Source organism: Vibrio sp. AND4, assembly GCF_000171815.1.
Classification (GTDB): Bacteria; Pseudomonadota; Gammaproteobacteria; order Enterobacterales; family Vibrionaceae; genus Vibrio.
This window is the reverse complement of sequence record NZ_ABGR01000002.1, coordinates 519,043-576,713: the sequence shown is the minus strand read 5'-3', so window position 1 is coordinate 576,713 and position 57,671 is coordinate 519,043. Positions and strand designations below refer to the sequence as shown.

Genomic DNA, 57,671 nt, shown 5'->3' with positions numbered 1-57,671 from the left:
GTGCAGCTGAATCTACAGGTACTTGGAAAGTATCAGGTTCACACTGGGGCGCTTTCCGCGCCCACATCTACGCGGGTAAAGTTCAAGAGATCAAACCGCTAGAACTCGATCAGAACCCAACAGAAATGTTGAACGGTATTAAAGGCATCATCTACAGCCCATCACGTGTTCGTTATCCAATGGTTCGACTAGATTGGTTGAAGAAGCACAAATACAGTGCTGAAACGCGTGGTAATAACCGTTTTATCCGTGTGACTTGGGATGAAGCACTAGACCTGTTCTACCGTGAGCTTGAGCGTGTTCAAAAAGAATACGGTCCCTGGGCTCTGCACGCAGGCCAAACGGGTTGGAACCAAACTGGTGCGTTCAACAACTGTACAGCGCATATGCAACGTGCAGTGGGTATGCACGGTAACTTCATCACTAAAGTCGGTGACTACTCGACGGGTGCTGGTCAAACCATCATGCCTTACGTACTCGGCTCAACAGAAGTTTATGCACAAGGTACTTCATGGTCTGAGATCCTAGAGAATTCGGACAACATTATTCTTTGGGCGAACGATCCGGTGAAAAACCTGCAAGTGGGTTGGAACTGTGAAACGCACGAATCGTTCAACTACCTTGCGCAGTTGAAAGAGAAAGTAGCGAAAGGTGAGATCAACGTTCTTTCTGTCGACCCAGTGAAGAATAAGACCCAACGTTACCTAGAGAACGGCCATTTATACATTAACCCGCTAACAGACGTAGCTTTCATGCTTGCTGTTGCGCACGTGCTGTATAACGAAGATCTTTACGACAAGAAGTTTATTGAGACCTACTGTCTGGGCTTTGAAGATTTCATCAAGTACGTTCAAGGTGAGACGAAAGACAAAGTTGTTAAGACGCCAGAGTGGGCAGCATCTATCTGTGGCGTGAAAGCAGACAAGATTCGTGAATTTGCACGCATGCTAGTGAACGGTCGTACCCAGATCCTGATGGGGTGGTGTATTCAGCGTCAAGAGCACGGTGAGCAGCCATATTGGGCAGCGGCAGTTGTTGCAGCAATGGTTGGTCAAATTGGCCTACCTGGCGGTGGTATTTCTTATGGTCACCACTACTCGAGCATCGGTGTTCCTTCTACTGGTTTCGCGGGACCAGGCGGTTTCCCTCGGAACCTAGACACAGGGATGAAACCCAAGTGGGATAACAAAGACTTTAACGGTTACAGCCGAACCATCCCTGTTGCGCGTTGGATTGACTGTCTATTAGAACCAGGCAAAGAGATCAACTACAACGGTGGCAAAGTTAAGCTTCCAGACTTCAAGATGATGGTGATTTCGGGTTGTAACCCGTGGCACCACCACCAAGATCGTAACCGTATGAAGCAAGCGTTCCAAAAGCTTCAGACGGTTGTGACGATTGAATTTGCTTGGACTGCAACATGTCGATTCTCTGATATCGTGCTTCCAGCATGTACTCAGTGGGAACGTAACGACATCGACGTTTATGGTTCGTACTCGAATAAGGGTCTGATCGCTATGCATCGCTTAGTGGACCCATTGTTCCACTCTAAGCCAGACTTCCAAATAATGAGTGAATTGACTCAACGTTTTGGTCGTCGCGAGGAATACACTCGTGGCATGAGCGAAATGGAGTGGATTCGCAGCCTGTACAACGATTGTAAGAAAGCAAATGACGGTAAGTTTGACATGCCAGAATTTGATGAATTCTGGAAAAAGAGCGTGCTAGATTTCGGCCAAGGTAAGCCTTGGGTTCGTCACGCTGAGTTCCGTCAGGACCCAGAAATTAACCCTCTGGGCACGCCTTCTGGCTTCATCGAGATCACTTCTCGTAAGATCGGACGTTACGGTTACGAACACTGTCAAGAACACCCAATGTGGTTTGAGAAATCAGAACGTTCACATGGTGGTCCTGGTTCAGATAAACACCCATACTGGTTACAGTCTTGTCACCCGGATAAGCGCTTGCACTCTCAGATGTGTGAATCTGAAGATTTCCGTGCAACATACGCTGTTCAAGGTCGTGAGCCTGTATACATCAACCCTGACGATGCAAAAGCGAAAGGCATCAAAGACGGTGATTTAGTACGCGTATTCAACGATCGTGGTCAGCTTCTTGCCGGTGCTGTACTGACCGATAGCTATCCGCGTGGTGTTGTACGTATCGAAGAAGGTGCATGGTACGGTCCTCTGAACGAGAAAGTTGGTGCAATCTGTACTTACGGTGACCCTAACACGCTCACTCAAGATATCGGTTCCTCTGAGCTTGCACAGGCAACTTCTGCGCACACATGTATCGTAGACTTCGAGAAATTCACTGGTAAAGCGCCACCAGTGACTTCATTCGGTGGTCCAATCGACGTCGCTTAATCACATTGCTAAAGTTTAAACGAAATACCAGCTCTCGAGCTGGTATTTTTTTTGATAAAACTTCAGTGAGTGTTCTCTCAGTAATTAGTTTAAATGAATTGAGATGCAACAGATTCGTGATGTCGATAACGAATTAGGAGAGGGAAGGAGAGGATAATGAACTCAATGAAACAACGATAATTAAGTGAGTTGACTCTTCATGGCTCAGACCATTCTATTGGCCAATCATACCGAGATATTAGTAATCGATAACGATCTTCAATTTGAAGTCGTGGACAATCAAATCCATTTTTCTTTTGCCGGGATACACAATAAAACTTTCGGTGAACGTGAAGTTTTGTTTCAAACGCCCTTTCTCTATGAACAAGGCGCAACTGTGCTTGGCGATGGCTTTCAAATGCTGGCGCAGACCAGCGGGACAATTTCTCAACCTGAAGATATTGGTCGATGCCCAGATAACAATCTTTCTTACCGCATTTATCCTGAAAGCGCCCCCAAACGTTACTACAACTACTTAGTCGTTGAAGATGCATCATGTTATACCCTGTTTGGTTTTACGTCTTGTCATCGATTTGCGGGCTATTTTGAGGTGCAGCGGCAGAGTGAGCAGTGGGTTCTTTCTGCTTCTATCGATGGGGAGCAGACCCAAGTAGCGGATTGGCAGCACAATAAATTGGAATCTGTCGCCGTATTACGCGGTCATTCGCTCTCTGAGTTGTACAAACAATACAGTAAGCTGCTCGCCGAGCATCACCCAGTGCGCAAAGGAGTCACGCAAGATGCGCCAATTGGCTGGTGCTCTTGGTATGCCTATTATGCGGATGTCACCGAAGGCAATGTGCTCGACAATGTGGCGTGCATGCAAGGTGGTTTAGCGGAGCTCGAATGGGTGCTGTTAGATGATGGTTACCAAGCCTTCATGGGGGATTGGCTAACGCCCTCGGATAAATTCTCTGGCGGTGTGAAAGAACTGATTCACAATATTCATGCAAAAGGTAAAAAACCGGCGATTTGGATGGCACCATTCATTGCCCAACCAGAATCAGAAATCTTCAAAAAACATCCTGACTGGTTTGTGCGTCACGAAGACGGAAGCCTATTGAAAGCTGAAGATATCACTTATGGTGGTTGGCGCTGTACTCCTTGGTATATTCTTGATACTTCAAATCCTGATGTGCAAGATCATCTGACTCATGTAGTGACTGTCATGCGTCAAGAGTGGGGTGTTGAGTTATTCAAGTTAGACGCAAACTACTGGGGCACTTTAAAAGGTATGCGCAGTCAATCGGGCGTAACTGGTGTCGAAGCCTACCGTATGGGTATGGAAGCAATTGCTAGGGGGGCTGGAGATGCATGGCTATTGGGTTGTAACGCGCCAATGTGGCCGTCATTAGGCCTCGTTGATGCAATGCGAGTGTCTGATGATGTGGAGCGTGATAACCATCGTTTCGGACAAATCGCTAAAGAAACCTTTTTCCGCAGTTGGCAGCATCGCAAGTTGTGGCAAATTGACCCAGATTGTGCAACATTTACTTCACTCCCAAACCAGGCAGCATCGCGCGAGGCTTATCAATTTCACCGCAACGTTTTGCTTGCGTGTGGTGGCTTGCTGTTGTCTGGGGACCCTTTACCAGAAATTACGCCTTTTGCGAGCAAGACACTGTCTAAGCTGATGCTGCGTCAGCGTCGTAATCAAGAGTCGGCAGAGTTTACTGCATTAGGTTTGAATCACGCTTTCCTACGGCTAACATCCAAGCATGATCTGCACTGTTTATTCAATTACGCCAGTGAGGAAGGGACAGAATTTACTCTGACAGCTGATCGACCTGTAGATTGGTATGATTACTGGACAGGGGAGAAGCTCAGCCAAGCGCCTTGTCAGCTATTGTTGGTCAGCTTGGATAAAGGTCTGAATGCTAAAGCTATTGTGACCGCATAACCTGATTAACATGAAAAAAGCAAAAGGGCCTCAATTGAGGCCCTTTTTACATCCAATTATCTGGGTATTAGTTGGTTAGGATTCGAATAAGAAGAAGTAGCCGTAACCGACAATTAATGCGGGGATTGCAGAGTAAATAGTTGCAACTAATGCCGCTTTCGGTGCCATTGCAATTGCAGGAAATAACGCATCCCCATCATTAGATATCGCATTTGACAATTGTGCGGATAGAGGTACTGCGCCAGAAACGTAAAGACTGGTAACAAGAATTTGTGGTCCACAGCCTGGAAGTAGGCCAATCGCTAGGCCAATGAGTGGCATCCAGATACCCCAACCAGAGAAAGTTGTGCCTAAATCCAAGCCTGAGAAGTATGCAGTGAGTTCAAAAGCAAGGAAAGCTAAAATCACCCATGCACTGACAAAGTTAGTGTCTTGTGCGGCCTTTTGAATTGGGTGAGAGTCGATGATTTTATCATCTTCCGATACGGTTGATTGGTAGTCACCTAACTCCTTAGTCATGGCCCAAAGGAACATACTGATCACGGCAAATGTGGCCCCTAACCACTCCATGGTGTTCTCTTTCAACCCAAGCAGTTGGTTGATGTCGACCTGAAAAGAGCCAAGCACGGCAATGATGGTGACAGGAATTAGCAACCATTTCCAAAATGCACCTTGCAGGTTAATCGCACGTTGCTCCATCGGTGTATGCGTGTCTCCGTGACTCTTGCAGCATTGCGTATGAGTTGTTTCTTCTTTCTGCTTGGGACGCAGAAAATCATCAGCATGGAAAGCATTCACCACCCATCCAGAGAGTGTACCAACAACAATGCCTAAGGCAATAACACTAAAGCCAGTGGCAGGCTTAGCCGCGAGCAACAAGAAAGCCGCGTCGCCCATGGTTGAAGTAAGCACGGCCACAATCGCGCCAAATCCCACGCGCCCGCTAATGAATTGGGTTGTTACTACGATTGCACCACCACAGCCCGGAAGTGCGCCCAGAAGAGCGGCAAAGAAGACTTGATGACTTCGAGAGCGATGGTAAAGCGCAGTCAATCGATTGGTCTTCGACATGAAATTTGACAGGTAGTGGTAAATAGTGAGTGTTGCCGCAACATAACAAGAGACTGCCCAAAATGAATCAGACAGGGTTGCGACGGTGACTTCTCTTGTCGCTTCACTTGCCAATAGCGCGAGCAGTGCAACAGGCAGCAATAGTCGTTTGTAAGCAAGACGAAATTGAGCAGGTTGCAGTAGTTGGTGTGCCGAATTAAAAATTTTAGTTGCGTTCATAATTAACTTAAATGCTAATAGTAATTATTTTCATTATATGTAAGTGAGAATTATTCGCAATAGGAGCTGGCTATTTTTCTTGGTGTCAATCTCCCTCTAATCAGGTAAAATAAGTGCCTTTGTGAGCAAACTCGCTTCCTCGGTGCTATTCGCTAAGCGATTCACCCTTTAGGAAGCTAAAAAATTGACTTGAATAGGAAGAAACATGATTCTAGTTGTAGGTCATAAGAACCCAGACAGTGACAGTATTTGTAGTGCACTCGTAGCGACTGAACTCTTAAAGGCGCGTGGCGTTGAAGCAATGCCAATTCGTCAGGGCGAAATCAACCGCGAAACTCAACACATCTTGGAAGTAGCGGGTGCAGAAGTTCCTGAACTACGTACTTCAGTAGCAGGTGAAACGGTTTGGTTAGTAGACTACTCAGATCTCGCGCAAGCACCAGACGATATCGCTGAGGCTGAAATCGCAGGCATCGTTGACCACCACCGTCTTGGTGACGTGATGACAGTGAACCCAATGGAAGCATGGATCTGGCCTGTTGGCTGTACTAACACAGTACTGTTCAATATGTTCAAGATTGAAGGTCACGAGATTAAGCCTCAAATAGCTAAGCTAATGATGTCAGCTATCCTTTCTGACACCGTCGGTTTCGCTTCTCCAACTTGTACTCAAAAAGACAAAGATGCTGTTGCTGAGCTAGCGGCTATCGCAGACGTACAAGACGTTGACGCATTCACTAAAGATCTTCTAATTGCTAAGACAAACATTGAAGGTCTATCAGCGGCTGAACTTGTTGAAAAAGACCTTAAAGGCTACCCATTCAACGGTCGTGACGTAGTAGTAGGTCAGGTTGAACTTGCAACTCTAGAGCAAGTTGACGGTATGATCGAAGCACTAGAAGCCGATCTAGAAGCACGTTGTGCAAACGACAACCTAGCATTCGCTGCTGTTATGCTAACAGACATCACGACAGCGCAAACTCGCCTTCTTTACAAAGGTGAGTGGGCAGAGAAGCTTGTTAAGCATGAGAATGACGGCATGCTAATGATGGAAAACACACTAAGCCGTAAGAAGCAAGGCTGGCCTTGGCTTCAAACTGAGCTTGTGTAATTTCATTATTACCAACGTATACTGTAAGTGCCCGCCAATAGGTGGGCATTTTTTTATGGGAATAGGAGACGAACATGTCTGAAGCATTAACCCAAGAGCAAATGGACACCATCAATCGCTACAGCGAAGAGCAGCGATTGAAATACTGTGTGAAGGAAATCGTAACAAACCGCAAAGTTTGGATTCTAAAAGACGAACATGGCTGCGTGATGCTTAACACAGAAGACGACGATTGTGTACCAGTGTGGCCAAACGAAGAGTTTGCACAGCAATGGGCGACAGGCGACTGGGAAGAGTGCGAGCCAGAAGCTATCTCTTTGAATAAATGGCACAGTCGCTGGACGTCGGGTCTAGAAGACGACGAACTGTCTATTGTGGTTTTTCCAAACCAGAATGAAGAGGGCGTGGTGCTGTTTCCAGACGAGTTTGATTTTGAACTGCGCAAACAAGCGAGCCGTCGTTAATTATTATCAATAGCGCTCTGAAACCCAGAGAGCAAAAAGCCTGCATTGATGCAGGCTTTGCTGTTTTTGGAAGAAGGCTTTTTGAGGAAGCGAATACTTGAAACGTATTACTCGCTCAAGTTTTAGTGGTTTGGCGCTTTGTAGAAATGACTCTCCACCAATCGTTGAGTGATCGCATGCTCTGGATTAGTCAACACTTGATTTGTCTCACCAAATTCCACCACCTCGCCTTCATGCATCACCATTACTTTGTCAGTAATGTGTTTTACGATACCAATGTGCTGAGATACGTAAACGAACGATAAGCCCATCTCTTCTTGCAACTCTAAAAACAGGTTGATGATCTGGGAGCGCATTGCCATGTCTAGGCCATTTAATGCTTCATCAGCGACGATAATGGAAGGTTGAAGGATCAAAGCTCGGGCTAGGCATATACGCTGTTTTTGACCCGCAGCAAGCATTTGAGGGTAGAAATACGCGTGTTCTGGCAGTAAGCCTACACGTAATAATGTGTCTTTGACACGCTTCATGCGCGCGTCCGGCGGCATGTTGGTGTTTCGTTTTAATGGCCCTTCCAAAATACGACCAATTTGAATGCGTGGGTTCAAAGAGGTATTTGGATCTTGGAAAATCATACGAATTAGCTTACAGCGTGTCGAATAATCCTCGTGTTCAAGGCGCTCACCGTTTACGCGGATCTCTCCCGAACTTGGCTCAACAACGCCGGCCAACATACGTGCTAGCGTGGATTTTCCTGAACCGTTTTGACCAATAAAGCCTATGGTTTGACCCGGTTCTAAGGTAAAGCTAACTGGCTTAACGGCTTCTTTGACGGTACGTTTGAACAGGCCCGAGCGCGTGACAAACTGTTTCGATAGGTTATCGACCTCAAGCAACGCACTCATGTATGTTTCTCCGTATTTAAAGGGAAGTGACAACTAAATTTATGAGTCTTGATACGCCTGGTATGAGGGATCTCAACACACTGTTTTTGTGCGTAAGGGCAACGAGGTCCCAAGCGACAGCCAATTGGCAAGTGCTGTAGAGGAGGGATTGACCCTGGTAGCGATTGCAGCTTTTGTTTGTGAGGGATCCAATCGTTGAAATCGGGCATCGCTTTAAGCAGTGCTGCTGTGTAGGGATGCTTTGGCGCCTTGACCAGTTTCTCGGTATCGGCTGATTCCACGGATTGGCCACAGTACATGACGGTGATGTGGTTTGCCCACTGTGTAATCGTGGTCAAGTCATGGCCAATCAACACAATCGTAGTATTGTTAATCTGATTCATCTTGCTCAGTAAACGTAAGATTTGTGATTGCGTAATTGGGTCAAGATCGTTGGTAGGTTCATCTGCTATCAAGATTTTTGGCTTAGTAGCAATTGCCATTGCAATCATAACTTTCTGACACTCACCGTCAGTTAACTCATATGGGTAACTGCCCATCAAGCGCCTATGGTCCTTGATCCCCACTTTGTGAAGCAAGGCGACGGCCTGCTTTTTACGCCATTTGAAGCGCTCCCACCATTTGCCTTCGAAAGAGCGAGAGGGGATTGATTCGATGAGTTGACGGCCAACTTCTTCCGAAGGATCTAAACAAGTCGAAGGCTCTTGGAAGATCATTGCAATATCGCGTGAAATCACACGTCGGCGCTCTTTTGGCGTTAACTGCAGTAAATCAATGTTGCCTAGGCGCATACGATCCGCTGTGACTTTCCAGTTGTCTTTACAAACACCGACGATTGCTTTGGCAACAAGACTTTTTCCAGAGCCAGATTCACCCACAAGGCCACGGATTTCCCCCTCATTTAGGGTAATGCTCATACGATCGACCGCTTTCACTAATCCCGATGGCGTTTCAATTTCAATGGTCAAATGTCGAATATCTAACAACGGCATTATTCGATCCCCGCATTGAGTGCTTGGCGTATACCTTCACCCACTAAGTTTATAACAATGACGGTAAACATAATGGTGAGGCCGGGTAGGGTCACTGTCCATGGAGCGATATAGATTAATTCAACTGAGTCGCCAAGGATCGCCCCCCATTCAGCACTAGGCGCTTGGGCACCTAAACCAAGGAAACCAAGCGCGGTGATGTCTAAAATTGCCACGGAAAGCGCCAGTGTAATTTCTGCAGCAATAACGGTTAATACATTTGGCAGAATCGAATTCCACAGCAGGTAGAAATCATTGGCGCCATCTAAGCGTGCCGCCATGATATAGTCCTTTTCCACTTCAGTATGCACTGCAATATACACTGAGCGAATAAAGCGTGGGATCAAGGCTAAGCAAATGGCCAAAAGGATATTGAATTCCCCAAAACCAAGGAAAGCTACAAAGATGATAGCCAGCAGCAAAGATGGAATCGACATTACGGTGTCGAGTAAGTGATTCAAGATGCTCGACAACAGACCTTTAGTCATGCCTGCCAACACGCCAATAAAGCAGCCAATTAGACCGGCAATCGCCGTGATCGCGATTGCAGCACCAAATGTCAGCTGAGAGCCCATGATCAGACGTGAGAGGATGTCACGACCCAAATCGTCGGTACCTAGGAAATAATCAACGGCGCCAGCGGGTACCCATGATGGTGGTAAGAGTAGGTCGCCCGATTGAGCTTGAGGATCGTAAGGCGTGAGCAATGGCGCAAAGATGGTGATCAGGATAAGCAATACCAAGCACCACAAGCCAAACATTGCTAGGTTGTTTGAGCGGTAGCTGCGCCAGAATCGTTCAAACTGAGTTGGAATACGTTCTTCCTGATAAATGTTATTTGTTAGCATACCATTCCTTTCTTACCAGAGGATTAATCATGGCACCAATCAGGTCCGAAAGGATGGTGGCAGTTAAAACTAGGGTTGCTAGTACCATTACGCCAGCTTGGATTGAAGCGTAATCTTGATTTGAAAGAGCATCTAATAGCCAACGACCAATCCCCGGCCAGTTGAAGATAGATTCAGTAATAATTGCTAGGGTAATCATGCTAGAAAGTTGAACCCCAACTTTTGGAATAATGGGTGGTATAGCGTTACGAAGCACATGTTGAGTCACAATCTTGTGGTTTGATAAACCTTTGATTCGTGCGGCTCGGATGTAGTTTTGACTCATTACTTCTGCCACAGAGGCGCGCATCAAACCGATAACTTGAGTCGTCGGAGCAAGAGCTAATACTAGACATGGCAAGATCATATGTTCGATAACACTTTGTAGTGCGTAGGCTCGGTGCTCTCCTTTTACCATGAAGGCATCAACGATGGCGAAGCCCGTAATGTGGTCAACTTCGTACAGCAAGTCGTAACGTCCGGCAACAGGAAAGACCTGATATTGCAAAGAAAACATCATGATCAACATCAGTGCAACCCAGAAAATTGGCGCTGAGTAGCCAGACATTGCAACAAACGAGATGCTGGTATCTAACCATTTACCCTGTTTCATACCAGCAATCGTGCCAAGTGGAATACCGATAAGCAATGACACGACAAAGGCGAAGAGACATAGCTCCAGTGTTGCAGGGAAGACGATGGCTAACTCGTCGTAAATCGGATTCCCGCTTTTGCTGATGCCAAAATTGAGCTGCGATAGTTCGATAATATAGTGTTGCCAACCGACCCAAAATTCGACATTTGTCCAATGAGAACTTGGATCTAAGCGCAATAAAGAAAAGCCCACTAAGGTGAGAATCATCAAAGTGATGACAAATAGATTAAGACGTCTTACGGCGTACCAAAACATTAATGGATTCTCTCAACTTTATCAAAAGGTTGTGCATTGAAAGGGCTTGATTTAAAACCTTTCAGCGATTTATCGTGAACACGGAACTGAACACCGTGAGCCAGTGGGATGACGGGAAATTCCTCATTCAGAATGTTTTGCGCTTGACGATATAGATTTAAGCGATAACGTTGCTGTTGAGTTTCTAGTGCGAGGTCCAACAAAAAATCAAAATCATTGTTACACCACATTGATACGTTCAGGCCGACACGATCCGATTCACAAGAAAGCAGAGGTCGGAAGAAGTTGTCTGGGTCTCCAGTGTCCCCAATCCAACCAGTTAGCAGCAAGTCAATATCGTGAATATTTTCCAGTTGGGTGCGCTCAAAGCGGTCATCGGTCAGTAGGTGCAACTCGACCCCGATGTCTGCGAAGTTTGCTTGAATCAACTCAGCGGTTTTACGCGGGCTCGGGTTAAAGGCGTGGGGCTCTAAGGGTACCCACATCGTTAATTGCAGTCCTTTCGCGTAACCGGATTGTCGCATAAGCGCAAGTGCATAATTACGGTCGTAACGAATTTTAATTCTGTCTTTTTGATAAGCCCAAGAGTTGGGTGGAAGCAGAGAGTACGCTTTGCTTCCAGTACCGTAATAAACTGAATCAAGAATATTTTGACGGTTGATGGCTAAGTTTAAAGCTTGGCGAACTCGGGCATCGCGCAGAGCTGGGTGCTCAGTGTTAATCGCAATAAAAGAGACGTTATTTGCGGGTGTTGCGGTTAACTCAAGATTGTCGGTTGCTTGAATAACAGGGATCTGACTTGAAATCGGTGAAGCGAGAACGTCACATTCATTACGAAATAGCTTAGCGAGCGTGCCTGTACCGCGGTGTGAAATGTCGAACACCACTTGTTTCATCTTGACAGGGGAGTTCCAATACGTGGCGTGGCGTTCCAGACGAATCAAATCGTTCGCTTGGTATTCTTTGAGCTGGAAAGGGCCTGTACCGATAGGTAACATATCAATTTGAGCCTTCTCATCTTTTGCCGCGAGTTGTTGGCCATATTCCGCAGAAAGTAAAACAGCATGGCTGGTGGCAATATTCGCTAAAAAAGCAAAGTTAGGCTGAGTAAGCACAAATTTAACGGTGTCGCTATCAACAGCGACAACATTTTTGACCAGATTTTGGAAATCTAAAGCAGCAAACCATGGATAAAAACCGCCACCGACGTCGTGAAACGGATGGTCTACGTCAATAATTCTTTTGAAGCTGAATACCACATCGTGCGCGTTAAACGGTCGAGTCGGTGTAAACCATGCGGTTTTCTGGAACTGGATACCACGTTTTAGATTAAACGTGTATTCAGTGCCTTCTGCATTTACGAACCAAGTTTCGGCAAGACTTGCAATGGGCTGATGAGTTTTTGGGTCGAGTGTGAGCAGGGTATCGTAAAGCTGAGGGCTAAGTGCTTCGGCTGTAATACCACGGTCAACGAGCTGAGGGTTAAATGTGGTTGGTTTCCCTTGCCCACAAAACACAAAGCCATGCTTGCGAATTTTATTGTGATCGATGTCTTCACCACAAGCGGTGAGTAAGCTAATACCAATTAGGCTCAGCGATAATCTTATAAAAGCTTTCATAATATGAAATGGTCATTGGTCTTAGCTTGCTCCTTCTGTTTTTTGTTTCAGTGAAGCCAAGCGAAAATGAACTCACTAATTTATCACCTTTACCAACTCGCTCCAAACATAAATCGTTGTGTCGCGGGGTGTTAGATTAAATTACCCTTGTATTGACTGGTTGTTGACCTTATTCCTTCTCTTAAATCGCACCTTGTGTCGAACACAACCACCTGTTTATACCAGTTGTTTTACTTCAGTATAGTGAGCTATTACTCGATTGAGAGAACAGATAACAATTATCCTTGACCGACCAAGCCATATTTTCTGACCATCCCGCGAAGTTGGTGGTAGCTTAGCCCTAACAAGTCTGCGGCTTGGCGTTGGTTGAACTTCGCTTCCTTCAGTGCGCGATTAATCAGCTTAATGTCTTGCTCTTCCTGCCATTGCTTGTAATCGAGTGGGAATTGAATCACAGAGTGTTGAGTGGCATCTGGTGTTTCTGCTTCGTCTTGTTTGGCAGTGTGCCCAAATTCGCTACCCCAGTCTGTTTCAAATGGATTAAAGATAAGATCGTTAATAGGGTCTGAGCTCAAGCCGTGACGGTAAATCGCTCTTTCAATGACATTTTTTAATTCACGAACGTTGCCGGGCCATTTGTAATCAAGCAGTGACTGCTGTGCTTGATGCGTAAAACCAACAAAATATTCTAACTGCAGTTCTCGACACATTTTAATGGCGTAATACTCAGCAAGGGAGAGAATGTCTTCTTTTCGTTCTCTCAGTGGTGGTAGCATGATGACATCAAATGCTAAACGGTCGAGCAAGTCTGCGCGGAATTCCCCCTGCTCGGCGAGTCTGGGAAGATCGGCATTGGTTGCACACACTAAACGAACGTCAGCGGTCAACGCAGTATGCCCCCCGACACGCTCATACTCACCATATTCAATCACTCGTAAGAGTTTTTCTTGGACAAGAAGTGGCGCAGTTGCTAACTCATCAAGAAATAAGGTTCCACCCTCTGCACGCTCAAAGCGGCCTTTATGCTTACCTTTGGATCCAGTAAATGAGCCAGACTCATGGCCAAATAGCTCAGAATCAATCAATCCCTCGCTTAACGTCGCACAGTTTAGAGAAAGCAGTGGTTTGTCCCAGCGCTTTGATAAATAGTGTAATCGTTGTGCGATGAGCTCTTTACCTGTGCCTCGTTCCCCTATAATGAGAACGGGGCGCTCAATAGGCGCCAGCTGTGATACTTTATCTAGCACAGCAAGAAAAGCGGGTGACTCTCCGATAAGGTTCTGTTTCATAAAATCCTTCTTATATTTTGTCTCGTCACGATTTACAGCATTGAAGTTGGTGAAATTTACCAATAGTTGGTAAAAGCCATCATAGCACAAGGGTGTGACACAACAAGAAATTGATTAAGTTATTGTTTATAAATGAAAATAAAAGTTGGCACGCTACTTGTTATGTTTAGAAATAGGTACAAGGTGAATCATCACCTTGTCGCGTTTTAATTAGGAAAGAAGAGGGGTTTCGTTATGGGTATTTTTTCTCGGTTTGCAGATATCGTTAACTCAAACATCAGTGGATTGCTGGACAAGGCGGAAGATCCTGAAAAAATGATCCGCCTTATCATCCAAGAGATGGAAGACACACTTGTTGAGGTACGTACTAACTCGGCGAAAGCGATTGCAGACAAAAAAGAGTTGGCTCGCAAAGTAGAAGCACTAGAAGAACAAATCACTGAGTGGGGTCAAAAAGCGAGTCTTGCTCTGGTGAAAGAGCGTGAAGATTTGGCGCGTGCTGCTCTGATTGAAAAGCAAAAACTAGAGCAGGTGATCAAAGGTCTTCATACTGAGCAAACACTAGTAGAAGAAACTATTGAAAAGCTAACAGGCGAAATCGGTAAGTTAGAGGCAAAAATTACCGAAACGCGAGCAAAGCAACAAGCACTGATAATCCGTAACCAAACGGCATCAAACCGCCGTGATGTGCAAAAGCAACTTCACGCAGGCCGCACGCATGAAGCGATGGCGAAGTTCGAGCAGTATTCTCGTAAGATTGACGAGATGGAAGCAGAGGCGGATCTATACGCGAAGACAGGCAACGCAAAATCACTCGATCAAGAGTTTGCCGAGCTACAAGCACAAGACGAAATTGAAAAAGAGTTGGCAAAACTAAAAGAAAAGATGTCATCGAACGATAAATAACAAAGGAGCCATTTATGTTGACATTCTTTTTTACTGGATCAGTGATTGTCTTTTTAATTTTTGTCGCCCCATTATGGCTTTTACTGCATTATCGAAGCAAACGAAGAGCAGACAGCGCGCTGTCTGAACAGGATTTGGAGCGTCTTCAGATACTGTCTGAAAAAGCGGAAGTAATGCAGTCTCGTGTTGAAACATTGGAGCGTATACTAGACGCAGAATCTCCAACGTGGAGGCGCAAGTATGACTAGACGAGAACTGTATCGTGACCCTGTAAATGGCAAAATTTCCGGCGTGTGTGCTGGGATCGCAAACTATTTTGGTGCGGAAGTTTGGCTGATTCGAATTGTGGTCATTTCAGCAGCTTTGCTCGGCGGCACCTTCCTTGTGCTTTTGGTCTACATCGCCATGTCTTTTATGCTAGAAAAGCAGCCGGTGACTTATACTGAGAGTATGAAGTCTCGGGAAGAACATACGCTGAAAAGCAAGCCTTGGCAGAAAGGCCAGAGTCCGGAGCAGCTACTAAATATATTAGAGAATGACTTAAACCACATTGACGGAAAAATCCGTAGTATGGAAGCCTATGTGACCTCCGACAGGTATCATATAAATAGAGAGTTTAATAGTCTCTAGTGATGAATGGCTAATTTATAGATAGAGCAGGCTTAGGTCTGCTTGATTTTCGTCTCAAATTACTATTTTTAAAGATTTTTTTACTCTGTTGCTCTAGAAGAGCAATACAAATTCATCTACTTTGAAGAGATTAGATTTCAAATGGATGAATTAAGATGAGAAAAGTGCTCATTCCAATCGCTGTCATAGCGATTCTCTCAGGTTGTGGAAAAGAGCAGCCCCCTGTTCCTGAACCTGAGTCTCGCCCCGCCAAACTTTTCACTGTCTCTGTTGGTGATGCTCAATTTGAAAGACATTTCCCTGCAACAACAGAGGCCGGTGATCGGGCTGTACTCGCGTTTCGAGTCCCAGGCTTGCTTCAATCGATAGAGGTCAATGCAGGACAAATGGTTAAGAAAGGTGACGTGCTCGCGGTACTCAATCCTGACGAGTATTCACTTCTCGAAAAGCAAGCTCGAGCGAACTATACCCTTGCCGACGTTCAGTATGAACGCTCAAAAAAACTGCGAAAAGAACAAGTGGTATCCGAACAAGATTTCGATGCAGCAAAAGCGAATCACAACTCAGCAAAGGCCCAATGGGATCAGGCTAAAGCAAATCTAAGATACACCAAGCTTATTGCACCTTATGATGGCACTATCTCTTACCTACCTGCGGAAAATCATGAATACGTAGCAGCCAAAGAGGGCGTCATGAATATTCAAACCAATCAAGTGATGAAAGTGCAGTTCCAATTGCCTGATCACTTGTTGAGTAAATTCACTCAAGGTGCCAATGTCTACGCAACGATGAAGTTCGACGCTTTCCCTGAGCGTTCGTTTGAGCTGACCTTCCAAGAGATTGATACTGAAGCGGATCCAAAAACTGGCAGTTATAAGGTCACTATGGTGATGGCTCGTCCAGAAGGTGTCGGGATACTGCCGGGTATGTCTGGTAATGTGGATTTGGTGTCTGAAAATGCAGGGGCAACAAGAATTCCCAGTTCGGCACTGTTTATCGAAGACGACAAAACATGTGTTTGGCGCGTGAGCGACCAAGGTATTGTCGAAAAAGCATTTGTAACGCTAAATGATAAGCAACAAATTGAGTCGGGTTTGGATGACGGAGACCAAATTATCATATCCGGAGTGAAAGCCATTGAACCGGGCATAAAAGTTCGTGAGTGGGTGAAGGAGCGAGGGTTGTAATATGAAAGGAATTTTAACGTTAACAACACTGTGCTCGGCGATACTTCTTGCTGGTTGTGGTGACAAAGGGCCGCAAAGAGAATTAGACACTCCTCGCGTTCGAGTCGCTTCCTTGGAAGGTCAAAAGGTTGATGACAATTTGTATTTCCCTGCCATCGCGAATGCTGCTGAACGCTCACACCTTAGCTTCCGAGTTGCGGGAGAGCTGAGCCGCGTTTTAGTCCGAGAGGGGGATAAGGTCTCAAAGGGAGACGTTATTGCCACTTTAGATCCAACCGATTACCTGTTGGATGTCGATAACGCATCAGCGCGTTTTTCTGTGATCGACAGTCAATACCGCCGTTCAGCTCCGCTGGTAAAGAAAGGCTTACTGGCAAAATCACAATTTGATGAAATTGCAGCGCAACGCCAAATTGCTCTTGCTGAACTTGATTTGGCCAAGCTTCATTTGTCATTTACCGAGCTAAAAGCACCTGTTGACGGTGTTATTTCGCGCGTGAACGTAGACCAATTTGAGAATATTCAAGTTGGCCAATACATAGTGAATATTCATAGTGTGGATCGTGTTGAGATACTGATTCAACTTCCTGACCGCTTGTACGTCAATCAGCCTTCGACTGAAGAGCATCTTACGGCAATTAATGCTGTGGTTCGCGTACCGAGTGGCAACGAATACAACGCCCAAATCAAAGAATTCACTACGGAGCCAGATCCAAACACAGGCACCTTTACGGTTACGCTGTCTCTACCAATGCCTGAAAACGAATTTATTCTTGATGGTATGCCAGTGGATGTGACATCAAAAGATGAGAAAACTGGTCTCGGCCTCAATATCGGCATTAACGTGCCAATTGAAGCCATCTTTAATGCCGATGGTGATGATCTGAATCGTGAGAACAAATTTGTTTGGATCTTGAACAATGACAATACCGTGACTCGCAAACAAGTACGCGCAGGTAAAGCATCGCAGACCTCGGTGCAGATTCTTGATGGTCTAAAGCTTGATGATAAAGTGGTTGTAGCGGGCGTTTCCCGATTGAGAGATGGCATGACAGTGGAAGTAGTTAAGCAGGAGGCAAACAATGAGTGAGAAGAATAACGTTGCGCCTCAAGAGGGGGATGAAAACGTAACGGGCATTGCTGCGTACTTTATTCGCAACCGTGTCATCAGTTGGATGGTTTCGTTGATCTTTTTGATTGGTGGTACCGCCGCATTCTTTGGTTTAGGTCGTTTAGAAGACCCAGCCTTTACGATCAAAGATGCAATGGTGGTGACAGCTTATCCCGGTGCTACTCCTCAACAGGTTGAGGAAGAAGTGACATACCCGTTAGAAAAAGCCATCCAGCAGTTAACTTATGTGGATGAGGTTAACTCTATTTCTAGCCGTGGTTTATCCCAAATCACCGTGACCATGAAAAATAACTATGGGCCAGATGACTTACCACAGATATGGGATGAGTTACGTCGCAAGGTCAACGATTTAAAGGGTTCATTACCGCCGGGCGTAAACGAACCGTCAGTCATTGATGATTTTGGTGACGTATACGGTATCTTACTTGCGGTAAATGGTGATGGTTACAGCTATAAAGAATTACTTGATTATGTTGACTATTTAAGGCGTGAGCTCGAATTGGTTGATGGGGTGAGTAAAGTCTCGGTATCTGGCCAACAACAAGAGCAAGTTTTCATTGAGATTTCGATGAAGAAACTAAGTAGCCTTGGACTCTCACCCAACACGGTATTTAACCTGCTTTCTACACAAAATGTCGTGTCGGATGCAGGTGCTATCCGAATCGGTAACGAATATATTCGGATCCAACCAACCGGTGAATTCCAAAGTGTTGATGAACTTGGTGATCTATTATTAACAGAGTCAGGTGCGCAAGGTCTGATCTTCTTGAAAGACGTAGCGGACATCAAACGCGGTTACGTTGACGTTCCAACCAATATTATTACCTATAACGGCCAATTGGCACTGAATCTTGGCGTTTCCTTTGCTCAGGGCGTAAATGTTGTTGAAGTTGGTAAAGCATTTGACCGTCGTGTTGCCGAACTTAAGTACCAACAGCCGGTAGGGGTAGAGATTTCAGAAATCTATAACCAGCCGAAAGAAGTAGATAAATCTGTCAGTGGTTTTGTTATCAGCTTGGCACAAGCGGTTGGTATCGTGATCGTTGTATTACTTTTCTTCATGGGGCTGCGCTCTGGTCTGTTGATTGGCTTAATCTTATTGTTGACCGTATTGGGCACCTTCATTTTTATGAAGTACCTAGCCATCGATTTGCAGCGTATCTCGCTTGGTGCCCTGGTTATTGCCCTAGGTATGCTGGTCGATAACGCCATTGTGGTCGTGGAAGGGATACTGATAGGCACTCAAAAAGGGCGAACCAGACTGCAAGCCGCGACGGATATCGTCACGCAAACTAAGTGGCCACTGCTGGGGGCAACGGTTATAGCGGTCACAGCATTTGCGCCTATCGGTCTGTCTGAGGACTCAACGGGTGAGTACTGTGGTACCTTGTTTACAGTACTGCTTATTTCATTGATGTTGAGCTGGTTTACGGCCATCTCTCTGACGCCGTTCTTTGCGGACATTTTCTTTAAAGGTCAGAAAATTAAGAGTGGTGAGGGCGAGGATAACGACCCATATAATGGCATAGTGTTTGTCATGTACAAGAAGTTCCTAGGTTTTTGTATGCGCCGAGCATGGTTTACTGTCGGTGTATTGGTCGCAGGTCTTGCAGCGAGTGTCTATGGGTTTACCTACGTTAAACAAGCGTTCTTTCCTTCTTCAACGACGCCTATTTTCCAGCTGGATGTGTGGCTCCCTGAAGGGACAGATATTCGAGCGACGAATGATACACTTGAAGAGCTGGAGGGTTGGCTTACCGAGCAAGAGCATGTTGATCACATCACGACAACGGCAGGTAAGGGCTTACAGCGTTTCATGCTGACTTATGCACCAGAGAAAAGCTACGCCGCTTATGGTGAAATCACGACGCGAGTTGACAATTATGAAGCCTTAGCGCCACTAATGGACCGCTTTAGAGCACATATCAAAACCAACTACCCAGAAATTAACTACAAATTGAAGCAAATTGAGTTGGGGCCTGGTGGGGGGGCGAAGATTGAGGCGCGAATCATTGGGTCTGACCCAACCGTGCTTCGTTCTATTGCGGCGCAAATAATGGACGTAATGTACGCCGATCCGGGTGCAACTAACGTTCGTCATGACTGGCGTGAACGCACACAAGTTCTGGAGCCCCAATTTAATGAGAGTCAAGCACGCCGTTACGGTATCACCAAGTCTGATGTTGATGATTTTTTATCGATGTCCTTCTCGGGTATGACGATAGGTCTTTACCGTGATGGCACCACGTTAATGCCAATAGTTGCACGACTTCCTGAAGATGAGCGTATCGACATTCGTAACATCGAAGGCATGAAGATTTGGAGCCCAGCGCAGAGCGAATTCATTCCTCTACAGCAGGTAACTATGGGTTATGACATGCGTTGGGAAGACCCAATCATCGTTCGTAAAAATCGCAAACGCATGCTAACTGTCATGGCTGATCCAGATATTCTAGGTGAAGAGACAGCAGCAACATTACAAAAGCGTTTGCAGCCAGCGATTGAGTCAATAGCGATGCCGCCGGGTTATTCGCTAGAGTGGGGTGGTGAATATGAGTCGTCAGGAAAGGCGAAAGCATCATTGTTTTCTACGATGCCAATGGGGTACCTGTTCATGTTCTTAATTACCATCTTCTTGTTTAACTCAATCAAAGAGCCCCTGATTGTTTGGTTGACGGTGCCTCTGGCCATTATTGGTGTGACCACGGGTCTACTTGCTTTGAATACGCCGTTTGGCTTTATGGCATTACTTGGTTTCTTGAGCTTATCGGGTATGGTACTGAAAAATGGTATCGTGCTGCTTGATCAAATTGAGATTGAAATGCAGTCAGGTAAAGATGCGTATGATGCGGTTGTGGATGCTGCGATCAGCCGCGTTCGCCCGGTATGTATGGCAGCGATCACCACTATCCTTGGTATGATTCCACTCTTACCGGATATTTTCTTTAAACCAATGGCGGTAACCATTATGTTTGGATTGGGTTTTGCAACAGTGCTGACATTGATTGTTGTGCCAGTGCTTTATCGTTTATTCCACAAGGTGGCAGTACCAAACTAACAACGAGTTTAAGTCACTTGTTTAAATAACGTTCTAAACGCCTTTGGCTTATGTCAGGGGCGTTTTTATAAGGATTGAATATGGAACAGAATACGTGCTCATGGGCAATGAACCATCCACTAGAGCTTGAATATCACGATACCGAATGGGGGGTGCCTGTTCACAATGATACCCTGTTGTTTGAATTTATTACGTTAGAGGGCGCACAAGCGGGTTTGAGCTGGATTACGATTCTGAAAAAGCGAGCAGGCTATCGCGAGGCATTTGAAAACTACGATTTGGATAAGCTTGTTCAACGTGATGAAGTACGTACTGAGCTCATCGTTGACAATTTCGACGTGGTTAGACACCGTGGCAAAATCAACTCAGTATTTAACAACGCTAAAGCGGCAAAGCGATTAATTGCAGAGTATGGGAGTCTATCTAATGCTCTATGGCAGTTTGTTGATGGCAAACCCATCGTAAATCATTGGACAGACGTGACTCAAGTGCCAGTCTCTACGGAACAATCCAAAGCGATGAGTAAGTTCCTCAAAAAGAAAGGCTTTAAGTTTGTGGGCGAGACGATCTGTTACGCCTTCATGCAAGCAGTCGGTATGGTCGATGACCACGTGGTAAGTTGCCCGAAAAAATCCAACTAATAGTTATTACTTCTAGACATAGCAAAATGTAAAAGGAGACTGGCATGAGCGAAGGTGCACTGTCTAGATAGACTTGGCACCAAGTAAAGCCAGTTACCTTTTAAACATTAATTTGGCTGTATCCAAAGCTTGGAAAAGTTACACCAATCAATGGTATTGATTTCAACCCCTGCGACTTTACTGGCAAACAGTGCCTGACTCCTCGTTTATTTTTGCTCGCTATCATAAATTCTTTCTAATGCTTCGATGCGACGCCACTGTTTTTCATCAAAACTCTGTTCTCTTAATCCGGCAACTTCAAATTTCTTTTCTTCCTCACCCAGAAAATCGTTGTTTAGGATTTCGACACGCTTTTGTAAAAAGTCGGCGAGTAAGGCATTAAAAGCGAGCCGTTTGTCATCCAAAGCTTGTAGGCGTCTAGCTCCCTCTTCACCGACCAAGTTAACACGAGCCAAATACTTTTCTTGTGCGTCCATTTTAGAACTTTGATTAAGCTTCATAACTAGTGCGTTATTACGCTCACTTTGTTGAATGTACGCAGGCTGCTCAGAGAGGATTTCTTCGAGCATTTGTTGTTTGGTACTTGCATCTAACTTGGCTGTTTGAATGCTGAGTTTGTCTATTGCTAGCTTGCGCAATCTGTTTTCTTCATCGAATAGGTGGGCAATTTGTTCGTCGGTAAAAAATGAGCTTTGCACCGCTAAAATGGCATCGTCCAGCCGCTTCAATTCTCGCCATGATAATGAATTTCCCTCAAAAGGCTCAAGCTCAGAAAGCGCATTTTTATACGAAAGGTAGACTTCGAATAAATCTGATTTGATGCCGAGATTATGGTGTTGAGACTCGCCTGCTTTGACATCGGCGATGATAGTTTCAAGATTTTTTTCGCCCAAACCACTCAATGAATATTCGAAGAAGTCTTTCTGTGAAGAGAGGTCAATAGTGGTATCTTGTTGTGACTCAGCCTTCAGCGGTTGCGATTGTTGAGCTTGATATAAAGCCGCCCCGACACTAGTGAGTAATACAACGGACAAGGTGGCAAGAGCAGCTTTCTTCATGATTGACTCCTTGTTACAAGCCTTGAAGTTTTAGACGATTCGCGTGCTGGCGGTACAGTGTTAGTGGATCGGTCTCAAAAAGATGGTGGATACCGAGTAGGCCGTTGATTTCATCAAGGTGGTTCATTTTGTAATCATCACGAATCACTTTGCCTAAGTGAGTGCTGCACGCATCTACAAGCCCGTCGTTAGGAGAATCGAACGCCAGGCCCAAAATCAACATCGCACTGCTTGTAGGATCAAAAAGATTGGTAAAGGTTGAAGATCCTGTCCATGAATAGTAGTGCACGCCATTTTCAGCCAATAAGTCACCCTCTCCACATGCGCTGGTTGGCAAGCCCTCAGGGTAATACTGGTTAAATTTGAGTGCACCCTCAGTGGTGAGTGAGCCTAAGGAAGCGAGTGGATCTTGAGCAAGGTCAGCACCACCAGACAATAGGTTGATGAGTGTCACTAACCCTTCTGCCAGTTTTACCGCAATATCCTCACCGGTGGAGCCTTCGCGAATATTGTTTCTTATGATATCAGCCACTTTGGACCCTTTGTTCACACCACCGATGCTGGTTACTGATGCCACCAAATCGGGGCGTATTGAAGCAACGTAACGTGTTGTCGGTCCTCCTTGGCTATGTCCCATTAAGTTGACCTTTTCTGCTCCTGTTGCAGCAAGTAATGTTTCAACCTGAGCCAGAAGCTGCTCTCCACGTGCTTCACTGCTGTTGGCTGCGGAAACTTGTGTGAGATAAACGGTTGCCCCGTCCTTGGTCAGAGAGTGAGGAATACCGTAGAAGTAATCGACACCGGCTAAGGTATTAAAGCCAAATAATCCGTGAACAAGGACGATGGGGTATTTTGTTTCTGTGTAGTCACTGGCGTTGGAAGATGAAAAGGGTAATGTGCTCAAAGTGAAAAGCATTGTTGTTATGATTTTTAGTTTCAAAACTTTCTCCTTATGGTGTGACCCTGTGTCGGCTTACAAATTAGAAGACAAGTTTTCAGTATGAGACATTCATTCGCAGTGGATTGTTTTGTTCTGTGACTGTTCAAAAGAAAATCAACAGTTTTAATGAACATTAAATTGGCGAATGTGGAGGGATGGGGAGATTTTTATCAAGGCAGTGTTTTAGTGTTAATTTGATAGACTGCCGATAAAAGGAGAATAGCCTCGAAATACGAGGCTATTTATTCGATTGTCCAAGCGTTTATAAAGATACTTCTCTCATAAGCACTAGGTCGTTGTATCGTTCGAAACCTGCTTCAAGGTCGGCAATGAGATCTTCCACATTTTCAAGGCCAATGTGCAGACGTACCAACGTACCTTCGAAGTTTGGATTCGCTACTGTGCGCAAATTGTCAAAACTTTTTGGTTCGTTGGCTAAAATCAAACTCTCGAAACCACCCCATGAATACCCCATACTGAAGTGTTGCATGCCATCCAAGAATGCTGTCGTTGCTTTTGTATACGATGTCTTCAAAACGAATGAGAACAGGCCATTACCGCCAGTGAAATCACGCTTAAAAAATTCATGACCCGGACAGCTTTCTAGAGCTGGATGGCGAACGTGATCGACTTCAGGGCGAGTTGCCAACCATTTTGCTATCTTGAGACTATTTTCTGCATGTTGGCGTAGACGCACATCCAGAGTGCGAATACCGCGCAGAGCAAGGTACGCGTCATCAGGAGACACGCATTGACCCATCAGGTAACTTTGCTCACGCAATTGGTCCCAGTATTTCTCACAGGCAACCGCTGTACCCAACATAACATCTGAGTGTCCAACGATGTACTTGGTCGCTGCTTGGATAGAGATATCAACACCATGTTCAAATGGGGAGAAGTTCACGCCAGCAGCCCATGTGTTATCCAACATGACGATGACGTCTTGTTCGTGGGCAATGTTTGCTAGGGTAGGAACATCCATCACTTCCATGGTGATTGAACCAGGAGACTCCAAGAAAAGCACGGTTGTATTCGGCTGAATAAGGTCGCGAATGTCCGCTCCAATCATAGGATCGAAGTAAGTGGTTTCGACGCCCATCTTCTTCATGATGGTGTCACAAAAATCGCGCGTCGGCTCGTAGCAGGTATCGACCATCAAGATATGATCGCCCGTTTTGACAAAAGACAGTATGGCGTTAGAAATCGCAGCTGTGCCACACGGGTAAAGCGCACAGCCAGCGCCGCCTTCTACTTCCACCATAGCGTCTTGAAAGGCGAAGTGTGTATTTGTGCCTCGGCGTCCATAGAAGAGCGTTTTGTTAGCGCGATTGATCGTCGCTTGGTTTTTCTCAGCAACGGTATCGAATACTATGGTAGATGCCCGTTGTACTGGTGGGTTGACCACACCGTTAGTCCATTTCTTGTTGCGACCTGCGGTAACGAGCTTGGTCTTTTTGCCCTCTGACATAAAAGTTCCCTGTCTATAATACGAAATCTTAGTATTTAAAACATGGAGCAAGGGTGGTTTGCAAGGGAAATGAAGTGACTTGTCGGAGCATCACTCGAAAAACGTAGAATAGAGAAGTAAATAAGAAACCGACAGTATGAACCTGCCGGTTAGATAGAGTGTTAGGAACTATAGGTTATTTATTACAGCAACGGATTAAATAAGTAGAACACACGCTCTAATAGGCGAGAAAATATACTGCGCTTCGCCCACTCATTTTTATCGACGGTATGAGACTGCTGGATATAGGTATCTTGCAAATACGCCATCTGCTTGGTGAATGTTTCGTCATCTACTGCAAGTGTTACTTCAAAGTTTAACCATAGGCTTCGCATATCCATATTCACTGTGCCAACTAGACAGAACTGGTCATCAATCACGACTGATTTTGTATGCAGTAAACCGCCATAGAACTCATAGATTTTCACACCAGCGAACATGAGCTCACTGTAGAAAGCACGAGATGCCCACTGTACCATCATAGAATCGTTCTTATGAGGAATGATCAGCTCTACATTCACTCCCCGTTGTGCCGTCATTTTTAAGGTTTCGAGTAGGTCAGTGCTTGGAACAAAGTAAGGAGTCGTAATCCTTACCAAGCGATTCGCTTGGTTGATTGCCAAGGTCAAAACTTGGTAAATTAAGTATTCCGGCATTCCCGGCCCTGACGGCACGACTTGAATTGGATGTTGGTACTTATCGTCGTCGACTTTGCATTCAGGGTGCGTCGGCAGTTGTCTATCGCCCGTTTCGACTTCCCAGTCCCAACAGTGGATCGCACTCAATACGTTTACTGTTGGGCCAGTAATACGCACCATGATATCAATCCACTGTCCAACACCACGGCTTTGTTTAAAGAAAGCAGGGTCAACCAAGTTCATTGAGCCCGTATAGGCGATCTCGTTATCGATGACAATGATTTTTCGGTGTTGGCGCAAGTCCAGCCGGCGCAGGAAGATACGCCACATTTTTACTTCTAATGCTTGCACCACATCGATACCCGCATCTTTCATCATTTTATACCAAGGGCTGCGGAAGAAACGCGGACTGCCAGCAGAGTCGAGAAGCAGTTTTACGTCCACACCACGTTTCGCCGCTTGAATGAGTGCTGAAGCGACAGAGTCGGCTAAGCCGCCGGGGTGCCAAATGTAGAACACCATGCGAATACTGTGTTGTGCTTTTTCAATATCTTCAATGATGGAGTGAAGGATCTCGTCTGGTGATCGCTGAAGAGAAAGAGTGTTACCACTGAGTGCAGGAAGCCCCAAGCGATTGTTACATAACTCGTCAATGCGATAAATATGGCGTCCCATTGCTTCGGGAACATGCGCGTTACAGTCGTTCAACTGAGTGAACCACTGTTGGAAAGGTGTGAACATCAATCTGGCCCTTTCTGCACGTTTTCGACCAAGGTTAAGCTCACCAAACAAGAAATAGCAAGCAATGCCAAGCACAGGCAGAATGTAGATGATCATCAGCCACGCAAGAGAGATGCTAACAGCGCGACGTTTCAAAACGACGCGAATAGTCACACCAGCAACGAGAAACCAGTAAAGCCCAATACCAGCAAGGGTAATAAAATGATAGAACTTGTCCATATAAGTCAAAAGTAATAAATCCAATATGGATATTAAGCGTAAATGCCAGAACGGGGAACTATTTTCATAATCTTACTAGTAAAACAATATTTGTAATATGAGAGCTATTTTATAGTGATGTTTATTTCGTTTCGTCGGTGCAAAGAAAATTGGATGATGTGGTAGATTTTGCACAAAAAAACAGCATATGGAAGGAGTGAAAATATATTTGTGCGGTAAATGTTCTGTACGGGCTTCCAATTTTATATTGAAACTGCTTTACTGACTATACATAGAGCGTCACTTAAACACCTTATAAGTGTATATTCATATTTACACAAACATACTCTCGACGCCTATCCTTTTTGCAAACACAACATTTTGGAGAAAAAGCGTGGCTACAAATACAGCAGCATCACGTGATACGTGGGGGTCTAAACTAGGCTTCGTAATGGCAGCAGCGGGTTCCGCTGTCGGTTTAGGTAATATTTGGAAGTTTCCGTATACAGCTGGTGAGAGCGGCGGTGGTGCGTTCGTCGCTATTTACCTGCTGTTTGTTATTTTTATCGGCTTTAGCGTAATGCTTACGGAGTTTGCTATTGGTCGTAAGACTGGTCTGTCAGCCGTCGGCGCTTTTAAGTCGACTGACCGTCGCTGGGCATTTACTGGTGTTATTGGTGTCCTAAGTGGTTTACTGATCATGGGCTTCTACCCTGTCGTGGGTGGCTGGGCGCTAGCATACATTTTCAAAGTCGGCGGCGGGTTGCTTAGTACTCCTGAAGCCATTGGTGACAGCTTCGGTGGATTCATTTCACATCCGCTTCAACCTCTGATGTGGATGGGCATTTACCTATGCCTTAATATCGTAATCGTAATGAAAGGCATTTCTGGTGGTATTGAGAAAGCGGGTAAAATTCTTATGCCTCTTCTATTCCTTATCCTGATCGTTGTTTCAGTGAAAGGTTTGATGCTACCGGGTGCGATGGCGGGACTTGAATTCCTATTCATGCCAGACTTCTCAAAAGTGGACAGCAATGTAGTGCTGGCGGCGTTGGGGCAGGCATTCTTCTCTTTAAGCCTTGGTATGGGTTGTATGATGACTTACGGCTCTTACTTGAAGAGAAAAGAAAACCTAGTTCAAACCACAGGTTTGGTTACTGCGATGGATACAGGTGTTGCGATTCTAGCGGGTGTCGCCATGTTCCCGGCAATGTTCGCCTTTGGTATGGAGCCCGCAGCTGGCCCTGGTCTTGTATTTGTTGTTGTACCTCAGTTGTTTGCTGAAATGGGCGGCGTAATTGGTTTTCTACTCGCTCTTATGTTTTTCATTGGTCTAACAGTCGCAGCACTGACGTCTTCGGTTTCTCTGCTTGAGGTTGTCGTGTCTTACTTAATCGATGAAAAAGGCTTGAAACGCTCGACAGCAGTAATTTCTTCGAGCTTAGTTATGGCTGTACTATGTGTGATTGCATCACTATCTCTTGGTGGTGTTGGTCCAACTTTATTCGGTACTGGCGCATTCGATATCTTCGATCTATTGACCGATAAGATCTTCCTAGCGGTTGGCGGTATGTTGGTATGTATCTTTGCTGGCTGGCGCTTAAACCGTGCTGATCTTGAGAAAGAAATCACGAACGATGGTAACGTTTCTTTCCCACTATTTGGCCTTTGGTACAACCTAGTTAAATACGTAATCCCTGTTGCTATTGCTATCGTAGCCTTTATGGGTATCAAGTCTGGGTTCGACAGCGGTAAGGGTGAAATCATGCTAGTAGGTATAGGTATTATTGTACTTGCTGGTATTTTCTCTAAGAAGTTGTAAGCGAAACACAGCCGACCTAAATCGGAAGTTGACAAGCGGGAGCCTCTTATAGGCTCCCGCTTTTGTATTCATTATTGATTGGTTGAAAGGCATTACCTATTCTTGGTTAAGGACCACGAGACCTTTAAATTAACGCTTCGTCAGCAAACCAAGTTACTCTTGCTGAGTCAAGCCCCCCGAGGGTACCTGGGTACACATTTAAGTTCGCCTAATCGCTGAGAATCGGTATACTTCTGGCTCTAAACGTGGAGCCCGTTTTTTATGTTCGACATTCTACACACTCAGCCAGATTTTTTGGTCATCAATAAACATCCCAATGTCTCAGTACACAAGGACGATGGCGATACCATGCTGCTGCAAGAAGTAGCAAAACAAAGTGGTGATGAGCAGTTGTATCTTATCCACCGTCTCGACAAAATGACTTCTGGTATTTTGCTTTTGGGCCGCAATGCGAAAGCGGCAAGTGCGTTGTCTCAGGCATTTGCAGACCGTGAAGTAGAGAAGTTCTACCTGGCGATTGGCTCAAAAAAGCCCAAGAAAAAGCAAGGTTTGGTCATCGGTGACATGGAGCGTTCTCGTCGTTCCTCGTGGAAACTGGTTAACAGCAAAACGAATCCAGCGATTACTCAATTCTTCTCGCTCGCTGCAGAGTCGGGAGAGCGTCTGTTTTTATGCAAGCCGCACACTGGCAAAACCCACCAAATTCGCGTGGCATTAAAATCAGTGGGGTCAGGTATTGTTGGCGATCACATTTACAATGCAGGTAATGACGCTGACCGTGGTTACTTACATGCATTTTCATTGTGTTTCCCGTATCAAGGTGAAACACATCGCTTTGTTTGCGATCCACGTACACATAAGGCGCTGGGCATTAAATGGCACAAAGAAATCGTATCTCAAGGTGTCGATACTTGGCTTTCTCCGTGGGAACTTAACTGGCCTACGATCAAATAACCATCACAAAGAAAACGAATAAGAGAATTCGATGCAAGCATCACAACTTCCGCTGTTTTTCCAGCATCTAGAAGCTGAGCTTACGCAAGCTCCAAATGAAATTCGCCGACTGTTTCACGGTCGGGGCCGTCGATTTGAAGGTTTAGAGCAAATCACCTGTGATTGGTTACAAGGTCAGTTGATCATTAACCTATTTAAAGAGGTGGATGAGGCGTTTCTCGGCGGGTTAAAGGCAGGATTGAACGCGCTCTCTGAGTCTGCTCTGTGGACAGAGAAACAAGGTCGTACTATCGTGATTCAGCACCGTTACGCTGACGGCGCACCTTCTGAAATTCTATTGGGTGAGTTAGATGCTCGACCTGTGGTTGAAGAAAGTGGTTTGACGTATCAGTTAGACATTGGTCGTAACCAGAACTTCGGTCTATTCCTTGATATGCGCTATGGTCGCGACTGGGTACGTGAAAACGCGAAGCACAAAAACGTACTTAACCTGTTTGCTTACACGTGTGGCTTTTCTGTGGCAGCAATTGCTGGTGGTGCGGATAAAGTGGTTAACGTCGACATGGCTAGGGCATCACTGGCTAAAGGTCGTGAAAACCATAAGTTGAATGGCCATAATATCAACCAAGTCAGTTTTATGGGGCACGATATTTTTAAGTCGTGGGGCAAGATTAAGAAAGCGGGCCAGTACGATATGATCATCATTGATCCGCCGTCATTCCAGAAAGGCAGCTTTGCACTCACCAAAGATTACAAAAAGATTCTTCGCCGTTTGCCAGATTTATTGGCAGAGGGTGGTCAGGTGTTAGCGTGTGTTAACTCGCCATCAGTGACCAGCGATTTCTTAATTGAAAGCATGAGGGAAGAAGCGCCTGAGCTGACATTCCGTGAGCGTTTAGATAACCCACCAGAGTTTATGGATGTCGATAGCGAAGCTGCGCTGAAGGTTTTGCTGTTTAGTTGAGGTTATCAACGATCACAGGTGTAAAAGTTTTTGCCTAGCTTACTCTAGCAAACACGCGAAGAACCATGGAAAGATCGGGCGATATTGTTCCACTTAGAAAGTGAATTACGCAACAAAGCCCAAACTTGATACAAAAAGGAACGCGCAAGCCTGTGAGTAAGTGACGAGTGCTTGCGCGGATCAGCAACTTTAGACTATATATACCCAAGTCATTCTCGCTGAACCAAGCATCTCGAGGTTACTTGGGTATAAAGCAGACCAATGGAACGGACGAATAGTGCTCAAATCAGCGAGGAACAACTCTTGCGTCACTACCAGACATGTTGACTTGGACGGCTTGCCCTGGCTGGAAAATCATATTTGGATTTGCTTCTTGAACGACAGAAATGATCTTTCCACTCTCTAGGCGAATGGTCAGGTTTACACCGTTTTTTTTCGCAGTTGCTTCAGCGGCTTTACTACCAGCATAACCACCTAGCAAACCACCACCAATAGCGGCGATATCCGAACCAGAACCACCTCCAACTTTCGACCCTAAAATACCACCCACGGCGGCACCTGCAATTGTGCCGATGGCGTTGGATTGAGTAGAGGCATCGATGGTGACTGGTGCAACTTTTTCTACGGTTCCGTAGTAAACCTGCTGAACTTTACGAGTGTCTGTCGAGCCGTATGCATCTCCGTACGGGTTAGGTGAGCTACAGCCACCAAGCAAAACCGCACAAGAAATTGTGAGTGGTATGCCCAGCTTGAAGTATTTTTTCATATAGCCTCCGAATGGTTTCTCCATACAAAGAGTATATACCTCTATTTCGCATGTGCCTTGATGCTTTAAGAAACTGTGGCCTGTGATGGGCTAGTTGCCTTTGAGTGTATGAAACCCAAAATAAATACGCGTAAATGTGGTAAACCAGCATGCCGCACCAAAGATATACGCAATCACGGTAAAATGCTGTGGGAACAAACAGAACAATACGAAGCAACCTATGGTCTCTGTACCTTCTGTTAGACCGCTCATATAGTAAAGTGACTTGTGCTTGTAAACCGGATTGTCGATACCACGTTTACTTGCCATGATCGCAAATGCTAAGAAGCTGCTCCCTGTGCCAATAAATGAGAAGATCAAGAACGCGCCTGCGATGGCATTTTGATCTGGGTTTGCCAACACAAATCCAAACGGAATTAGTGAGTAGAACAGGAAATCCAAGCTGATATCGAGAAACCCTCCTGCATCGGTAATACCTTGAATTCTGGCCAATGCGCCATCTAATCCGTCACAAATTCGATTCAGCAGGATAAATACTAATGCTAGTTCGTATTGTTCTGCTAACAGTGCGGGTAGGGCAAGACAGCCGAGGGCAAAACCGAACAGCGTGGTTTGGTTGGCCGTTACGCCACACTTATCAATCAGCTTTGCGCTTCGTGTTAGTGGCCATTTAATGATTTTGATGCTCAAACTATCAAGCATGACTTGCCTCCCACGGCCAGTTTAGGCAGCGGCTGCCCTCAGGAATATCTTCCTCATCGTGCGTCACCATTAACGCAGGGATATTGGCATGTTGAAGCTGCTCTACTACCCAGTTACGAAATTGTGCGCGTAAATCCTTATCCAGCTTGCTGAAAGGCTCATCAAGTAGGGCAAGCTTCGGTTTGGCCAGTAGCATACGAGTCAGAGCGATGCGCGCACGCTGACCCCCTGAAATTTGGTCAGGGAAAGAGTCCGCAAGTTTGGTGAGTGAAATATGTTTCAAAGCCTGCATCGCGTGCTCTTTACGCTTAGTCCCTTTGATTGGATCTGGCAGCGCAAAGGCGAGATTTTCCCAAACGGTGAGATGGGGGAAGAGTAAGTCATCTTGGAAAAGAATACCGACTCGGCGTTTGTGCGCAGGTAAGGCATCCAGCTTTTCACTGTCGAGCGTGATGGAGCCTGTATAGGCAAACTCAGAAGATAAGTGACCAGCAATAGCATCCAATAAGGTGGATTTACCGCAACCACTTGGGCCCATCAGGGTAACAATTTCACCTTTTTCTACTGTCATATTGAACGCGGAGAAAAGTGTGTCGCCATTGGTTTTAAGGATGGCGAGGTTTTCGAGACAAAGACTCATTCGGTAGTAAACCTTTTATAGACAGCCTGCGATACTTAACGTGTAAACGGCTAAGTAAAATCGCAAAAGAGAAGAACATTAACGGCAATAGCGCTTGCCAGATTGCGTAGATCGCGGTGACACGGCGATCAAATCCACTTGATAGCGCGACCGCTTCTGTTGTTATCGTGCTGATGCGGCCAGCACCTAACACCAGTGTTGGTAGATATTGCGATAAGCTTACACTGATGCCAACCGCCCAAGCGAAAGCAATAGCAGGCAGGATAATCGGTAGCTTCACTTTTAGCCATGCCCGCATTGGTGATTTACCAAGGCTTAAGGCAACGCGAGTTAACCCATTATCGAAGCTACGCCATGGACCATCCAAAGACAGATAAACAAGCGGGAAAGCGAAGAAGACATGCGCCCAACATACCCAGAAGAAGTACGCGTTGCTGCCGAGATACAGCGTGACAACCTGCATGCCAAATAACACGGAGAGTTGAGGGATCAACATTGGCACGGCTATGATGTACCCCGGCACCTGCCAGCGGTAACGCAGTCGGTATTCATGAGCAATCAGCGCTAGAACAAGAGCGATAGATGCACTGATCATAGCGATGAGCATGCTCTGCCCTAATGTGCCAAGAATGTTTTGCCATTCGTATTCCCAAAAACGCAGACTATAGCGGCTTGGCAACAAATCAGGGAAGCGCCAACGATGCGCAAAGCTCCATATCACCATCAGCGGTACCATCAACATTGCCAGGAGGGCAACCAAGGAGAAAAGCATTTTTCCGGGCAGACAGACACCACTGCGACCAGAGTATTGCCAACGTTTAAAGCCCTTGGTAATGAACCACTCCACTAGCCGAGCAAAACCAATCAAGACACTTGCAATCGCAAACAATACCACGGCGCCTGCCGCCGCTCTCGGTAATAGTGATAAATCTGGATCATTGAACCACTGCCATACCAATACCGCAAAGGTTGGTGGGTTGGTTGGACCGATAATCAACGCGACATCAACTACGGACAAGCCATACGCGAGTACGGCCAACATTGGGAAGCGCAGTTTTGCTAACCACTGCGGAAACACGCATTTCCACCACGCTTGTGCTGAGCTATATCCCATCGCATGGCTGACTTTTTCAATTTTCTCGATTTTCAATTGCCGAAGAATTGGGATGCTCATCAATAGTAGGAATGGGACTTCTTTGATGGCAAGCATGATGATCAAACCCAACGCGTGTGGGTCTTTGATCAGCAGTGCTAAGTCATCGACTGTTTGTGCATTTGGGTTGTAATCGAACACTTGGTTAAGCACTCGAACGCCCATACCTGTAGGCGCGAATAGGAAAGCAAAACCAATAGCAAACGCCACATGTGGCATGGCGAGAAGTGGAGAAAGACTTATCTCAATTTTACGCCAGAATTGACTCCCCCAAGAAGCCTGTAGAATCGCAAACGTCATCAAACAGGCAAGATAGCTACTGAAAATAGCGGAATAGAAAGTCAGACCAATGGATGTCGACACGCCATGCCAATCAAAGACAGCATTGAAGCCATCCATTGAGAAGTGATGAAGGCCTATCGGGGGGACATAACCAAGCGCAGAAATCACCACCCCGAGTAGCCCCGGTATGGTTGGTAATATACAGACGATGATAATGACGAGATACAGCGCTCTTAACATGGGTTTATATTAATTCCCGTAACGTTTCAACCAGGCTTTTTCTAGCGCGGTTTGCCAGCTTGGGTGTGGTTCACTAATCGATTTAAATTGCTGCGTATTCTTCGCTGTGCCAGTGAGGTATTGGCTGTCTAACACCGAAGGATCACCCCAAGTATTAATGTCACCTTTACGAGACTGCGCTTCAGGGCTTAATAAAAAGTTTATAACAACTTGTGCGCCTGCATTGGCATTTGCGTTCCAAGGAATGGCAAGAAAGTGAATGTTAGACAGTGCGCCAGCATCCATCGCGTACGCTTTAGTGCTTTCTGCAAGATTTCCGCTCGATTGTGCGGAGAAAACCGCGTTTGGGTTGAAGGTCACCGCTAGGTCAATTTGACCATCATCCAACAGTTGAATGGACTCGGCAGTTCCACCTGGAAATTGCTTACCACCACGCCATGCGACTTTGTGGAATTCATCTAGGTATGCCCATAGTGGCTGTGTTAAGGCTTCAAATGATTCTTCTGCCACTGGCTTTTTCAGTGCAGGATCATTATGACTCAACTCAATCAGCAAAGATTTCATGAAGCTGGTGCCATGAAACTCGGGCGGGCGAGGGTAAGTCAGACGGTTTGGAAACGCTTTAGCGTAACTCAGCATTTCGGCATAAGATCGCGGAGGATTATCCAGCTTTTCTCCATCGTGAATAAATACCAGTTGGCCTACCCCCCATGGTGCTTCTAGGCCTTCGGTTGCTTCTGAGAAGTCGACGTCAACAGGTAGGGTTTTATCTACGTACTGCCAATTTGGCAGGCCTTCAACAAAAGGACCAAATAGCAACTGGTTGTCTTTCATTGATTTGAAGTTTTCACCGTTGATCCAAACCATATCAACACTGCCGCCGCTATTTTTGCCTGCGGCTTTTTCTGCAATGAGGCGAGTAGTGGTTTCAGAAATATCTGTGACTTTGACGTGATTAAGGGTCACGTTGTAGCGAGATTTAAGCTCTTTGCGTGCCCAATGAAGATAATGGTTGATCTGTTGGCTGCCACCCCAAGCATGAAAATAAACGGTTTGACCGTCAGCTTGTTGTTCGATTTTTTTCCATTCTTCCGAATGAGGAGCGGCAAAAGAGGAGGTGGCAAAAGTGGTGGCTAAAATACCAATGGTGCTAACTAGCTTTTTCATACGTAATCCGTGTTTATTTATCTTGGTTTTCATTTTGGCGCTCTGTATGCCATGCGTTGAAAATTGTTTGTTGTTGATTCTTAATTTAAAACTGCTAAACCTTGAAATCGCTTCCGCGCCTACAAACCAAGTTATTCTTGCTGAACCCGACATCTCAAGGTTACTTGGGTTATATGGGTATAAACAACGCCGAGCTCTGTTTCTTCTGAGGGATAGTAATCTATATTACTGAATTATCAATAAAATAATTGGCGATAGATTTAATGAATTTCTTTCCTTGGGAGATTATAACAATACGCATCAGTTTTTGGCCTCAAAAGACACCTATTGACGGATAAAGTGTGAACAACTCATAGAAATGAACAGTAGCTCTCGATAAATCGCATATTTTTAATATCGCAACTAAATAGACCTGACTGTTGGATGAATTATTTCATGTGATGACTTTTTTATGGTGAATTTCTTCGTGGTGAGCTTTGGAGCTGGAGAACGCACAATGGCGGCGGACGAACGACAAGCGGAGAGGTTCGGTACTTCCAAAAGCAACTGGGTAGCTTTGGGGAGAGTTGTATAGTTTGATGAGGGAAATCTAAAACAAAAAAGCAGCCCTTGGCTGCTTTTAAAAAGGTAATCCTGCAAAGATTATCGTCTCAGAGACGAAAGTAGGATTAGTTTACCCAGTCACGCAATTCGAATGTTAGTTCGTGATTCGTGTTCTTCAGTACTAGGCCTTTATTCGTCAAAGTAATGTCGTTCCAATCAGACAGGGATTCAGACATGACTTTTTCAATCTTCATTTGGTCTTCCATACACATCTTCATGGTCATACCCATTTTTTCGATGCGTAGTTGGTTGTCTTTCAGTTCTGCTTGACCGAAGAAATTGTTGCAACCAGCGTTACCATTTGCGGTTAGGTTTTCACCAATCTCTAGGCGAGGTGTATGACGTTCCTCTGCAGCGATGTTCTTGCCATCGATTTGAACCAACTGCCAATTGTGGTGTTGTAGATCTTGAGCCGTAATTTGTTTCACATTGTCACCGTTGCTAGCGCATGCAGTCATTAGAACTGGAAGTGAGATTGCTGCTACTAACGTTTTTAGGCTAAGCTTCATTTTATAGACTCCGTTTTTATAAACGAGATAAGTATAGGTAATAAAACACTGTTTTTGTCAAAATACAGTTATGGTTTCGTTGTTTTTAAACACGGCGTATTTTAAAATTAAATGCCAGTCTTGGCATTTAATTTTAATGAAAACTTAGAGTTATTACGTTTTTTTATGATAAATGTCATGGGCTGAAATAAGTGAGTAGAAGAACGGGTTGAGCATGGAGCAATTGGAGTTTTTTACCGTCCCAAGTCCTTGTGTTGGAGTCTGTACCTCTGACGACAAAGGTTATTGCAAGGGATGCATGCGTAAAAGAGAAGAGCGGTTTAATTGGCTGAGTTTCACTCCTGCGCAACAGCTACATGTGATTAAGTTGTGTCGTCAACGATACAGAAGAAAGGTATTGGCGGGGAAGGGGAAAGAAGATTTGCCTCAAGATGACGCTTCTCCGCAACAAGATTTGTTTTAGGTCATTGGGTTTACTTCCATCGTTATCTACTTGTAAGACTCCCGGCACAGTTTGACGCGCTTCTCCAATTTTGCCGGGAAATTCCTATCCATTTTCTTGCCCAACAATCGGAGCGCTCGGTGCTATTTTAATGACCATTGATCGCTTACCCAACCTCCAGCTTGTTCGTCGAAGTGACTGCCTGCGAAACGATGGTTTTGTTCTACTTCTAATTTGCTAGTGGGCAATTCATCCATCAGTTGATGTATGTATCTTGCCATTGGATCATTACACGCTTCACGTTCTTTACGGGTGACCACTTCTTTAATTATCTGCAGTCTATAGCTATTGCTGGCTCGTTTCATTTTTGACCTCCAGAACTCGATGGCAGCAGTTTGAGTACATTGGCTTGTAAACTCTGCTCGTTAGTGGGAGCGGAGAAACCCATCGCTTTCGTTTGAAGTCTGAGAGACGAATTGTATGAGAGCAGTGTTTTTACGCCATTTGTGTCTTTGTCAAAAGCACTCCACTCAGATTATTTTTACTCAGTGAATTGGGCTGCTTTTCTGACAGACACTATCAACCATAGAAGTCTGGTGTGGGGGCGTCAATGAAATAATTGAGTGTTTTTTGAACAATTTATTCAGAAGTTGAGTTATCAGAGATTTAGCCAAAAAAACTGGAGCTACTTGGGCTCCAGTTGATCTCAGGTTCAGTCTGTCAGGGCTTGTACTTACTCCGCTGCAATTTCACAGCCAAGCGGGCTGTCTGAATTAGTGTAAACGATTTCGCCTTGAGGCTGGTAATTGTTTACTTGTACTGTGCCCAGCGTTTCCAAATAGCTGTACATTACTTCTGCATCAACATTACCGGTGTTAATTACATTTAGCACTGGGTAACCGTCTCCGCCTGCTGCGTTGAAACTTGGCACCGTAAACCTGTAAGTGGCTGCTATGTCGAAATCTTTACCATTGATCTTACTGATTTCAACTTGCTTGGCAGTGCAGTCAACAGTCATATCGAGACCTGCTATCTGTGCGTATGCACCGGAACCACGTTGCATTGTAGCGACTACATTCAAGTATTCGACTACTTGAGCCCCCGTCATTGAGGCTAAGGTGACCGTGTTACCAAATGGCTGAACGGTGAGTACATGTCGGTAAGCAATTTCAGGGCCGTCAATTGAAGCACGAACCCCGCCTGAGTTCATCACAGCAAAATCTGCATTTTGGTTTTCCTGATGAGCGGTTGCAATCAGACGACCTAAGTTAGTCTGTTGATAGCGTACAACAGCACGGTCGCCCTCTAACTTACCGTCAGAAGTAGCAATGACCTTATCTAACTCTGCTTGTCCTTTATCCTGGAAGTATTGCAGACGTCCTTGAAGTGCGAGATCTGGCTGGATTTCAGTGCCAATGAACTCTAGTTCACCTGCTTCGTTTTTACGTTTTAGGTTAACCGGGACCAACTCATAACCCGCGAGGTGAAGTTTGCCGTCATAATATTCGAAGTCAGCTTTACCAACGTATTTACCCCATTCATGTGCTTGCATGATGTAAGTACCGTTTTGTTGATCTGGTTTACAGTCATCACCTGGTTTGAAATCTGCGTACCCAGAGCCATTTGGCTCCATACACACTGGATTTTGAGAGTGTCCACCAAAGATAGCAGCTAGTTGCCCGTGTTCGACAGCTTTAGCCATTGCGACATCCCCTGGGGCATTTGAACCATGCTGACCATTTTCGTAGTGGCCCATATGTGTTGTGGCGAAAATGAAATCGATAGGGTCGTCTTTGTAAGTTTCTTTGATTTCCGCAATGACCTTCGGCATTTCTTCCGTAGGCTTGGTGAATGTTAGCTCAGAGATAAACTCGGGGTTACCAATTTTGGCTGTATCTTCCGTTGTCATACCAACCACAGCAACACGAAGGTCTCCAAGCTCAAAAATTTCATAAGGCTTAAAGTAGCGATCGCCGTTTTTATCGTAAATGTTGGCAGCAAGCATAGGGAAATTGGCCCAAACACGCTGCTTTTCCAGAATGCTAAGAGGGTTATCAAACTCGTGGTTACCAACTGCCATTGCATCGTAGCCAATATCACTCATTCCCAAGAAGTCCGGCTCAGCATCTTGCAGATCAGACTCAGGAATACCAGTATTGATGTCACCACCAGAGAGAAGCAGAGATGAGCCGCCGTTTGCTGCGATGTCTTGGCGCATTTTATCAATCAGTGTTTTACGTGCAGCCATACCATACTCGCCATCTTTATTGTGCCAGAAGCGACCATGATTATCATTGGTATGTAGAATGGTGAACTTAGTGCATGAGTCTGCGGTGTCACAAGTTACCGGAGAGCTGTCGCTGTCTGAGCCACATCCTGCGAGCGCTGCGCCGACTGAAAGTACCAAAAGGGATTTGTAAAACGTCATAAGGGATCCTTTCTCTGTGATTTTGCTTTTATTACGGCGTGCAATATACGGAATTGGTGTGAAACTTTAGTGATCCATATCTTATTTACAATTCTATCGAATACTTGAGTTGGTAGGGCTGCTAGGGATGTCGATAAATAAACAGAAATCGTATTTAGGCATCGGGTTTTAGGTTGGGTGTTAATGTTTGTGATTAAATTAACTGAATATATTTCGAGGTTATGAACCAATTAGGGCTTGTGGTGGGAAATGAAGCGATATTTGGTGGTTATTTTATCAATGGCGTGGTTTTTCAACTGATTAGAAACAAATTGTTATAGTTTTTAATACGGAAAGCTAGGGGGAAGACGATCAAAAAACAATTGCACCGAGGCAAGAAACCGATTGCTCTTGTTGAGTGCTATCGAGTCTGCGCTGTGTTTTTTACAATGCTCTTACTGTGACTATCGCTGTGGGTAAAAGTTCGCCGAATTACTTTAACCATTGACATAGAAAGTGGATGAGGGCTTGTTGCTGAGTACTGGCTGAACAGGTTATCTATCACGAAGAATAGAGAGAGGATAAATAGAAGGGGATACCTTATCTTTTATTTCGTTTTTTGCCCTTTAAATAGTAAAACCCCGGAGCTGGTAAGTCTCCGGGGTTTTGAAATTTTTTAGATATCACGGTTGGTAAGGCCGATCATCTTTATGCAAAAGGTTTGGATTTTATCCGTTAATTCCTTGGTAGGGAATTAGATACGGATGAAGTCCATGTGCTCAACTTTTGGCTTGAACGCGTGACGTTGAACGTCTTGAGGCTTAACTTTAACTTCAGCGCCGTCAATCACTAGAACGATAGCTTCGTAAAACTCAGGCTTGTCCATTTGGTTAACGATATCGTTGTGGTCAAGAACGATAGCCACTGCTTCAGCTTCACCGCCGTATACAACTGCAGGGAATTTGCCAGCGTGACGTAGGCGGCGGCTCGCACCTTTACCTACTTCAGTACGTACTACTGCTTCGAATTTCATAGTATTTACTCTCAAATTAGTAAAAATAAAACTTCACAGACACAACGCGACCTTGTGTCTGTGGTAAAGCTTGATACAGGAACTGTTCAAGCGAGCGCGGATACTATCACTCGGCACCTCATTCAGCAACAAAAATTGTACCTAAATGACCAAAAATTCAAGCATTCACCTATAATACCAACCTCATTAAGTCAGTGCCCAGTATTAGCGCAGGAAAAACATTTGAGAGCACGGCTAAAATTTTAGGTAAGTCGTGATTAATGTAGGAAACTAAGAGCGACCTTTTTGCAGAATTAAGGTGGCTTTTAAACCGCCCATTTTACTCTCTGATAGTTCAAGCTGGCCGCGGTAACTGTGCGCCATTTCACTGACAATGTTTAAACCTAAACCAGAACCTGGCGTTGTTTCATCGAGTCGGTAACCACGCTTTATCACTTTGCATAACTGCTCGGCAGGAATACCGGGCCCGTTGTCCTCGACTATGATATGGATATTGTCTTTTTCTAGCGTTGAATGAACACGGATAATGCTGTTTGTCCACTTGTAGCCATTCTCAAGTAAGTTACCCAGCATCTCGTCAAGGTCGGTTTTTTCAACGGCAACGGTCAACTCAGTATCAAGCTCGTTTATCAATGTGATATCACGATGCGCGTACACTTTGTCAAACGCCATTGAGATGGCATCAACACGTTCCGAAGGGTTTGATTTTACGGAAAGGATATTCATTGAACCGGCCATACGAGCACGGCCTAAGTGGTAATCAATGTGTTGTTGGATCTGGGTGATTGGCGCGTTCAAGCGTTTTTGCTCTTCTGGCACCAAGTCTTGCACTTCGTTTTTTAAAACCGAAAGTGGTGTCTTCAGTGCGTGAGATAGATTACCTGCATGATTACGTGCTCGTTCAAGCAGTTCTTGATAGTGGAAAAGCAGCGCATTTAGGTCGGAAATCAAAGGCGATATTTCTTTAGGGTAGTCTTCTTCCAACCCTTTCTTATTGCCTGATTTGAGCTCTGCCAATTCTTTTTGCAGTTTGGTCAGTGGGCTTAATGACCAGGCAATTTGCAGTAAGATAACCGCAAGAACACCAGCAAATAGCAATCCTAAAATGATCCAAATTTGCCCAGTTAAGGACTGAATCGTGTCTTCTATTGGGTTTTGATCGATACCAATAATGACATCGATAGAGCCATCATAATCAGGTAGATAGAGCTTTTTCTTTAGCGTAATGAGTTTTTCATCTCGAGCACCAAAAGCATCTTTATTTAACCCTTTGAATTCAATTTTTTTATCCCAGAGAGAACGCGAACGTTCTAAACTCGTTTTTGTTGAAGCACTCCAGTACAGGCCGCTGTATGGGCGGTTGAATCTCGGGTCTGAAAGGTGAGTTAAGAGACTCAGACGCCCTTTGCTATCGACTTCGAGTTGGGCTGCAATCTCGTCCATATAGACATTGAGTTGGGAGCGAGTGTCATCCACCATATATCGGTAGACTTGGGTTGGGATGGTTATGCCCGCCGCGAGAATCATCGCCGTAAGCCAAACGACTGCCGCAAGTACCAAGCGGCTTTTTATGCTAAGCCGCTTAAGAATGTTTATAGAAAGCCTGTTGTTATTCGGCATTCAATTGATATCCCAGTCCACGCACCGTCTTGATGATTTTCGGTGCGATTTTCTTACGAATACGACCGATGAACACTTCGATGGTGTTCGAGTCACGGTCGAAATCTTGCTTGTAGACGTGCTCAACCAACTCGGTACGAGAGATGACTTTTTCTGGGTTATGTACGAAGTAAGCTACAACTTTGTATTCTAATGCAGTTAAGCTTACGGCTTGGCCTTGCCACAGAACTTTTGATGAGCGTGTATCTAGGCTCAAATCGCCAATCTGCATTACAGGAGAGGGGTTGCCTGAAGCGCGACGTAACTGAGCACGAAGACGTGCTGTTAGTTCAACCATTTCGAACGGTTTTGTGAGGTAATCGTCGGCACCTGCATTTAACCCTTCGACACGTTGAGAAAGGGTGTCACGGGCACTTAAAATAACAACGGGTGTATTAATGTTTTCGTCTCTAATACCTCTTAGGACGGTTAAGCCATCGAGTTTGGGCAAACCCAGATCGAGTACAATCGCATCCCACTCTTCTGAAGTTGCGCGGTAAAGTGCGTCGATGCCATCTTGAGAAAGTTCGGGCACCCAGCCGTTGTTTTCCAACGTTGCTAATATCTGTTCGCCTAGGCGAGGTTCATCTTCGACAACAAGTATTTTCATATTCTTTCTTCTTATTGTGTTTCACGTTTTTGAGTGTTCGGTGTTTTGATTGATTATTTTGGCTTGAGTGCTTTATTGAAGTTTCGTCCTTTTATCTCGAGCATTTCAAGCGTAGCGGCGTCGTATTCCACCTTTATCACACTGTTGCTGAACAAGATCTTAAGCTCGTAAACCCATTCGTCGTCGTCTTCCTCAAGCTCCACTTTAATAATCCGGCCGTAAAGATCACTTTCGACTGCTTCATACATATCAGAGAAAGGGCGTATGTAGCCTTTCTGAACTGCACGATAGACTTTATCCTGATCCTCATCGAACTCAACGCTTGTCCCCGGCTTCTCAACGTCACGAACGATAGCGTGACCATCTTTATCGTCATCATGGTCTTTGTAAGCGTGCTGGTCAGCAAAGCTTGATGCAGACAATAAAAATGGAACCAACCCAAGCAGTATGAAAAGTTTGCGTGGAGTAAAGGAAATAGACATAGCAAAGCCTTTTTCAATGAATTAGAGCAATTATATCGTGATGTACATGAACAGGAAGTGAATTAATCAATATTCGCTTATCTCAATTCGTCGTCGAAGATTTTATCGCGTAACTTCCAAAACCGCCCCGACTTGCGAGCGATAACGAACTGCGGCAGGCGAAAACGGTGTTGATTCGCGACGACTTTTGTTGGTGATGCGTGATCAAAGGGACGATGTTTGTCTGCGAGGTGAGGGCGGACAAACTGGTCTTTGAATATCTGTTTTTGTTTCTTGGTATTCAGCGACCAGAACTCGTGAACTAGCGCATTACCCTCTCCTTGATAGGTTTCTCCGGAATACGTTACTTTCAATTGTGATTTGCCATCACTGGACTTAAAGACCGACAAGTCCATCTCAGTACATTCAAAGATGAGCGCATCTTTCAGATTTAATGCCTCTTTGAGCTTTTTATCTGGGTCGACGAGAGTGGCATCACACTCGTGGCAAATCCGCGCTGCGATGTCATTATCCGCCCCACACTCACCGCAGTACTTTGCTCTAAAGCGGTAACCACAATGCTCACGCTCACCAGTTTCACCGTCTTCAAAATACCCTTGGCAACGGCGACCAAAGTGCTCTAATAAAAAACCATTATTGTCTAACTTTCCCCAAAAATTATTGTTGAACCCACATGCAGGGCAAGGAATGGTAATGATCTCGCTGGTGGAGTCTGGCTTTGGATCGCCAACTTCTGGTTGATACAAGTCGTAGCTGTTACCAGCGTAATCTAGAACTAAGCATTCTGATTTACCTTCTGAGAGGCGCAAACCACGACCGACGATCTGTTGGTATAGACTGACAGATTCAGTAGGGCGGAGAATCGCAATTAAATCCACATGTGGAGCGTCGAAGCCTGTGGTGAGAACGGACACATTCACCAAATATTTTATCTTACGATTCTTAAACGATTGAATGATCGCATCGCGCTCAAGTGTTGGCGTATCACCGATTACAATGGCGGTTTCCCCCTCGGGTAGCAGGCCATAAATTTCTTGTGCATGACGAACGGTGGCGGCAAATATCATCACACCTTTACGTTCTTTTGCGTATTGGATGATTTGTTCAACGATCTGTGGCGTCGCGCGCTTGGCTTTGTCTATCACCATGTCCATTTCTGCTTCTTTGTATCTGCCTGTGTTGGCAGGCTTTAGCTGGGAGAAGTCATAAGACAAGACTGGGGCATCCATCATGCGAGCAGGTGTTAAGAATTGCTCATCAAGTAAGTAACGAATCGGGAGTTCGAAGATGCAGTCGCGGAAAAAGCGAGACTCCTCGGTGCGCACCTGTCCACGGGTGTGATACTGATAAATCCATCCCATACCTAATCGGTATGGTGTGGCAGTTAATCCCAACACTTTTATTCCTGGGTTTAGCTCTCTTAGGTGCGTGATGACTTTTTGATAGCTGCTGGTTTTTTCATCAGGGACTCGATGGCATTCATCAATGACCAGCAATGAAAACTGATTTTTAAAGGATTCCAGATTGCGTACCACAGATTGCACTGATGCAAACACCACTTGCTGGTTGGTTTCTTTGCGTCCAAGCCCGGCAGAAAAAATGGCGCCTTGCAAACCATAACCTTCGTATTTAGCGTGGTTCTGTTCCACCAGTTCTTTTACGTGAGCAAGCACAAGCACACGTCCTTTGGCAAGTCTTGCTAGCTCTGCGATGACCAGGCTTTTACCCGCACCAGTTGGCAGCACAATGACCGCGGGTGTCGTGTGTTGACGAAAATAGTGTATCACCGCTTTTACAGAGTCGGCTTGGTATGGTCGAAGGGTAAACATGAAAATCAGTGAAATTGCTCAACTATTCGAATTAGGAACGCTATAATACCCGACCTTAAACAGTAGAGGTATTCATGCGTTTAGATAAATATTTGTGTGATGGACTGGGTGCGACTCGCAAACAGGCAACGAAGATCATCAAAAGTGGCGATGTAACCGTGGATGGTGAGGTTCAAAAGAGTGGATCATTCAAGGTACCAGAAGCTGGTGTGGTTGAGTGGGAAGGCCGTCTAGTTGGTGCTCCTGGCCCTCGTTATATCATGTTGTACAAGCCAGCAGACTTTGTGTGTTCGCATGAAGATGGACATAACCCAACGGCGTTTGTCTTACTCGATGAACCAAAGGTAGAAAAACTGCACTTTGCTGGTCGTTTAGATGTCGATACGACGGGGCTTGTATTAATTACAGACGATGGTCAATGGTCTCACCGTATTACGTCACCAAAACACAAATGTGAGAAGACATACCGAGTATGGCTAGCTGATGCGATTCAACCTGATTACATTGAGAAGTTTGCTGAAGGTATTGAACTGCGTAATGAAAGTGGACCAACATTGCCTGCGCATCTTGAAATCGTCAACGAGGCAGAAAACGAGGTGCTGCTGACGATTGTGGAAGGCAAATATCATCAAGTGAAAAGAATGTTTGCAGCGCTTGGCAATAAGGTGGAATATCTTCACCGCGAGCGTATTGGGTCCATTGTACTCGATGAAGCGCTTGAGCCGGGCGATTACCGTTTCCTGACAGAAGAAGAAGTTGAATCTGTTGTTAAGTAGTTCAGCCTATTTCGGTATTCTGTTACCCATAACGCGACGATTTCAGGGCTAGAGAAGCGTCAATCATTTACCTCAATCAATGTGGAATCTTGATGGGAGGGTTTAACAAGAGGTAAGGCAATGGCAGAAAAAGCCCAAGGAACTCCCCAGTCACAAATCAGTTTTTTATTGTTCCTCGTACTCGGTGCCATTGGTGCATTGACCCCACTTGCTATCGATATGTATTTACCTGCTATGCCAACCATAGCCAAAGATCTTGGCGTAAACGCAGGTGCGGTACAAATCACGTTAACTGCCTACACGGCGGGCTTTGCAATCGGCCAGCTTATTCATGGTCCGCTAGCCGACAGTTATGGTCGCCGACCTGTGCTTATTTTAGGTGTGTTCTTTTTTGCTCTGGCGGCGGTCGTCAGTGCAACCACAACCGGTATTGACGCGCTGACTTATGTACGTGCTGCGCAAGGTTTTGCAGGGGCCGCCGCGGCAGTTATTATCCAGGCGATCGTACGTGACATGTTTGAACGTGAAGATTTTGCGCGTGCAATGTCATTCGTGACCTTGGTAATGACGATGGCCCCCCTAGTTGCGCCGATGATCGGTGGCCATTTAGCAATTTGGTTCGGTTGGCGTTCCATCTTTTGGGTACTCGCTATTTTCGCTGTTGTAGTGATTTTGCTTGTTCTGCGAATTATTCCAGAAACGTTGAAACCGGAAAATCGCCAGCCACTGAGGTTCAGAACCACAATTGCCAACTATGCGCGTTTGTGTTCTAACCCTGAAGCGTTAGGTTTAATACTCTCAGGTGCCTTTTCGTTCTCGGGGATGTTTGCATTTCTTACCGCGGGCTCGTTTGTTTATATCGACCTATACGGTGTTCGACCAGATCAGTTCGGATACCTATTTGGTTTGAATATTGTTGCGATGATCATTATGACGACTCTGAATGGCCGCATGGTAAAAAAGGTCGGCTCGCACTTCATGCTGCGTTTTGGCTTATCCCTGCAGTTGTTTGCGGGTATCGGTCTGTTTGTCGGCTGGCTTCTCGATCTCGGTTTGTGGGGTATAGTCCCTTTCGTTGTGTTATTTATCGGTACCTTGTCTACGATTGGTAGTAATTCAATGGCATTGTTGCTGAGTGGTTACCCAACCATGGCGGGTACTGCCTCCTCACTGGCGGGTACATTGCGTTTTGGTTTAGGCTCACTGATTGGTGCTATCGTTGCTTTAATGCCAGGTACGGTTGCATGGCCGATGATCATCGTTATGTTTGCTTGTTCAGTGCTGTCTGCACTGCTTTATTGGACTTTAGGAAGAAAGGCGTAATGTCGAATTACACCCAAGAAATTCAAAATTTAGTTAACGCAGCTTTAGCTGAGTTAGACCAAGAACATCGTTCAGGTAAATTGGCTAATGCCCCCGTTGCGAACAACCACTATCTGGTGCGCTGGGTCACAAAGGCACTTAAATCGCAACGCTTTGGCCGCGCAGTGGGTGATGACTTAACGCGTTGGCAGAAAGCTGGCCGTTCGAAAGGCAATGACGCGGGTTTGCTGTTCCTTTTTAAACGCATATCCGCTTTCTACGGGCAGTTTTTCTCACGAGGCGAAGAAGCGAAAGTAATCAAAGATTCTGACATTGAGGCGTTTCTTGATGCGATGGAGCGAGCGGACTGGGAAGTGTCTACATCCGAGCAATTAGTTGGTTTTGGCAAGATTCAAATTTTCACTGAAGGCCAAAATTCATTGGCTCTGTGTGCTGACCAATGTGAAAGCTGCTTTGATGGAGAGCTATTGGTAAAACCGATGAGCTGGTTTGTTCGTGGAAACCACGCGGAGTTTGTTGAGAAAGCATCGCAAGCTGGCTTTATGGTTCATAAGGTTACGGACTACAAATCGAAGGTCAAATACCACGGTGAGTACCTGATCTTCCCTGCCAATGAGGGCAATCAATTAGCAGAGATTCCACTGTCGTTTAAAGCAGACTAGGGAATCATTTCTCCGCATTGAATGAAAGCGTACGCATTCACGTGTGTACGCTTTTTTGTTTAGTCTTGTTTGTCCTCCTGATCTTCAGCTTCTGTCGCAATGGCCTTGACCATGCCTTTGAAGATAAACAGGTGCGCCGGCATCATGACAAACCAGTAGAGTAAGCCGAGAAAACCTTGTGGATGCCACCACGCGGTGATATCGAACTCCCGCTCCTCACCATCGTCTTTAATCGTCAGCTCCAAACGACCAAGCCCAGGCCCTTTCATACCAAAAAATAGGGAGAGGAACTGGTTTTCTTCACAGCGAATGACTTTCCATGAATCAATAAAATCGCCCACTTTAAGTTCTGGACCAGGAGGGGAAATTCGATTCGGCTTCCCGCCACCAAAAAAGATATCCAGCCACTCTCGGGTGCGCCAAAGAATGTTGGCATAATAATAACCTTTTTCTTGGCTACCAATCTTTTGCGCGACTTTCCAAAGAGATGTGGCAGAAGCTTGTGTTTTAATACTTGCTCCAGCCCGTTTTGGGTAATATCCGTAACCCGGCTGCCAACGTTTGAGTGCGGCAGGCTCGAATCCCCAAACGTTACTGCGTACAAACGTTCCCTCTGTTGCTATGGTGTCGGCGATGGACTGCTCGTAACCAATGAGCGCTTGCGGGAATCGCTCGTTAATTGCATTGGTATCGGCAACGTAATCGTGTTCTAAACCAGCAAGGAGCGCTTTCCCAATATTAGTGGGAACCGACGTCACGATCGCCAACCAGTACGATGCCATTTTTGGGGTGAGTAGTGGTGTTGACCAAAGTCGATAGGGTTTCTTAGTTATCTTACAAATGACTTCAAATTGCTCGCGGTAACTTAATGTATCAGGGCCACCAACCTCGTAGATTTGATTTTCTGTAGGGAGTGTTTCTGCTAATTCTAGTAAGTAGTGATTGAGGTTGGGAAGGGCAATCGGGTTGGCTTTAGAGTCCACCCATTTAGGCGCTATCAAAATAGGGAGATTGTAGACGAAGTCACGCATAATTTCGAAAGCGGCAGATCCAGGGCCTATAATCACACCAGCCCTAAGCTCGGTAACAGGCACACCCGCTTGACGAATTATATTACCCGTCTCTTTACGTGCTGCTAAGTGTTGGGAGTTGCCAGTTTGAGGCTGAATTGCACTTAAGTAAATCACATGTTGAACGTGACTCTTCTCAAGCGCCTGTTTGAAGTTCTCGGCGAGGTTTAACTCATACTCGACAAAGTCGTGGCCTTGCGCCATACCGTGCACAAGGAAGAACACCAAATCAAAATCCTTGACCACGTTGAGCGTTGCTAGTGTATCTGCTAAGTCTAAATACGTTAGGGTGAGATTAGGGTGCGGTTGAGTTCTGGATTCTAGGTAGTCAATATGACGTGCCGCTGCTGTGACTATATAACCTTTGTCCAACAGTTGTGGAAGAAGCTGTGAACCAATGTATCCGGAAGCTCCAAGTACCAACACCTTTTTCATTCTTGACCCTTTTAATTGCTGGTGGATGATTACCGCTGAGTATTATCATGGGACACTTTCCCCCTTCTATCAATAAGTTGTCGACATAACGAGTATGACTTTGTTCTCATAATTGATGACTGATGCCGATAGGTTATTTTTGTAGACAGTTTGGTATTACTCACCCTGCTGGATCATACTCTTTTCCGTTTGCCGATTGATTATTTTTGCTGAAGATCTTTTCGGCAAGAGGATATTGTTGTGAACGGCTATGGGTAAAATGACACGTCTCTCAAAGCAGTGCGTTCTACGTAAGTGAGAGGAATGCTTTCAATGCATGGAGATAATTTGGATAAAAATTGATTAAATGTTGAAGCATGTCACGAGACAGGTCGCACCTGCACCCTTATAGTGTGATCAACCATTCAAAATACTTCCTACCAACAGTATTTTAGTGTAGATTCTGATTCCAATTTCTAGATACTATTTAAGCGGCAAAATCAATGTTAAAACTGTCAAACCTATGCAAAGGCTATGTAGACGGGGGTGAATTTTATCCTGTACTGCAAGGGGCAGAATTAACATTACAACAAGGTGAACAAATAGCACTGATGGGAGAGAGTGGATCGGGAAAAAGCAGTTTGCTTAACTTGATCGCAGGTCTTGATACCGCTGATTCTGGTGAGATTCAATACCCAAATTTCTCTATGCATAGTGCATCAGATCATCTAAGAACTCTGTATCGTCGCAATAATATTGGTAATATCTTCCAGCAATTCAACCTACTGCCGACCTTGAATATTGCAGATAACATCCGTTTCTGCCGCCAATTAAAAGGGTTGCCAGATGACAAAGAGCAATGGCGTCAAATTCTATCGGCTCTTGATCTTATGCCACTTCTAGGCCGTTACCCTGAGGAAGTGTCTGGTGGCCAGCAGCAACGTGCTGCGATTGCTCGAGCTTTGTATATGGAACCGAAAATCCTGTTAGCTGACGAGCCGACGGGCAGCTTGGATGAACGTAACGCTGAAGCTGTAATGCGCTTACTTACAAGTTTGTCTCGCCAGTTAGAATGCACTTTGCTGGTAGTGACGCACAGTGAGAAAGTAGCAGAGCATATGGATGGTAAAATTCGTCTACAAGGAGGGCAGCTGCATGTTATGGCCCGTAGTTAAGGCACTACTCGGTCACTACCGTCGCTACCCACTTCAAATTATTCTTGTTTGGCTTGGTTTAACTCTGGGGGTATCACTCCTAGTTGGCGTTACTTCCATTAATCAACACGCGAAACAGAGCTACGAAACTGGTGAGAAACTTTTTTCTAATCCTCTACCTTACCGTATCCGAACCAAGCATTCTGCTAATAAAATCCCTCAAGGTTTTTACATCCAGTTACGTCGTGCTGGTTTCAATCAATGTGCCCCGTTTGACATTCTCCACCTCGATACGAAAACCGATTTAAGGTTGATGCTGGTTGGCGTAGATCCCGTTGCCTTACTGCCTTTAAACCAAGGTAAGTCGCTTGAAGATTTAACGATGTTGTCTTTGATGAGGCCACCTTATCCTATTCTCGCTAGCCAAGATTTGGCCGCGTACATGCAGTGGAGTGATGGTGACGTTATCGAACTTAACGATGGCGTTAAACTTGGTCCACTAAAAATCGACTCAGATAACTTGATCTCTGGTACTCGCTTGGTTGCCGATATTTCTCTTATTCGCACGCTCAAGCGCAGTTCTGGTTTATCAGCAATTGCTTGTGGCGAAATGTCAGAAGAGAAAATACTGGCTCTCAAGAATACGTTACCAAATGGTATGACCCTAGTACGCAATAGCCGTACTGAATTAGAGTCGCTAACAAACGCATTTCACATAAACTTAACGGCGATGGGCATGCTGTCTTTCTTGGTGGGCTTGTTTATCTTTTATCAAGCAATGTCATTGTCGTTTATTCAGCGTCAGCGTTTGGTCGGCATATTACGCCAAACTGGTGTGAGCGCTGCACAGTTGGTGCAAGCTTTGTTGTTTGAGCTTACCATTCTTGTGTTGATAGCGTGGGCTTGTGGCAATTTCTTTGGTCTTATTTTAGCAAACGAGCTTATCCCCTCGGTTTCCTCAAGCTTAAGTGATCTCTACGATGCGAACGTTGGCCTCACGATTGGTTGGTCGTGGGAATCGAGCATGTACAGCCTAGTGATGTCAGCGATGGGAGCCCTTATCTCGTGTTTGTGGCCGTTAGTTCGTCTGTTGAATTCGCAGCCGATCCGTCTCTCTTCTCGCTTATCTCTAATGCGTTTTGCTGGACGTGAGTTTTCTTGGCAAGCTCTTGTAGCTTGTGCATTCTGTGTGGCTGCCATCGCGGTTTATCAAGTGCCAAAAACACAAGAGACTGGGTTTGCGATTATTGCCTTGATGCTCGTCAGCGTCGCTTTGTTTATGCCGTTTTTGATGTGGCATATGTTCCAAATCTTATCCTACACAATGCGTTGGGTGCGTGTACGCTGGTTCTTCGCTGATGCGGCAGCGAGCATGAGTTACCGTGGTGTAGCGACGATGGCATTTATGTTAGCACTTGCAGCAAACATCGGTGTAGAGACCATGGTTGGCAGTTTTCGAGATACAACGGACAAGTGGTTAAGCCAACGTCTAGCTGCCGACCTTTATATCTACCCAACGAACAACTCATCAGCGCGAATGAGTACTTGGTTAAAAGAGCAACCTGAAGTTGATGCTGTTTGGTGGCGATGGGAGAAAGACGTTCCAACAGAACGTGGTGCGCTGCAAGTCGTGAGCACGGGAACTTCACAAGGAGAACGAGATTCCCTTACAGTGAAGCTTGGTGTCCCTGACTATTGGTACCATTTACATCACTCAAAGAGCTTGATGATCAGTGAATCAATGGCCTTGAAGCTCGATATTCGACCGGGCGACAATATTGACCTCGAGCCCCCATTAGACGGTGGGTGGCAAGTAGTCGGTGTCTATTATGATTATGGCAATCCGTATAACCAAATTATGATGTCGCACCGTAATTGGCTGAACGCGTTTGCAGGATCAGGCAATGTTGGTCTCGGCGTTTTAGTCAAGGATAAAATTGACGACGAGGGGTTGAAGCGTCGCCTAGAGAATGTGTTCCGTTTGCCTCAGGAAAGAATCTTCGACAGCAATAATATCTATGATCAAGCCATGCGTGTATTTGACCGTACTTTTGCTATTGCAGGGAGGTTAGGCAACATCACTTTGATTATCGCTGTTTTTGGACTGTTCTTCGCAACGTTAGCGGGTGAGTTTTCTCGTCAACGACACTTTTCGTTACTGAGGTGTATGGGAGTTTCGGGTAAAGAACTGGTGATGCTAGGAGGCCTACAGCTTTTCGCCTTTGGTATGATATCCGCTATTATTGCAGTACCGCTAGGCTTAGCGTTGGCAAATCTTATTGTTGATGTCGTAATTAAGCAGTCATTTGGTTGGTCGTTGGAACTGCAAGTCATCCCTTGGGAATACACGAAAACGATCGCGTGGGCAATGTTGGCGATTATGATTGCCGGGGCATTACCAGTGTTTAGGATGATTAAAAGCACGCCAATAAAGTCATTAAGGGATGCGCTCTAGTGAAAGACATGAACCTTAAAAAACGATCATTTCTCTCTGTATTGGTGTGTATTTTTGTTGTGGCTTTTACAGGGTTATCCTTGTATTGGATGCAACGGGCTGAAGCAACAGCGAAAGAGCAAAATGAAACCCACGCGATGATGCGAGAAAGTAAGACAGTTCTCGAAAAGGTCTCGCCTAGCGTGCAGGTATCACTGCCTGATGATCTTCGTTTTCACCCAGACGACCAGCATGAGTGGTGGCATTACTTTGCCAAGGTTCAGGATCAACGCGGGAAAGTGTACAACGTCCAGTGGAGTTATTTTCGTGTAGCAACGGACAAGCGCGAATCTCGAGGCTGGCAAAACCCGTACCTGTTCATCTCTCATATCGTGATCAGTGATGGCTCTTACGTATGGAAAGAGCAGCGTGTTGCACGAGGTGGCATTGGCCAAGCGGGGATGACCGATCGTCCGTTCCGTTTGTGGATTGACAACTGGAAATGGCGCGCACTTGGCTCAACACCATTTCCGGGCAATTTGGATGTCACGACTGACGATTTTTCTCTTAATTTGAATACGACAACTCATGGTCCATTTGTGGTGAACGGTGATGCAAGGGTTCAGTTTAAGCATGCACTCCAGTCCATCACCTCCCGCAGCTTCAGTGCGCCTTTTCTGAAAGTGGAAGGAACATTGACGCTCAATAATCGCAAGATCCCTGTTTCTGGCTCAGGATGGACGCAGAAGGAGTGGGGAAGTGGTTTGATTGGTGAAGGTCGTCAAGGTTGGGACCGTTTTGTATTTAGACTTGATGATGGGCGAGCACTTACAGTAAGTCGTTACCGTAATCACGGTCAGGCTCCGCGTCTGTTTGGTACGTTATCTGCGCGTTCGGGAAAAGTGATAACGTTAACCGATAAGGACATTCAGATGACGCCTTTGCACGTTACTCACCTCTCTAACGGAAAAAGAGTCCCCCTCCAATGGAATATTATGATCCCTGGACAGGACATAAATTTGATGTCAAAGATCATAAAGTCGGACATGTGGTTACCGTTCGTGGTTCCTTATTGGGAGGGGCCGATACTTGCGTCCGGTTCCAATGATGCTTGGGGGTTTATGCAGCTCACTGGCTATTAAACAAAGCGAAAAAGACAACTAGCTTGGCGAGGTCAGTAAGAGTTAAATATGCAATTTTCATGTTAAAACAGCACGTTAATCACGAAAATTCATCGGATATTACACTAATTTAATAGTAATCTATGTAACTAGATTGAGCTTGTAAGGAGATAGGCAGGTCTATTAAAAAACATGTTCTTGTTGAAAAATACGATGTTTCGTTAATGAAGCATCGGAAAAATCGAAGTTTAAACTCTAAACAAGCGATTATTCTTATATTTTCTTCAGCTTTAAACTCTCATCATTCTTTGCTACTCGTTTATTAACATAATAAATATAAAATATAAGGGCGAAATCATGAACGATGTCATTCGTGACTTTTTTAAAATGGAATCCGCAGGCGGTATTCTGCTTGTAATTGCAGCCGCAATTGCTATGACCATTGCAAACTCACCACTTGGAGAAAGTTATCAAGCGATTCTCCACTCTTACATATTTGGTATGTCAGTGTCCCACTGGATCAACGATGGTTTGATGGCCGTGTTCTTTCTATTAATCGGTCTAGAAGTAAAGCGTGAGCTACTTGAAGGTGCTTTGAAATCGAAAGAAACGGCAATCTTTCCTGCCATCGCAGCTGTAGGTGGTATGTTGGCGCCTGCACTTATCTACGTTGCTTTCAACGCAAGTGATGCTGAGGCTATCTCTGGTTGGGCAATTCCTGCAGCGACTGACATTGCATTTGCTCTGGGCATCATGGCTCTGCTTGGCAAGCGTGTACCAATTAGCTTGAAGGTATTCCTGTTAGCATTGGCCATTATTGATGACCTTGGTGTCGTTGTGATCATCGCGTTGTTTTACACAGGTGATTTATCTACGATGGCATTGCTTGTTGGCTTTGTTATGACAGGTGTGTTGTTCATGCTCAATGCCAAAGAGGTCACTAAGCTGACGCCCTATCTGATTGTCGGCGCGATCCTTTGGTTCGCTGTTCTGCAGTCAGGTGTTCACGCAACACTTGCAGGTGTAGTGATAGGCTTTGCTATTCCATTAAAAGGCAAAAAAGGCGAACACTCTCCACTGAAACACATGGAACACGCTCTGCATCCTTACGTAGCGTTCGGTATTCTCCCTCTGTTTGCGTTTGCAAACGCAGGCATCTCACTAGAAGGTGTATCCATGTCGGGTCTGACTTCTATGCTACCGTTGGGTATCGCGTTTGGGTTATTGGTGGGTAAGCCACTGGGTATTTTCTCATTTAGTTGGGTGGCGGTGAAATTAGGTATCGCAAAACTGCCGCAGGGGATTAACTTTGTTCATATCTTCGCAGTATCAGTTCTGTGTGGTATCGGTTTTACAATGTCGATTTTCATTTCATCGTTAGCGTTTGCGAACGTAAGTCCAGAGTTTGATACCTATGCTCGCTTGGGAATCCTAATGGGATCAACAACGGCGGCGATCATTGGTTACGCACTACTGCACTTCTCTTTACCGAAGAAAGCGGCAACAGAAGTTGCCAGTGAGAAAAAAGCGTAACCTCATCAAGAATTATTGAACTTAGGCCTCCCGACTTGGGGGGCCTTTTTGTATCTTTCGGTTGCCTAAGTGAATTCAATACTTTTCATATAGAGAAGAGGGATAAACGCAAATGATAGGGGAAAAAAAGCCCAGACAAAAAATGTCTGGGCGGATACAAACATAGGAGTTAATAAGAAAAAGCAGCAGTGTGGCAACGAGATATGAACAAACAGTGGTTAAACTCTAAATACTCAAGTTGCTACAGTTATTCAGACCGGGCCAATTCTAAACAGTTCCATTTTTTATTCGTCTTTTTTTCGTAAAAAATATCCACAATAAATTCATCCTCTTAGGGTAAAGCTTTTTCATCTGGTCGGACCAATGCTTTAAAGTGTGATGTTAATCATTTGTTAGCAGCAGGTTTCAGGAGTATATTTTCAAACAGATGTTTAATACGAGTGATTGAAATGGCCCCGAGAATTACAACAAAAGAAAAAATACTCGATGTAGCAGAAGGACTGTTTGCAGAATACGGCTTCAACGACACATCACTACGTACCATTACTGGTAAGGCAAACGTCAACCTAGCTTCGGTTAACTATCATTTTGGTGACAAGAAAACCTTGGTACGAGCCGTTCTGGATAGGTACTTAGAAGCGCTCATGCCAAGCATTAACAGATCCTTAATTGAGTTAAACGCGCGTGAAAACTACAACATGGATGAAGTGTTCGAATCGTTGCGTCTACCTCTTCGAGCGCTGAATGATGTTAGACCAAATGGCACTGCCTTGTTTATGTTACTGATTGGTCGAGGTTACACCGACGTACAAGGTCATTTACGTGGGTTTATCAGTACAAGGTACAAAGAAGTGATGAACTTATTCATGTTCTCTATCATGAAGGCGAACCCTGAACTAACAGCCGAACAACTGTTCTGGCGACTGCACTTCACATTAGGCACTTGTGTTTTCACTATGGCTTCAAGCCAAGCGTTAACAGAAATTGCAGAAAGTAAGTTTGAAAAAGAGGTGGATGTTAAGTCTGTCGTCGACCTACTGATTCCCTACTTGTCGGCTGGCATGTCGGTCAAGTAAAGCACAGTAAAGTAATAATAAAAGATAAGTGAAAGCCGTTATCGGTGACGTGAACGAAAGGATATGAACTATGAGCTCTCTACGAAGAAAATGGATTAGTGACCCAGCATTTAATATGTTTAAGAAAGTACTGCCTCCATTGTCGAGTACTGAAAAGGAAGCAATGGAAGCGGGGAGCGTTTGGTGGGATGCTGAGTTGTTCTCGGGCAAGCCAAACTTTACCACTCTGCATCATTATCCTAAACCAGTGCTAACGTCTGAAGAGCAATCTTTCATGGATAATGAGCTAGAGTCCTTACTAGAAATACTTGATGACCAAAAGATCGTGAAAGACGATCGCGACCTTCCACCAGAAGTATGGGAGTTCCTACGCAAGAAGCGCTTCTTCTCACTGATCATTTCAAAAGAATACGGCGGTCTTGAGTTCTCTGCTCTGGCTAACTCAACCATCGTATCTCGAATTGCAACACGAAGTATCAGTGCAGCAGTGTCTGTTATGGTGCCAAACTCTCTCGGCCCAGGTGAGCTGCTTTCACACTACGGCACACAAGAACAAAAAGATTATTGGCTACCGCGCCTTGCCGATGGTACCGACATCCCTTGTTTCGCCCTAACTGGACCAGAAGCGGGTTCCGATGCCGGGGGCATTCCTGATCAAGGTGAGGTGTGTTATGGCACCCACGAAGGGGAAGAGGTGCTTGGTATCCGTGTCAGCTGGAATAAGCGCTATATTACTCTAGCACCAGTAGCAACCGTACTTGGTCTGGCGTTCAAACTTAAAGATCCTAATGGGTTACTTGGTGATGAGAAAGATCTGGGTATCACTTGTGCGCTGATCCCAGCCGACCATGCAGGCGTTGAGATTGGTGAGCGCCACGACCCATTGGGTTCTGCTTTTATGAATGGTCCTACACGTGGTAACCAGGTGTTTATTCCGATGGATTGGCTGATTGGTGGCTCTGAATATGCTGGCAAAGGCTGGCGTATGTTGGTGGAGTGCTTATCTGCGGGTCGAGGTATTTCTCTTCCAGCATTAGGTACAGCGATTGGTCACCTGACTACTCGCACAACTGGCGCTTATGCGTACGTTCGTAAGCAGTTTGGTATGTCGATTGGTAAATTTGAAGGTGTGGCAGAGGCAATGGGGCGCATCGGCGGTTTAACTTACCTGCTAGAAGCGACGCGCACGCTAACGACGACGTCTCTGGATATGAAGGAGAAGCCAGGCATTGTGACTGCGATTGCGAAATACCACATGACCGAAATCGCTCGTACTATCCTCAATGATTCCTTCGATATTCATGCAGGGCGTGCGATTCAAGATGGTCCGATGAACTACCTAGCGAAACATTATCTCGGTGTTCCAGTCGCGATTACAGTCGAGGGAGCCAATA

General features: G+C 45.3%; 49 protein-coding genes (2 of these 49 only partly in view). 24 read left to right on the top strand and 25 right to left on the bottom strand.

The window, feature by feature from the left end:
• Together torA and AND4_RS05155 are read left to right on the top strand one after the other, a co-directional pair.
• Nucleotides 1-2,369 carry the 3' portion of a trimethylamine-N-oxide reductase TorA gene (gene torA / locus AND4_RS05160; RefSeq protein WP_009841854.1) on the top strand. 94 nt of this gene lie to the left of the window's left edge, so the window shows 2,369 of its 2,463 coding nt (coding positions 95-2,463); the start codon falls outside the window, past its left edge; its stop codon occupies nucleotides 2,367-2,369.
• 199 nt (nucleotides 2,370-2,568) lie between these two features.
• Nucleotides 2,569-4,308 (top strand): alpha-galactosidase, encoded by a 1,740-nt coding sequence (locus tag AND4_RS05155; RefSeq protein ID WP_009841853.1) that lies wholly within the window; start codon nucleotides 2,569-2,571, stop codon nucleotides 4,306-4,308.
• A gap of 75 nt (nucleotides 4,309-4,383) precedes the next feature.
• On the opposite strand, the gene AND4_RS05150 is transcribed toward AND4_RS05155, so the two are convergent.
• Entirely contained in the window at nucleotides 4,384-5,598 is a 1,215-nt protein-coding gene (locus AND4_RS05150; RefSeq protein ID WP_009841852.1) for a putative manganese transporter, read from the bottom strand.
• Nucleotides 5,599-5,803: 205 nt separating this feature from the next.
• On the opposite strand from AND4_RS05150, the gene AND4_RS05145 reads away from it, so the two are divergent.
• Both AND4_RS05145 and AND4_RS05140 read left to right on the top strand, forming a co-directional pair.
• Nucleotides 5,804-6,709: a manganese-dependent inorganic pyrophosphatase gene (locus AND4_RS05145; protein ID WP_009841851.1), complete on the top strand. Its 906-nt coding sequence runs from the start codon at nucleotides 5,804-5,806 to the stop codon at nucleotides 6,707-6,709.
• Between the two features lie 74 nt (nucleotides 6,710-6,783).
• Nucleotides 6,784-7,173, top strand: a complete 390-nt coding sequence (locus AND4_RS05140) for a DUF2750 domain-containing protein (RefSeq protein WP_009841850.1) — start codon at nucleotides 6,784-6,786, stop codon at nucleotides 7,171-7,173.
• A 122-nt stretch (nucleotides 7,174-7,295) separates the two neighbouring features.
• Here AND4_RS05140 and AND4_RS05135 read toward each other — a convergent pair whose 3' ends face one another.
• The 6 genes from AND4_RS05135 to pspF all read right to left on the bottom strand — a co-directional run bounded on the left by AND4_RS05135 (nucleotide 7,296) and on the right by pspF (nucleotide 13,814).
• On the bottom strand, nucleotides 7,296-8,078 hold the full coding sequence (locus AND4_RS05135) for an ABC transporter ATP-binding protein (protein ID WP_009841849.1): 783 nt from the start codon (nucleotides 8,076-8,078) through the stop codon (nucleotides 7,296-7,298).
• Nucleotides 8,075-9,070: an oligopeptide/dipeptide ABC transporter ATP-binding protein gene (locus AND4_RS05130; RefSeq protein WP_009841848.1), complete on the bottom strand. Its 996-nt coding sequence runs from the start codon at nucleotides 9,068-9,070 to the stop codon at nucleotides 8,075-8,077. The genes AND4_RS05135 and AND4_RS05130 overlap by 4 nt, the downstream gene beginning before the upstream one ends.
• On the bottom strand, nucleotides 9,070-9,957 hold the full coding sequence (gene sapC, locus AND4_RS05125) for a putrescine export ABC transporter permease SapC (RefSeq protein ID WP_009841847.1): 888 nt from the start codon (nucleotides 9,955-9,957) through the stop codon (nucleotides 9,070-9,072). The genes AND4_RS05130 and sapC overlap by 1 nt, the downstream gene beginning before the upstream one ends.
• Nucleotides 9,944-10,906: an ABC transporter permease subunit gene (locus AND4_RS05120; RefSeq protein ID WP_009841846.1), complete on the bottom strand. Its 963-nt coding sequence runs from the start codon at nucleotides 10,904-10,906 to the stop codon at nucleotides 9,944-9,946. Before AND4_RS05120 ends, sapC begins: the two co-directional genes overlap by 14 nt.
• On the bottom strand, nucleotides 10,906-12,525 hold the full coding sequence (locus AND4_RS05115; RefSeq protein WP_009841845.1) for an ABC transporter substrate-binding protein: 1,620 nt from the start codon (nucleotides 12,523-12,525) through the stop codon (nucleotides 10,906-10,908). The genes AND4_RS05120 and AND4_RS05115 overlap by 1 nt, the downstream gene beginning before the upstream one ends.
• A 278-nt stretch (nucleotides 12,526-12,803) precedes the next feature.
• Nucleotides 12,804-13,814 (bottom strand): phage shock protein operon transcriptional activator, encoded by a 1,011-nt coding sequence (pspF, locus tag AND4_RS05110; RefSeq protein WP_009841844.1) that lies wholly within the window; start codon nucleotides 13,812-13,814, stop codon nucleotides 12,804-12,806.
• Nucleotides 13,815-14,048: 234 nt separating this feature from the next.
• On the opposite strand from pspF, the gene pspA reads away from it, so the two are divergent.
• The 7 genes from pspA (at nucleotide 14,049) to AND4_RS05075 (ending at nucleotide 21,368) form a co-directional block, all read left to right on the top strand.
• On the top strand, nucleotides 14,049-14,720 hold the full coding sequence (pspA, locus tag AND4_RS05105; protein ID WP_009841843.1) for a phage shock protein PspA: 672 nt from the start codon (nucleotides 14,049-14,051) through the stop codon (nucleotides 14,718-14,720).
• A gap of 14 nt (nucleotides 14,721-14,734) precedes the next feature.
• Nucleotides 14,735-14,968: an envelope stress response membrane protein PspB gene (gene pspB, locus AND4_RS05100; protein WP_009841842.1), complete on the top strand. Its 234-nt coding sequence runs from the start codon at nucleotides 14,735-14,737 to the stop codon at nucleotides 14,966-14,968.
• Entirely contained in the window at nucleotides 14,961-15,350 is a 390-nt protein-coding gene (gene pspC, locus AND4_RS05095; protein ID WP_009841841.1) for an envelope stress response membrane protein PspC, read from the top strand. The genes pspB and pspC overlap by 8 nt, the downstream gene beginning before the upstream one ends.
• 155 nt (nucleotides 15,351-15,505) lie before the next feature.
• The gene (locus AND4_RS05090; protein ID WP_009841840.1) at nucleotides 15,506-16,537 is read left to right on the top strand and encodes an efflux RND transporter periplasmic adaptor subunit; all 1,032 of its coding nucleotides are present in this window, start codon (nucleotides 15,506-15,508) and stop codon (nucleotides 16,535-16,537) included.
• 1 nt (nucleotide 16,538) lies between these two features.
• Nucleotides 16,539-17,627, top strand: coding sequence for an efflux RND transporter periplasmic adaptor subunit (locus AND4_RS05085; RefSeq protein ID WP_009841839.1), 1,089 nt, complete (start codon nucleotides 16,539-16,541; stop codon nucleotides 17,625-17,627).
• The gene (gene vmeI, locus AND4_RS05080; protein ID WP_009841838.1) at nucleotides 17,620-20,727 is read left to right on the top strand and encodes an efflux RND transporter permease subunit VmeI; all 3,108 of its coding nucleotides are present in this window, start codon (nucleotides 17,620-17,622) and stop codon (nucleotides 20,725-20,727) included. The genes AND4_RS05085 and vmeI overlap by 8 nt, the downstream gene beginning before the upstream one ends.
• A gap of 80 nt (nucleotides 20,728-20,807) precedes the next feature.
• The gene (locus tag AND4_RS05075; protein WP_009841837.1) at nucleotides 20,808-21,368 is read left to right on the top strand and encodes a DNA-3-methyladenine glycosylase I; all 561 of its coding nucleotides are present in this window, start codon (nucleotides 20,808-20,810) and stop codon (nucleotides 21,366-21,368) included.
• Between the two features lie 206 nt (nucleotides 21,369-21,574).
• On the opposite strand, the gene AND4_RS05070 is transcribed toward AND4_RS05075, so the two are convergent.
• The 4 genes from AND4_RS05070 to cls form a co-directional block, all read right to left on the bottom strand.
• On the bottom strand, nucleotides 21,575-22,426 hold the full coding sequence (locus AND4_RS05070) for a lipase secretion chaperone (protein WP_009841836.1): 852 nt from the start codon (nucleotides 22,424-22,426) through the stop codon (nucleotides 21,575-21,577).
• Nucleotides 22,427-22,439: 13 nt separating this feature from the next.
• Complete coding sequence (locus AND4_RS05065) at nucleotides 22,440-23,342, bottom strand: triacylglycerol lipase (protein WP_043991463.1); 903 nt, start codon at nucleotides 23,340-23,342, stop codon at nucleotides 22,440-22,442.
• Nucleotides 23,343-23,628: 286 nt separating this feature from the next.
• Entirely contained in the window at nucleotides 23,629-24,834 is a 1,206-nt protein-coding gene (locus tag AND4_RS05060; RefSeq protein WP_009841834.1) for a cystathionine beta-lyase, read from the bottom strand.
• A gap of 182 nt (nucleotides 24,835-25,016) precedes the next feature.
• The gene (cls, locus tag AND4_RS05055; protein WP_009841833.1) at nucleotides 25,017-26,471 is read right to left on the bottom strand and encodes a cardiolipin synthase; all 1,455 of its coding nucleotides are present in this window, start codon (nucleotides 26,469-26,471) and stop codon (nucleotides 25,017-25,019) included.
• 430 nt (nucleotides 26,472-26,901) lie between these two features.
• On the opposite strand from cls, the gene AND4_RS05050 reads away from it, so the two are divergent.
• The 3 genes from AND4_RS05050 (at nucleotide 26,902) to AND4_RS05040 (ending at nucleotide 30,190) form a co-directional block, all read left to right on the top strand.
• A complete protein-coding gene (locus tag AND4_RS05050; RefSeq protein WP_043991488.1) occupies nucleotides 26,902-28,272 on the top strand; it encodes a sodium-dependent transporter in 1,371 nt (456 codons plus the stop codon).
• 261 nt (nucleotides 28,273-28,533) lie between these two features.
• Entirely contained in the window at nucleotides 28,534-29,226 is a 693-nt protein-coding gene (locus tag AND4_RS05045) for a TIGR01621 family pseudouridine synthase (RefSeq protein ID WP_009841831.1), read from the top strand.
• 31 nt (nucleotides 29,227-29,257) lie between these two features.
• Complete coding sequence (locus AND4_RS05040) at nucleotides 29,258-30,190, top strand: class I SAM-dependent methyltransferase (RefSeq protein ID WP_009841830.1); 933 nt, start codon at nucleotides 29,258-29,260, stop codon at nucleotides 30,188-30,190.
• A 286-nt stretch (nucleotides 30,191-30,476) separates the two neighbouring features.
• Here AND4_RS05040 and AND4_RS05035 read toward each other — a convergent pair whose 3' ends face one another.
• The 6 genes from AND4_RS05035 to AND4_RS05010 all read right to left on the bottom strand — a co-directional run bounded on the left by AND4_RS05035 (nucleotide 30,477) and on the right by AND4_RS05010 (nucleotide 36,252).
• A complete protein-coding gene (locus tag AND4_RS05035) occupies nucleotides 30,477-30,956 on the bottom strand; it encodes a glycine zipper 2TM domain-containing protein (RefSeq protein ID WP_043991462.1) in 480 nt (159 codons plus the stop codon).
• 90 nt (nucleotides 30,957-31,046) lie between these two features.
• Nucleotides 31,047-31,658: a CDP-alcohol phosphatidyltransferase family protein gene (locus tag AND4_RS05030; protein ID WP_009841828.1), complete on the bottom strand. Its 612-nt coding sequence runs from the start codon at nucleotides 31,656-31,658 to the stop codon at nucleotides 31,047-31,049.
• The gene (locus AND4_RS05025; protein WP_009841827.1) at nucleotides 31,651-32,298 is read right to left on the bottom strand and encodes an ATP-binding cassette domain-containing protein; all 648 of its coding nucleotides are present in this window, start codon (nucleotides 32,296-32,298) and stop codon (nucleotides 31,651-31,653) included. Before AND4_RS05025 ends, AND4_RS05030 begins: the two co-directional genes overlap by 8 nt.
• The gene (locus tag AND4_RS05020; RefSeq protein WP_043991461.1) at nucleotides 32,264-33,973 is read right to left on the bottom strand and encodes a thiamine ABC transporter permease; all 1,710 of its coding nucleotides are present in this window, start codon (nucleotides 33,971-33,973) and stop codon (nucleotides 32,264-32,266) included. The genes AND4_RS05025 and AND4_RS05020 overlap by 35 nt, the downstream gene beginning before the upstream one ends.
• 9 nt (nucleotides 33,974-33,982) lie before the next feature.
• Complete coding sequence (locus AND4_RS05015) at nucleotides 33,983-35,140, bottom strand: ABC transporter substrate-binding protein (protein ID WP_043991460.1); 1,158 nt, start codon at nucleotides 35,138-35,140, stop codon at nucleotides 33,983-33,985.
• A gap of 668 nt (nucleotides 35,141-35,808) precedes the next feature.
• On the bottom strand, nucleotides 35,809-36,252 hold the full coding sequence (locus AND4_RS05010; protein ID WP_009841824.1) for an META domain-containing protein: 444 nt from the start codon (nucleotides 36,250-36,252) through the stop codon (nucleotides 35,809-35,811).
• A gap of 214 nt (nucleotides 36,253-36,466) precedes the next feature.
• Here AND4_RS05010 and AND4_RS05005 point away from each other — a divergent pair, with 214 nt between their 5' ends.
• Nucleotides 36,467-36,715 carry a DUF1289 domain-containing protein gene (locus AND4_RS05005; RefSeq protein WP_009841823.1) on the top strand — a complete coding sequence of 83 codons (249 nt, stop codon included), beginning with the start codon at nucleotides 36,467-36,469 and terminating at the stop codon, nucleotides 36,713-36,715.
• 122 nt (nucleotides 36,716-36,837) lie between these two features.
• On the opposite strand, the gene AND4_RS05000 is transcribed toward AND4_RS05005, so the two are convergent.
• The 7 genes from AND4_RS05000 to AND4_RS04970 form a co-directional block, all read right to left on the bottom strand.
• Nucleotides 36,838-37,059, bottom strand: a complete 222-nt coding sequence (locus AND4_RS05000) for a hypothetical protein (RefSeq protein WP_009841822.1) — start codon at nucleotides 37,057-37,059, stop codon at nucleotides 36,838-36,840.
• A 368-nt stretch (nucleotides 37,060-37,427) separates the two neighbouring features.
• A complete protein-coding gene (gene ushA, locus AND4_RS04995; protein WP_009841821.1) occupies nucleotides 37,428-39,122 on the bottom strand; it encodes a bifunctional UDP-sugar hydrolase/5'-nucleotidase UshA in 1,695 nt (564 codons plus the stop codon).
• Between the two features lie 733 nt (nucleotides 39,123-39,855).
• A complete protein-coding gene (gene rplY / locus AND4_RS04990) occupies nucleotides 39,856-40,134 on the bottom strand; it encodes a 50S ribosomal protein L25 (protein ID WP_009841820.1) in 279 nt (92 codons plus the stop codon).
• A gap of 270 nt (nucleotides 40,135-40,404) precedes the next feature.
• Nucleotides 40,405-41,754 carry an ATP-binding protein gene (locus AND4_RS04985; protein ID WP_009841819.1) on the bottom strand — a complete coding sequence of 450 codons (1,350 nt, stop codon included), beginning with the start codon at nucleotides 41,752-41,754 and terminating at the stop codon, nucleotides 40,405-40,407.
• The gene (locus AND4_RS04980; RefSeq protein WP_009841818.1) at nucleotides 41,744-42,403 is read right to left on the bottom strand and encodes a response regulator transcription factor; all 660 of its coding nucleotides are present in this window, start codon (nucleotides 42,401-42,403) and stop codon (nucleotides 41,744-41,746) included. Before AND4_RS04980 ends, AND4_RS04985 begins: the two co-directional genes overlap by 11 nt.
• 53 nt (nucleotides 42,404-42,456) lie before the next feature.
• Entirely contained in the window at nucleotides 42,457-42,885 is a 429-nt protein-coding gene (locus AND4_RS04975) for a membrane protein (protein ID WP_009841817.1), read from the bottom strand.
• 77 nt (nucleotides 42,886-42,962) lie between these two features.
• Nucleotides 42,963-44,714: a DEAD/DEAH box helicase gene (locus AND4_RS04970; RefSeq protein WP_009841816.1), complete on the bottom strand. Its 1,752-nt coding sequence runs from the start codon at nucleotides 44,712-44,714 to the stop codon at nucleotides 42,963-42,965.
• 74 nt (nucleotides 44,715-44,788) lie between these two features.
• Between AND4_RS04970 and rsuA the strand changes: the two genes are divergently transcribed.
• From rsuA to AND4_RS04955, 3 genes are all read left to right on the top strand, one after another.
• Nucleotides 44,789-45,490: a 16S rRNA pseudouridine(516) synthase RsuA gene (rsuA, locus tag AND4_RS04965; protein WP_009841815.1), complete on the top strand. Its 702-nt coding sequence runs from the start codon at nucleotides 44,789-44,791 to the stop codon at nucleotides 45,488-45,490.
• Nucleotides 45,491-45,610: 120 nt separating this feature from the next.
• Nucleotides 45,611-46,813, top strand: coding sequence for a Bcr/CflA family multidrug efflux MFS transporter (locus tag AND4_RS04960; RefSeq protein ID WP_009841814.1), 1,203 nt, complete (start codon nucleotides 45,611-45,613; stop codon nucleotides 46,811-46,813).
• Complete coding sequence (locus tag AND4_RS04955; RefSeq protein WP_009841813.1) at nucleotides 46,813-47,475, top strand: DUF2913 family protein; 663 nt, start codon at nucleotides 46,813-46,815, stop codon at nucleotides 47,473-47,475. The genes AND4_RS04960 and AND4_RS04955 overlap by 1 nt, the downstream gene beginning before the upstream one ends.
• 59 nt (nucleotides 47,476-47,534) lie before the next feature.
• On the opposite strand, the gene AND4_RS04950 is transcribed toward AND4_RS04955, so the two are convergent.
• Nucleotides 47,535-48,980 carry a DUF2867 domain-containing protein gene (locus AND4_RS04950; RefSeq protein ID WP_009841812.1) on the bottom strand — a complete coding sequence of 482 codons (1,446 nt, stop codon included), beginning with the start codon at nucleotides 48,978-48,980 and terminating at the stop codon, nucleotides 47,535-47,537.
• A 482-nt stretch (nucleotides 48,981-49,462) separates the two neighbouring features.
• On the opposite strand from AND4_RS04950, the gene AND4_RS04945 reads away from it, so the two are divergent.
• From AND4_RS04945 to AND4_RS04920, 6 genes are all read left to right on the top strand, one after another.
• On the top strand, nucleotides 49,463-50,134 hold the full coding sequence (locus AND4_RS04945; RefSeq protein WP_009841811.1) for an ABC transporter ATP-binding protein: 672 nt from the start codon (nucleotides 49,463-49,465) through the stop codon (nucleotides 50,132-50,134).
• Nucleotides 50,115-52,568 (top strand): ABC transporter permease, encoded by a 2,454-nt coding sequence (locus AND4_RS04940; RefSeq protein WP_009841810.1) that lies wholly within the window; start codon nucleotides 50,115-50,117, stop codon nucleotides 52,566-52,568. The genes AND4_RS04945 and AND4_RS04940 overlap by 20 nt, the downstream gene beginning before the upstream one ends.
• On the top strand, nucleotides 52,568-53,689 hold the full coding sequence (locus AND4_RS04935; protein ID WP_009841809.1) for a lipocalin-like domain-containing protein: 1,122 nt from the start codon (nucleotides 52,568-52,570) through the stop codon (nucleotides 53,687-53,689). The genes AND4_RS04940 and AND4_RS04935 overlap by 1 nt, the downstream gene beginning before the upstream one ends.
• A gap of 336 nt (nucleotides 53,690-54,025) precedes the next feature.
• The gene (gene nhaA, locus AND4_RS04930; RefSeq protein WP_009841808.1) at nucleotides 54,026-55,201 is read left to right on the top strand and encodes a Na+/H+ antiporter NhaA; all 1,176 of its coding nucleotides are present in this window, start codon (nucleotides 54,026-54,028) and stop codon (nucleotides 55,199-55,201) included.
• A 449-nt stretch (nucleotides 55,202-55,650) separates the two neighbouring features.
• A complete protein-coding gene (locus AND4_RS04925; protein ID WP_009841807.1) occupies nucleotides 55,651-56,277 on the top strand; it encodes a TetR/AcrR family transcriptional regulator in 627 nt (208 codons plus the stop codon).
• Nucleotides 56,278-56,347: 70 nt separating this feature from the next.
• On the top strand, nucleotides 56,348-57,671 hold the 5' portion of the coding sequence (locus tag AND4_RS04920) for an acyl-CoA dehydrogenase (RefSeq protein WP_009841806.1). It continues 962 nt past the right edge of the window; the window shows 1,324 of its 2,286 coding nt (coding positions 1-1,324); it begins with the start codon at nucleotides 56,348-56,350; its stop codon lies beyond the right edge, outside the window.

Bases quoted from the DNA above. Each gene is read 5' to 3' on its own strand.
- AND4_RS05130 (WP_009841848.1), bottom strand. From the start codon at position 9,070: ATGCCGTTGTTAGATATTCGACATTTGACCATTGAAATTGAAACGCCA.
- nhaA (WP_009841808.1), top strand. From the start codon at position 54,026: ATGAACGATGTCATTCGTGACTTTTTTAAAATGGAATCCGCAGGCGGT.
- AND4_RS05000 (WP_009841822.1), bottom strand. From the start codon at position 37,059: ATGAAACGAGCCAGCAATAGCTATAGACTGCAGATAATTAAAGAAGTG.
- rplY (WP_009841820.1), bottom strand. From the start codon at position 40,134: ATGAAATTCGAAGCAGTAGTACGTACTGAAGTAGGTAAAGGTGCGAGC.
- AND4_RS05075 (WP_009841837.1), top strand. From the start codon at position 20,808: ATGGAACAGAATACGTGCTCATGGGCAATGAACCATCCACTAGAGCTT.
- AND4_RS05150 (WP_009841852.1), bottom strand. From the start codon at position 5,598: ATGAACGCAACTAAAATTTTTAATTCGGCACACCAACTACTGCAACCT.
- AND4_RS04985 (WP_009841819.1), bottom strand. From the start codon at position 41,754: ATGCCGAATAACAACAGGCTTTCTATAAACATTCTTAAGCGGCTTAGC.
- AND4_RS04955 (WP_009841813.1), top strand. From the start codon at position 46,813: ATGTCGAATTACACCCAAGAAATTCAAAATTTAGTTAACGCAGCTTTA.
- AND4_RS05155 (WP_009841853.1), top strand. From the start codon at position 2,569: ATGGCTCAGACCATTCTATTGGCCAATCATACCGAGATATTAGTAATC.
- AND4_RS05060 (WP_009841834.1), bottom strand. From the start codon at position 24,834: ATGTCAGAGGGCAAAAAGACCAAGCTCGTTACCGCAGGTCGCAACAAG.
- AND4_RS05030 (WP_009841828.1), bottom strand. From the start codon at position 31,658: ATGCTTGATAGTTTGAGCATCAAAATCATTAAATGGCCACTAACACGA.
- AND4_RS04925 (WP_009841807.1), top strand. From the start codon at position 55,651: ATGGCCCCGAGAATTACAACAAAAGAAAAAATACTCGATGTAGCAGAA.
- sapC (WP_009841847.1), bottom strand. From the start codon at position 9,957: ATGCTAACAAATAACATTTATCAGGAAGAACGTATTCCAACTCAGTTT.
- AND4_RS05070 (WP_009841836.1), bottom strand. From the start codon at position 22,426: ATGAAGAAAGCTGCTCTTGCCACCTTGTCCGTTGTATTACTCACTAGT.
- AND4_RS05065 (WP_043991463.1), bottom strand. From the start codon at position 23,342: ATGCTTTTCACTTTGAGCACATTACCCTTTTCATCTTCCAACGCCAGT.
- AND4_RS05145 (WP_009841851.1), top strand. From the start codon at position 5,804: ATGATTCTAGTTGTAGGTCATAAGAACCCAGACAGTGACAGTATTTGT.
- cls (WP_009841833.1), bottom strand. From the start codon at position 26,471: ATGGACAAGTTCTATCATTTTATTACCCTTGCTGGTATTGGGCTTTAC.
- rsuA (WP_009841815.1), top strand. From the start codon at position 44,789: ATGCGTTTAGATAAATATTTGTGTGATGGACTGGGTGCGACTCGCAAA.
- AND4_RS04960 (WP_009841814.1), top strand. From the start codon at position 45,611: ATGGCAGAAAAAGCCCAAGGAACTCCCCAGTCACAAATCAGTTTTTTA.
- pspC (WP_009841841.1), top strand. From the start codon at position 14,961: ATGACTAGACGAGAACTGTATCGTGACCCTGTAAATGGCAAAATTTCC.
- AND4_RS04940 (WP_009841810.1), top strand. From the start codon at position 50,115: ATGTTATGGCCCGTAGTTAAGGCACTACTCGGTCACTACCGTCGCTAC.
- AND4_RS04980 (WP_009841818.1), bottom strand. From the start codon at position 42,403: ATGAAAATACTTGTTGTCGAAGATGAACCTCGCCTAGGCGAACAGATA.
- AND4_RS05085 (WP_009841839.1), top strand. From the start codon at position 16,539: ATGAAAGGAATTTTAACGTTAACAACACTGTGCTCGGCGATACTTCTT.
- AND4_RS05045 (WP_009841831.1), top strand. From the start codon at position 28,534: ATGTTCGACATTCTACACACTCAGCCAGATTTTTTGGTCATCAATAAA.
- AND4_RS05120 (WP_009841846.1), bottom strand. From the start codon at position 10,906: ATGTTTTGGTACGCCGTAAGACGTCTTAATCTATTTGTCATCACTTTG.
- AND4_RS05015 (WP_043991460.1), bottom strand. From the start codon at position 35,140: ATGAAAAAGCTAGTTAGCACCATTGGTATTTTAGCCACCACTTTTGCC.
- pspB (WP_009841842.1), top strand. From the start codon at position 14,735: ATGTTGACATTCTTTTTTACTGGATCAGTGATTGTCTTTTTAATTTTT.
- AND4_RS04945 (WP_009841811.1), top strand. From the start codon at position 49,463: ATGTTAAAACTGTCAAACCTATGCAAAGGCTATGTAGACGGGGGTGAA.
- AND4_RS05020 (WP_043991461.1), bottom strand. From the start codon at position 33,973: ATGTTAAGAGCGCTGTATCTCGTCATTATCATCGTCTGTATATTACCA.
- AND4_RS05040 (WP_009841830.1), top strand. From the start codon at position 29,258: ATGCAAGCATCACAACTTCCGCTGTTTTTCCAGCATCTAGAAGCTGAG.
- AND4_RS04975 (WP_009841817.1), bottom strand. From the start codon at position 42,885: ATGTCTATTTCCTTTACTCCACGCAAACTTTTCATACTGCTTGGGTTG.
- pspF (WP_009841844.1), bottom strand. From the start codon at position 13,814: ATGAAACAGAACCTTATCGGAGAGTCACCCGCTTTTCTTGCTGTGCTA.
- AND4_RS05050 (WP_043991488.1), top strand. From the start codon at position 26,902: ATGGCAGCAGCGGGTTCCGCTGTCGGTTTAGGTAATATTTGGAAGTTT.
- AND4_RS05135 (WP_009841849.1), bottom strand. From the start codon at position 8,078: ATGAGTGCGTTGCTTGAGGTCGATAACCTATCGAAACAGTTTGTCACG.
- AND4_RS05140 (WP_009841850.1), top strand. From the start codon at position 6,784: ATGTCTGAAGCATTAACCCAAGAGCAAATGGACACCATCAATCGCTAC.
- AND4_RS04950 (WP_009841812.1), bottom strand. From the start codon at position 48,980: ATGAAAAAGGTGTTGGTACTTGGAGCTTCCGGATACATTGGTTCACAG.
- AND4_RS05010 (WP_009841824.1), bottom strand. From the start codon at position 36,252: ATGAAGCTTAGCCTAAAAACGTTAGTAGCAGCAATCTCACTTCCAGTT.
- AND4_RS05090 (WP_009841840.1), top strand. From the start codon at position 15,506: ATGAGAAAAGTGCTCATTCCAATCGCTGTCATAGCGATTCTCTCAGGT.
- ushA (WP_009841821.1), bottom strand. From the start codon at position 39,122: ATGACGTTTTACAAATCCCTTTTGGTACTTTCAGTCGGCGCAGCGCTC.
- AND4_RS05035 (WP_043991462.1), bottom strand. From the start codon at position 30,956: ATGAAAAAATACTTCAAGCTGGGCATACCACTCACAATTTCTTGTGCG.
- AND4_RS05025 (WP_009841827.1), bottom strand. From the start codon at position 32,298: ATGAGTCTTTGTCTCGAAAACCTCGCCATCCTTAAAACCAATGGCGAC.
- AND4_RS04970 (WP_009841816.1), bottom strand. From the start codon at position 44,714: ATGTTTACCCTTCGACCATACCAAGCCGACTCTGTAAAAGCGGTGATA.
- AND4_RS05115 (WP_009841845.1), bottom strand. From the start codon at position 12,525: ATGAAAGCTTTTATAAGATTATCGCTGAGCCTAATTGGTATTAGCTTA.
- AND4_RS05005 (WP_009841823.1), top strand. From the start codon at position 36,467: ATGGAGCAATTGGAGTTTTTTACCGTCCCAAGTCCTTGTGTTGGAGTC.
- vmeI (WP_009841838.1), top strand. From the start codon at position 17,620: ATGAGTGAGAAGAATAACGTTGCGCCTCAAGAGGGGGATGAAAACGTA.
- pspA (WP_009841843.1), top strand. From the start codon at position 14,049: ATGGGTATTTTTTCTCGGTTTGCAGATATCGTTAACTCAAACATCAGT.